The organism is Microbacterium sp. 3J1 (assembly GCF_001049495.1).
GTDB lineage: Bacteria > Actinomycetota > Actinomycetes > Actinomycetales > Microbacteriaceae > Microbacterium.
The window spans coordinates 112,947-168,427 of the sequence record NZ_CDWI01000007.1; the positions used below are offsets into that span (position 1 = coordinate 112,947).

Annotated in this window: 55 protein-coding genes, 1 pseudogene and 1 riboswitch (2 of these 57 cut by a window edge); of the genes and pseudogenes, 23 read left to right on the top strand and 33 right to left on the bottom strand. The window is 69.6% G+C overall.

Annotated elements, in window-relative coordinates; translation table 11 throughout:
- A protein-coding gene (locus BN2660_RS16735; RefSeq protein ID WP_091228052.1) for an ECF transporter S component crosses the window boundary here: on the bottom strand, positions 1 to 643 show its 5' portion. 17 nt of this gene lie to the left of the window's left edge; the window shows 643 of its 660 coding nt (coding positions 1–643); its start codon is at positions 641 to 643; its stop codon lies beyond the left edge, outside the window.
- A riboswitch (TPP riboswitch) is annotated at positions 637 to 746 on the bottom strand. (Overlaps the previous gene by 7 nt.)
- 82 nt (positions 747 to 828) lie before the next feature.
- Between BN2660_RS16735 and BN2660_RS04005 the strand changes: the two genes are divergently transcribed.
- On the top strand, positions 829 to 2,316 hold the full coding sequence (locus BN2660_RS04005) for a D-alanyl-D-alanine carboxypeptidase family protein (protein ID WP_091227599.1): 1,488 nt from the start codon (positions 829 to 831) through the stop codon (positions 2,314 to 2,316).
- A 96-nt stretch (positions 2,317 to 2,412) separates the two neighbouring features.
- Here the strand turns inward: BN2660_RS04005 and BN2660_RS04010 are convergent, their stop codons facing one another.
- The 3 genes from BN2660_RS04010 to BN2660_RS04020 all read right to left on the bottom strand — a co-directional run bounded on the left by BN2660_RS04010 (position 2,413) and on the right by BN2660_RS04020 (position 7,634).
- Entirely contained in the window at positions 2,413 to 4,647 is a 2,235-nt protein-coding gene (locus BN2660_RS04010) for an ABC transporter ATP-binding protein (RefSeq protein ID WP_091227601.1), read from the bottom strand.
- Entirely contained in the window at positions 4,644 to 6,371 is a 1,728-nt protein-coding gene (locus BN2660_RS04015) for an ABC transporter ATP-binding protein (RefSeq protein ID WP_091227603.1), read from the bottom strand. Before BN2660_RS04015 ends, BN2660_RS04010 begins: the two co-directional genes overlap by 4 nt.
- A 201-nt stretch (positions 6,372 to 6,572) precedes the next feature.
- Positions 6,573 to 7,634, bottom strand: a complete 1,062-nt coding sequence (locus tag BN2660_RS04020) for an enoyl-CoA hydratase/isomerase family protein (protein ID WP_255305015.1) — start codon at positions 7,632 to 7,634, stop codon at positions 6,573 to 6,575.
- 122 nt (positions 7,635 to 7,756) lie between these two features.
- Between BN2660_RS04020 and BN2660_RS16685 the strand changes: the two genes are divergently transcribed.
- A complete protein-coding gene (locus BN2660_RS16685) occupies positions 7,757 to 9,601 on the top strand; it encodes an ATP-binding cassette domain-containing protein (RefSeq protein WP_091227608.1) in 1,845 nt (614 codons plus the stop codon).
- Positions 9,602 to 9,672: 71 nt separating this feature from the next.
- On the opposite strand, the gene BN2660_RS04030 is transcribed toward BN2660_RS16685, so the two are convergent.
- The gene (locus BN2660_RS04030; protein WP_091227611.1) at positions 9,673 to 10,122 is read right to left on the bottom strand and encodes a hypothetical protein; all 450 of its coding nucleotides are present in this window, start codon (positions 10,120 to 10,122) and stop codon (positions 9,673 to 9,675) included.
- 143 nt (positions 10,123 to 10,265) lie between these two features.
- Between BN2660_RS04030 and BN2660_RS04035 the strand changes: the two genes are divergently transcribed.
- Positions 10,266 to 11,723, top strand: a complete 1,458-nt coding sequence (locus BN2660_RS04035) for an HNH endonuclease signature motif containing protein (RefSeq protein ID WP_091227614.1) — start codon at positions 10,266 to 10,268, stop codon at positions 11,721 to 11,723.
- Positions 11,724 to 11,742: 19 nt separating this feature from the next.
- On the opposite strand, the gene BN2660_RS04040 is transcribed toward BN2660_RS04035, so the two are convergent.
- The 10 genes from BN2660_RS04040 to hemE form a co-directional block, all read right to left on the bottom strand.
- Positions 11,743 to 13,083: a glutamate-1-semialdehyde 2,1-aminomutase gene (locus BN2660_RS04040; protein WP_091227616.1), complete on the bottom strand. Its 1,341-nt coding sequence runs from the start codon at positions 13,081 to 13,083 to the stop codon at positions 11,743 to 11,745.
- A gap of 137 nt (positions 13,084 to 13,220) precedes the next feature.
- Positions 13,221 to 14,198 (bottom strand): porphobilinogen synthase, encoded by a 978-nt coding sequence (gene hemB / locus BN2660_RS04045; RefSeq protein WP_091227619.1) that lies wholly within the window; start codon positions 14,196 to 14,198, stop codon positions 13,221 to 13,223.
- A complete protein-coding gene (locus BN2660_RS04050) occupies positions 14,195 to 14,986 on the bottom strand; it encodes a uroporphyrinogen-III synthase (protein ID WP_091227621.1) in 792 nt (263 codons plus the stop codon). The genes hemB and BN2660_RS04050 overlap by 4 nt, the downstream gene beginning before the upstream one ends.
- Complete coding sequence (hemC, locus tag BN2660_RS04055) at positions 14,983 to 15,996, bottom strand: hydroxymethylbilane synthase (RefSeq protein ID WP_091227623.1); 1,014 nt, start codon at positions 15,994 to 15,996, stop codon at positions 14,983 to 14,985. Before hemC ends, BN2660_RS04050 begins: the two co-directional genes overlap by 4 nt.
- Positions 15,997 to 16,003: 7 nt before the next feature.
- Complete coding sequence (hemQ, locus tag BN2660_RS04060) at positions 16,004 to 16,681, bottom strand: hydrogen peroxide-dependent heme synthase (protein WP_091227626.1); 678 nt, start codon at positions 16,679 to 16,681, stop codon at positions 16,004 to 16,006.
- Positions 16,682 to 16,749: 68 nt separating this feature from the next.
- Entirely contained in the window at positions 16,750 to 17,031 is a 282-nt protein-coding gene (locus BN2660_RS04065; protein ID WP_091227628.1) for a hypothetical protein, read from the bottom strand.
- On the bottom strand, positions 17,018 to 17,425 hold the full coding sequence (locus BN2660_RS04070; protein WP_091227630.1) for a phage holin family protein: 408 nt from the start codon (positions 17,423 to 17,425) through the stop codon (positions 17,018 to 17,020). The genes BN2660_RS04065 and BN2660_RS04070 overlap by 14 nt, the downstream gene beginning before the upstream one ends.
- A gap of 1 nt (position 17,426) precedes the next feature.
- Complete coding sequence (locus BN2660_RS04075; protein WP_091227633.1) at positions 17,427 to 17,876, bottom strand: hypothetical protein; 450 nt, start codon at positions 17,874 to 17,876, stop codon at positions 17,427 to 17,429.
- Positions 17,877 to 18,037: 161 nt separating this feature from the next.
- On the bottom strand, positions 18,038 to 19,642 hold the full coding sequence (locus tag BN2660_RS04080; RefSeq protein ID WP_091227635.1) for a protoporphyrinogen/coproporphyrinogen oxidase: 1,605 nt from the start codon (positions 19,640 to 19,642) through the stop codon (positions 18,038 to 18,040).
- A gap of 97 nt (positions 19,643 to 19,739) precedes the next feature.
- A complete protein-coding gene (hemE, locus tag BN2660_RS04085) occupies positions 19,740 to 20,762 on the bottom strand; it encodes a uroporphyrinogen decarboxylase (RefSeq protein ID WP_091227638.1) in 1,023 nt (340 codons plus the stop codon).
- Positions 20,763 to 20,834: 72 nt separating this feature from the next.
- Between hemE and BN2660_RS04090 the strand changes: the two genes are divergently transcribed.
- The 5 genes and pseudogenes from BN2660_RS04090 (at position 20,835) to BN2660_RS04105 (ending at position 25,090) form a co-directional block, all read left to right on the top strand.
- Complete coding sequence (locus BN2660_RS04090) at positions 20,835 to 22,142, top strand: glutamyl-tRNA reductase (protein ID WP_091227640.1); 1,308 nt, start codon at positions 20,835 to 20,837, stop codon at positions 22,140 to 22,142.
- A gap of 52 nt (positions 22,143 to 22,194) precedes the next feature.
- Positions 22,195 to 22,290: pseudogene (locus BN2660_RS16415) on the top strand (Fe-S cluster assembly protein HesB); the annotation flags it as partial.
- A 235-nt stretch (positions 22,291 to 22,525) separates the two neighbouring features.
- Positions 22,526 to 23,902: an ATP-binding protein gene (locus BN2660_RS04095; RefSeq protein ID WP_091227642.1), complete on the top strand. Its 1,377-nt coding sequence runs from the start codon at positions 22,526 to 22,528 to the stop codon at positions 23,900 to 23,902.
- Between the two features lie 193 nt (positions 23,903 to 24,095).
- Entirely contained in the window at positions 24,096 to 24,668 is a 573-nt protein-coding gene (locus BN2660_RS04100) for an HhH-GPD-type base excision DNA repair protein (RefSeq protein ID WP_091227645.1), read from the top strand.
- Positions 24,665 to 25,090 (top strand): DUF1801 domain-containing protein, encoded by a 426-nt coding sequence (locus BN2660_RS04105; protein WP_091227647.1) that lies wholly within the window; start codon positions 24,665 to 24,667, stop codon positions 25,088 to 25,090. The genes BN2660_RS04100 and BN2660_RS04105 overlap by 4 nt, the downstream gene beginning before the upstream one ends.
- 71 nt (positions 25,091 to 25,161) lie before the next feature.
- On the opposite strand, the gene BN2660_RS04110 is transcribed toward BN2660_RS04105, so the two are convergent.
- From BN2660_RS04110 to BN2660_RS04120, 3 genes are all read right to left on the bottom strand, one after another.
- On the bottom strand, positions 25,162 to 25,836 hold the full coding sequence (locus tag BN2660_RS04110; RefSeq protein WP_091227649.1) for a hypothetical protein: 675 nt from the start codon (positions 25,834 to 25,836) through the stop codon (positions 25,162 to 25,164).
- A 52-nt stretch (positions 25,837 to 25,888) separates the two neighbouring features.
- A complete protein-coding gene (locus BN2660_RS04115; RefSeq protein ID WP_091227652.1) occupies positions 25,889 to 27,274 on the bottom strand; it encodes a glycine--tRNA ligase in 1,386 nt (461 codons plus the stop codon).
- Positions 27,275 to 27,355: 81 nt separating this feature from the next.
- Entirely contained in the window at positions 27,356 to 28,060 is a 705-nt protein-coding gene (locus BN2660_RS04120) for a GNAT family N-acetyltransferase (protein WP_091227654.1), read from the bottom strand.
- Between the two features lie 93 nt (positions 28,061 to 28,153).
- Between BN2660_RS04120 and BN2660_RS04125 the strand changes: the two genes are divergently transcribed.
- Together BN2660_RS04125 and BN2660_RS04130 are read left to right on the top strand one after the other, a co-directional pair.
- A complete protein-coding gene (locus tag BN2660_RS04125; RefSeq protein ID WP_091227656.1) occupies positions 28,154 to 29,617 on the top strand; it encodes a peptide MFS transporter in 1,464 nt (487 codons plus the stop codon).
- A gap of 66 nt (positions 29,618 to 29,683) precedes the next feature.
- Positions 29,684 to 31,126 (top strand): MFS transporter, encoded by a 1,443-nt coding sequence (locus BN2660_RS04130; RefSeq protein ID WP_091227659.1) that lies wholly within the window; start codon positions 29,684 to 29,686, stop codon positions 31,124 to 31,126.
- Positions 31,127 to 31,157: 31 nt separating this feature from the next.
- Here the strand turns inward: BN2660_RS04130 and BN2660_RS04135 are convergent, their stop codons facing one another.
- From BN2660_RS04135 to BN2660_RS04160, 6 genes are all read right to left on the bottom strand, one after another.
- Positions 31,158 to 31,568, bottom strand: coding sequence for a hypothetical protein (locus tag BN2660_RS04135; RefSeq protein ID WP_091227661.1), 411 nt, complete (start codon positions 31,566 to 31,568; stop codon positions 31,158 to 31,160).
- A 52-nt stretch (positions 31,569 to 31,620) separates the two neighbouring features.
- Positions 31,621 to 32,544 carry a serine hydrolase gene (locus tag BN2660_RS04140; protein ID WP_255305016.1) on the bottom strand — a complete coding sequence of 308 codons (924 nt, stop codon included), beginning with the start codon at positions 32,542 to 32,544 and terminating at the stop codon, positions 31,621 to 31,623.
- Positions 32,545 to 32,724: 180 nt separating this feature from the next.
- A complete protein-coding gene (locus BN2660_RS04145) occupies positions 32,725 to 34,710 on the bottom strand; it encodes a M13 family metallopeptidase (protein WP_091227663.1) in 1,986 nt (661 codons plus the stop codon).
- A 38-nt stretch (positions 34,711 to 34,748) separates the two neighbouring features.
- On the bottom strand, positions 34,749 to 36,125 hold the full coding sequence (locus tag BN2660_RS04150; protein ID WP_091227665.1) for a hypothetical protein: 1,377 nt from the start codon (positions 36,123 to 36,125) through the stop codon (positions 34,749 to 34,751).
- Positions 36,122 to 37,183, bottom strand: a complete 1,062-nt coding sequence (locus BN2660_RS04155; protein WP_218054099.1) for an NAD-dependent epimerase/dehydratase family protein — start codon at positions 37,181 to 37,183, stop codon at positions 36,122 to 36,124. Before BN2660_RS04155 ends, BN2660_RS04150 begins: the two co-directional genes overlap by 4 nt.
- Positions 37,183 to 38,040 carry an MTAP family purine nucleoside phosphorylase gene (locus BN2660_RS04160; RefSeq protein WP_091227670.1) on the bottom strand — a complete coding sequence of 286 codons (858 nt, stop codon included), beginning with the start codon at positions 38,038 to 38,040 and terminating at the stop codon, positions 37,183 to 37,185. The genes BN2660_RS04155 and BN2660_RS04160 overlap by 1 nt, the downstream gene beginning before the upstream one ends.
- A 157-nt stretch (positions 38,041 to 38,197) precedes the next feature.
- Between BN2660_RS04160 and BN2660_RS16740 the strand changes: the two genes are divergently transcribed.
- From BN2660_RS16740 to BN2660_RS04170, 3 genes are read left to right on the top strand one after another with little or no spacing between them, the layout of a single operon-like run.
- Positions 38,198 to 38,815, top strand: a complete 618-nt coding sequence (locus BN2660_RS16740; RefSeq protein ID WP_255305017.1) for a hypothetical protein — start codon at positions 38,198 to 38,200, stop codon at positions 38,813 to 38,815.
- The gene (locus BN2660_RS16745) at positions 38,805 to 39,404 is read left to right on the top strand and encodes a molybdopterin-dependent oxidoreductase (RefSeq protein WP_255305018.1); all 600 of its coding nucleotides are present in this window, start codon (positions 38,805 to 38,807) and stop codon (positions 39,402 to 39,404) included. The genes BN2660_RS16740 and BN2660_RS16745 overlap by 11 nt, the downstream gene beginning before the upstream one ends.
- Entirely contained in the window at positions 39,404 to 39,628 is a 225-nt protein-coding gene (locus tag BN2660_RS04170; RefSeq protein WP_091227672.1) for a hypothetical protein, read from the top strand. Before BN2660_RS16745 ends, BN2660_RS04170 begins: the two co-directional genes overlap by 1 nt.
- Here BN2660_RS04170 and BN2660_RS04175 read toward each other — a convergent pair.
- Genes BN2660_RS04175 through BN2660_RS04185 form a run of 3 tightly spaced genes read right to left on the bottom strand, consistent with a single transcriptional unit; the run spans position 39,590 to position 41,603 of the window.
- Positions 39,590 to 40,255: a class I SAM-dependent methyltransferase gene (locus BN2660_RS04175; RefSeq protein ID WP_091227675.1), complete on the bottom strand. Its 666-nt coding sequence runs from the start codon at positions 40,253 to 40,255 to the stop codon at positions 39,590 to 39,592. The genes BN2660_RS04170 and BN2660_RS04175 overlap by 39 nt on opposite strands.
- Positions 40,252 to 40,944, bottom strand: a complete 693-nt coding sequence (locus BN2660_RS04180; RefSeq protein ID WP_091227677.1) for a TIGR04282 family arsenosugar biosynthesis glycosyltransferase — start codon at positions 40,942 to 40,944, stop codon at positions 40,252 to 40,254. Before BN2660_RS04180 ends, BN2660_RS04175 begins: the two co-directional genes overlap by 4 nt.
- Positions 40,941 to 41,603 carry a glycosyltransferase family 2 protein gene (locus tag BN2660_RS04185; protein ID WP_091227679.1) on the bottom strand — a complete coding sequence of 221 codons (663 nt, stop codon included), beginning with the start codon at positions 41,601 to 41,603 and terminating at the stop codon, positions 40,941 to 40,943. Before BN2660_RS04185 ends, BN2660_RS04180 begins: the two co-directional genes overlap by 4 nt.
- A 122-nt stretch (positions 41,604 to 41,725) precedes the next feature.
- Between BN2660_RS04185 and BN2660_RS04190 the strand changes: the two genes are divergently transcribed.
- Positions 41,726 to 42,445, top strand: coding sequence for a response regulator transcription factor (locus tag BN2660_RS04190; protein ID WP_091227681.1), 720 nt, complete (start codon positions 41,726 to 41,728; stop codon positions 42,443 to 42,445).
- Complete coding sequence (locus tag BN2660_RS04195) at positions 42,445 to 43,581, top strand: sensor histidine kinase (RefSeq protein ID WP_091227684.1); 1,137 nt, start codon at positions 42,445 to 42,447, stop codon at positions 43,579 to 43,581. Before BN2660_RS04190 ends, BN2660_RS04195 begins: the two co-directional genes overlap by 1 nt.
- A gap of 41 nt (positions 43,582 to 43,622) precedes the next feature.
- Here BN2660_RS04195 and BN2660_RS04200 read toward each other — a convergent pair whose 3' ends face one another.
- On the bottom strand, positions 43,623 to 44,180 hold the full coding sequence (locus BN2660_RS04200) for a DnaJ family domain-containing protein (RefSeq protein WP_255305019.1): 558 nt from the start codon (positions 44,178 to 44,180) through the stop codon (positions 43,623 to 43,625).
- A gap of 87 nt (positions 44,181 to 44,267) precedes the next feature.
- Here BN2660_RS04200 and BN2660_RS04205 point away from each other — a divergent pair, with 87 nt between their 5' ends.
- Positions 44,268 to 45,587 carry an MATE family efflux transporter gene (locus BN2660_RS04205; RefSeq protein WP_091227690.1) on the top strand — a complete coding sequence of 440 codons (1,320 nt, stop codon included), beginning with the start codon at positions 44,268 to 44,270 and terminating at the stop codon, positions 45,585 to 45,587.
- A 12-nt stretch (positions 45,588 to 45,599) separates the two neighbouring features.
- On the opposite strand, the gene BN2660_RS04210 is transcribed toward BN2660_RS04205, so the two are convergent.
- Both BN2660_RS04210 and BN2660_RS04215 read right to left on the bottom strand, forming a co-directional pair.
- Positions 45,600 to 46,067, bottom strand: coding sequence for a VOC family protein (locus BN2660_RS04210; RefSeq protein WP_091227693.1), 468 nt, complete (start codon positions 46,065 to 46,067; stop codon positions 45,600 to 45,602).
- Positions 46,068 to 46,124: 57 nt separating this feature from the next.
- Entirely contained in the window at positions 46,125 to 46,784 is a 660-nt protein-coding gene (locus BN2660_RS04215) for a TrmH family RNA methyltransferase (RefSeq protein WP_091227696.1), read from the bottom strand.
- A gap of 69 nt (positions 46,785 to 46,853) precedes the next feature.
- On the opposite strand from BN2660_RS04215, the gene BN2660_RS04220 reads away from it, so the two are divergent.
- The gene (locus tag BN2660_RS04220) at positions 46,854 to 48,140 is read left to right on the top strand and encodes an Nramp family divalent metal transporter (protein ID WP_091227698.1); all 1,287 of its coding nucleotides are present in this window, start codon (positions 46,854 to 46,856) and stop codon (positions 48,138 to 48,140) included.
- 116 nt (positions 48,141 to 48,256) lie between these two features.
- On the opposite strand, the gene BN2660_RS04225 is transcribed toward BN2660_RS04220, so the two are convergent.
- Positions 48,257 to 50,818 (bottom strand): rhamnogalacturonan lyase, encoded by a 2,562-nt coding sequence (locus BN2660_RS04225; protein ID WP_091227701.1) that lies wholly within the window; start codon positions 50,816 to 50,818, stop codon positions 48,257 to 48,259.
- A gap of 147 nt (positions 50,819 to 50,965) precedes the next feature.
- Between BN2660_RS04225 and BN2660_RS04230 the strand changes: the two genes are divergently transcribed.
- From BN2660_RS04230 to BN2660_RS16555, 5 genes are read left to right on the top strand one after another with little or no spacing between them, the layout of a single operon-like run.
- On the top strand, positions 50,966 to 51,268 hold the full coding sequence (locus BN2660_RS04230; protein WP_091227703.1) for a hypothetical protein: 303 nt from the start codon (positions 50,966 to 50,968) through the stop codon (positions 51,266 to 51,268).
- A 14-nt stretch (positions 51,269 to 51,282) separates the two neighbouring features.
- Positions 51,283 to 51,915, top strand: coding sequence for a metal-dependent transcriptional regulator (locus BN2660_RS04235; RefSeq protein ID WP_091227705.1), 633 nt, complete (start codon positions 51,283 to 51,285; stop codon positions 51,913 to 51,915).
- Between the two features lie 52 nt (positions 51,916 to 51,967).
- On the top strand, positions 51,968 to 52,777 hold the full coding sequence (locus BN2660_RS04240; RefSeq protein WP_091227707.1) for an HAD-IIA family hydrolase: 810 nt from the start codon (positions 51,968 to 51,970) through the stop codon (positions 52,775 to 52,777).
- Position 52,778: 1 nt separating this feature from the next.
- On the top strand, positions 52,779 to 53,348 hold the full coding sequence (locus BN2660_RS04245) for a YdeI/OmpD-associated family protein (protein ID WP_091227710.1): 570 nt from the start codon (positions 52,779 to 52,781) through the stop codon (positions 53,346 to 53,348).
- Positions 53,345 to 53,515, top strand: coding sequence for a hypothetical protein (locus BN2660_RS16555; protein ID WP_176697078.1), 171 nt, complete (start codon positions 53,345 to 53,347; stop codon positions 53,513 to 53,515). The genes BN2660_RS04245 and BN2660_RS16555 overlap by 4 nt, the downstream gene beginning before the upstream one ends.
- Positions 53,516 to 53,547: 32 nt before the next feature.
- On the opposite strand, the gene BN2660_RS04250 is transcribed toward BN2660_RS16555, so the two are convergent.
- On the bottom strand, positions 53,548 to 54,714 hold the full coding sequence (locus BN2660_RS04250) for an anhydro-N-acetylmuramic acid kinase (RefSeq protein ID WP_091227713.1): 1,167 nt from the start codon (positions 54,712 to 54,714) through the stop codon (positions 53,548 to 53,550).
- A 205-nt stretch (positions 54,715 to 54,919) separates the two neighbouring features.
- Between BN2660_RS04250 and BN2660_RS04255 the strand changes: the two genes are divergently transcribed.
- Positions 54,920 to 55,294, top strand: coding sequence for an apolipoprotein A1/A4/E family protein (locus tag BN2660_RS04255; RefSeq protein ID WP_255305021.1), 375 nt, complete (start codon positions 54,920 to 54,922; stop codon positions 55,292 to 55,294).
- A 13-nt stretch (positions 55,295 to 55,307) separates the two neighbouring features.
- Here BN2660_RS04255 and BN2660_RS04260 read toward each other — a convergent pair whose 3' ends face one another.
- Positions 55,308 to 55,481: the 3' portion of an ROK family protein gene (locus BN2660_RS04260; RefSeq protein ID WP_091227715.1), read on the bottom strand. 729 nt of this gene lie beyond the right edge of the window; only the last 174 of its 903 coding nucleotides appear in the window; its start codon lies beyond the right edge, outside the window; the stop codon is at positions 55,308 to 55,310.

The following is a 55,481-nucleotide window of genomic DNA, read 5'->3' on the forward strand; positions in this document are numbered from 1 at the left end:
CCTCGCGACCGGCGGCGAACCGGCTGAGCGCGCCCGTCGCCGCAAGGCCGCGGGCGATCAGCCAGGCGCCGAGGCCGGCGATGATCGCGCCCGAGACCGTCGTCGAGGCGATGTACACCGTGGTGAAGAGGGTGTCGGCGCCGGCGTACCAGAGGATGCGGTCGTTGATGCCGCACGCGAGCCCGGCTCCCGCTCCCGCCAGCATCGCGACGGGCAGCCGCCAGACGCCGTAGAGGAACAGGAGGAAGACGAGCTCGGCGCCGAGACCCTGCACGATTCCGGAGACGATGGTGAGCGGGCCCCATGCGTTGCCGACGAGCGCGGAGATGACCGCCGCGACCAGCTCGGTGTAGAGGGCGGCGCCCGGCTTGCGGATGATCAGCGCGCCGAGGACGCCGGCGATCAGCCAGGGTCCGGCGAGCAGCCCCTGGACTCCGGGCAGCAGCGGCTTCAGGATGCTGCTCGGCACCTCGTAGCCGACGTTCCAGAGCAGGAAGATCATCGCGCAGGCGACGGCGATGACGCTCGCGACGACGATGTCGACGACCCGCCAGCGCCAGAGCTCGGGGCGACGAAGGCCTCCGGCTGCGAGGGCCGGCGCCGATGCGGCTCCGGTGGCGGATCCGGACGTGGATGTGCTCATCTGTGACTCCTCCCTGCGCTGGCATTACCCAGATCAGGTTCGACGGTCGAAGCGCGATTCGCTCCCTCTCAGCCCGGCTCGCCGGACTCCCGTGGTTGTGCTCTCGATTCTACCGAGTGCCGACACTCGTTCGCGCTCCTGTTGCAGCGCCGTGGTTCTCGGCGCTGATTGGGTACCGTGAGGAGGTGACCGCTCCTGATCCCGTCGAGGCCGCCGAAGACGCGCACGCGTCCGACGCCTCGGATTCGACCGCCGCTGTCCGCAGCCTCGGCCTGGATGCGGCCTCCGACACGGAACCGGATGCCCGATGGGCGGATCCCGGCAGAGGTGCGACCGCGCTGACGTGGGTGAACGCCCTCGCCGTCGGCCAGCGGCCTGCGACCGCCGCACTCGACGACGAGGACCGGACTCCCCCGGGGCCGTCCGTGCTGCAGGGCGCGAAGCTGCGGTCTCGCGCGGCGAGCCCCGGTGTGCTGGTTCCGGTCGGCCTTCTGGTCGGGCTCGCCGGCGCCTACTCCGGCGCCACGCTGCTGTGGCCCTTGCATGAGGTCGCGCCGACGGTGCAGGCCGTCGAGTTCGCGGCGCCCGTCGCCCCGACCGCGGAGATCCTGTGGCCCGCGCAGGGAAGCGCCGCCGTGGGCGTCGAGGGCCTCGGCACCGCATCCTCGTCGCTCGATCAGGCGGCGATCGCCAGTGTCACGAAGGTCGTCTCCAGTCTGATGGTGCTGGACAGGATGCCTCTCGCCGTCGGCGAGCAGGGGCCGTCCTTCGCATTCAGTCGGGCCGACAACCTGGCGTACTGGCAGTATCGACGCTCGGATCAGTCGGCTCTCGACGTCCCGGTCGGCGGCTCCCTCACCGAGTACCAGCTGCTGCAGGGCACCCTGCTGGGATCGGCGAACAACTACATCGACCGTCTTGCCCGCGAGATCTGGGGCTCGGAGGCGGCCTTCACCGAGGCGGCGGCCGCGTGGCTGGATTCCCGGGGCCTCGAGGGCATCACGATCGTGACCCCCTCGGGCTTCGATGCGCGCAACACGGCGACTCCCGAGGCTCTGGTCGCCCTCGCCGAGCGCGCGATGGAGAACCCCGTGTTCGCGGGCATCGTGAGCACACCGGCCGTCGATCTGCCGGGCGCGGGGACGGTCGTGAACACGAACAAGATGCTGGCGGATGCCGGGGTCGTCGGGGTGAAGACCGGCACCCTCGGGGACAGCTGGAACCTGCTGACCGCCAAGGACGTCACCGTCGACGACACCACGGTGCACCTGTACGCGGCGGTGCTCGGCCAGGGGGACGACGAGCAGCGACTCGCCGAGACCCGTGCGCTGTTCGCGCAGGTGGAGACCGCACTGACCACTCAGGAGCCGGCGATCCCCGAGGGCACGGTCATGGGGTCGGTCGACACGATCTGGGGTGTGAGCATCGACGTGGTGACGGATGCCGACACCGAGGTCGTGCTGTGGAACGGCACCGACGCCGAGGTCACGCCCGTGTTCGAGCTCGGCGAGCGTCGCGAGGCGGGCGACGAGGTCGGCACGGTCACGAGCGTCGGCCCGCTGAACACCGCGATCACTCCTCTGGCTCTGGCCGACGATGTCGACGGCCCGAGCCCCTGGTGGCGGCTGACGCATCCGCTCGAGCTGTTCGGCCTGACCGAAGAGCAGCGCTGAGCTGCCGCCGAGCATCCGCCTGAAGCGACCGATGCCCCACCCCGGAGGTGATTCGGGGTGGGGCATCGTCTCGTCTCGCGAGTCGTCGCGCTCTGGTCAGGGGCGGTCGCCGGGAGCGGGCCTCTCGACCACGGCTTCGGCCGCGGCGGCCTCGGCCGTGGGCACCTGCGGTCCCACGGACACGCCGACCCGCGCGGTCGCCGCCTCTTCCGCCTCGCCGCTGACGACCACGGGGGTCGAGTCGGTGAGTGCGTTCTCGGCATCGATGTCGGTCGCGGCCTGTTCGAACTGCGACTGGTAGAGGCGCCAGTACGCACCCTGGGCGGCGATGAGCTCGTCGTGCGTGCCCTTCTCGACGATGTCTCCGTGCTCCATGACGAGGATGAGGTCCGCGTCGCGGATCGTCGACAGACGATGCGCGATCACGAACGACGTGCGCCCCTGCCGCAGCGCCGCCATCGCGTGCTGCAGCAGCAGCTCGGTGCGGGTGTCCACCGCCGACGTCGCCTCGTCGAGGATCAGGATCGACGGCTGCGCCACGAATGCCCTCGCGATCGTGATGAGCTGGCGCTCACCCGCCGAGACGTTCGACGCGTCCTCGTCGAGGAGGGTGTCGTATCCCTCGGGAAGCGCGTGGACGAACCGGTCGACGTACGTCGCCTTGGCGGCCTCGAGCACCTCTTCGTCGGTCGCCGTGGAACGCCCGTAGCGGATGTTCTCGCGGATCGTGCCGGCGAAGAGCCACGGGTCCTGCAGCACCATGCCGGTGCGCGAGCGCAGGTCGTCGCGGGTGATCTCGGAGATGTCCTGGCCGTCGAGCATGATGCGCCCGCCGCTGAGCTCGTAGAAGCGCATGATCAGGTTGACCAGCGTCGTCTTGCCGGCGCCGGTCGGACCGACGATCGCGACCGTCTGCCCGGGCTCGACCCGGAACGACAGGTCGGTGATCAGCGGGCGCTCCGGGCTGTAGGAGAACTGGACGTTCTCGAACTCGATGACACCCTTGCCGTCTGCGAGCGCGGGGGCGTCGATCGTGTCCGCCTCCTGCTCGTCGGCATCGAGGAGATCGAACACCCGCTCCGCCGAGGCGGTTCCGGACTGCACGACCGCGGCCATGCCGCCCAGCTCCGACAGCGGCTGCGTGAACTGCTGCGAGTACTGGATGAACGCCTGCACGTCGCCGAGTCGCAGCTGTCCGCTCGCGACCATCAGGCCTCCGAGCACGGCGATGCCGACGTAGGTCAGGCTGCCGACGAAGGTCATCGCCGGCATGATGACGCCGGAGAGGAACTGCGCCTTGAAGCTCGCCTGGTAGAGCTCCTCGTTCTCGTCCTTGAACTTGTCGAGGGCGTCCTTCTCGCGACCGAACACCTTGACGAGGGCGTGACCCGAGAAGGCCTCCTCGACGCGGGCGTTGAGCCGACCGACCTTGCGCCACTGGGTGCCGAACGCCTTCTGCGAGCGGGGACCGATGACGCCGAAGATCACACCCATGAGCGGGAGCGCCACGAGAGCGACCAGTGCCAGCTGCCACGAGATCGTGAACATCAGCACGAGCACTCCGACGACGGTGAGGACCGCCGTGAGTGCACCGGACAGCGATTGCTGCATCGTCTGGGTGATGTTGTCGATGTCGTTGGTGACACGCGAGATCAGCTCACCACGCTGCACCTTGTCGAAGTACGCCAGCGGCAGACGGTTGATCTTGGCCTCGACCTGCTCGCGCAGGCGCCACATCGTGCGCACCATGATGACGTTGATGACGTAGCCCTGCAGCCAGCTCAGGAAAGCCGCGACGACGTAGATCGCGAGCACCGCGGCGATGATCCACCGCAGCGCGTCGAAGTCGATGCCGTCGCCGACCTGGAAGTCGCCGAGGGCGCCCACCTGATTCGCGAAGTCGTCCTGCCCGGCGGACCGCAGCTGCTCGACGACCTGATCCTGCGACGTCCCGTCGGGGAAACCGGGGAAGTCGCCCTGCGGCTGTCCCAGCTGGTTCGAGATGAACCCCTTGTAGATGAGGTTCGTCGCCTCGCCGAGCACCTTGGGGGCGGCGACCGTCAGGACGACGCCGATCGCGCCCATGATGGACACGAAGATGAACCACGCGGCCGAGGGCTTGAGCAGACCGATCATCCGCGCGAAGCTCTTGCCGAAGTTGTCGGCCTTGCCCGGCGCGACACTGTCCCAGCCGCCGGCGTTCTGGCGTGCCTGCTCGGCGAGCTCGGCCTCGTACTTCTCCTCTTCGGTGAGCTCCGGCTCGACCACGGGCGCGGCCGTGGCCGCGGTACCTCGCTGACGCCGACTCTTCGGCGTGTTCTGCTCGCTCATGCGTCCACCCCCAGCTGCGACTCGACGATCTCTCGGTAGGTGTCACTCGTCTCGAGGAGCTCCTCGTGCGTGCCGACGCCCACCATGGTCCCGCCCTCGAGCACGACGATGCGGTCTGCGTCGGTGATGGTGGAGACGCGCTGCGCCACCACGATCTTCGTGACATGCGGCAGCTCGCGCCACAGCGCCTGACGCAGTCGCGCATCGGTCGTGAGGTCGAGCGCCGAGAAGGAGTCGTCGAAGACGAGCACCTGCGGCTGGCGCACGATCGCGCGTGCGATCGCGAGGCGCTGACGCTGACCGCCCGACACGTTGGTGCCGCCCTGCGCGATCCGCGACTCGAGCCCGTCGGGCATCTCCTCGACGAAGTCGCGGCCCTGGGCGATCTCGAGCGCGTGCCAGAGCTCCTCGTCCGTCGCGTCCTCGCGGCCGAAGCGCAGGTTCGACGCCACCGTGCCGGTGAACAGGAACGGGCGCTGGGGCACGAGGCCGATCGACTTCCAGAGCGCCTCGACGTCCGCCTCGCGCACGTCGGTGCCGCCCACGAACACGGCTCCGCCCGAGACGTCGAACAGGCGCGGGATCAGGGAGACGAGAGTCGTCTTGCCCGCACCGGTCGATCCGACGATGGCGACGGTCTCGCCCGGCTGAGCTGCGAAGCTGATGCCGGACAGCACCGGCGAGTCGGCACCGGGGTAGGTGAACTCGACGTCGTCGAACGCCACGGCGCCCGGCGCTGCGAAGTCGGTGACCCCGTTCGCGGGGCGCTCCATGCTCGACGGCGTGTCGAGGACTTCGCCGATGCGCTCGGCCGAGACGGCAGCGCGCGGGATCATCATCGCCATGAAGCTGGCCATGATGACGCCGCCCATGATCTGACCGATGTACTGCATGAAGGCGAAGAGCGTGCCGACCTGGACGGTGCCGTTGTTCACCTCGATGCCGCCGAACCAGATGACGGCGACGACGGTGACGTTGAGGATGAGCATGAACAGCGGGAACAGCAGCACGAACAGCGAGCCGACCTTGCGGCCGACGATCATGATGTCGGTGTTCGCCCCGCGGAAGCGCTCCTCCTCGATGCGTTCGCGCACGAAGGCGCGGACGACGCGGACACCGGTGAGCTGCTCGCGCATGACGCGGTTCACGGTGTCGAGCTTGCCCTGGTAGCTGCGGAACAGCGGCACCATGCGTCCGATGACCAGCGCGGCCAGGAGCAGCAGCACGGGCACCGAGACGGCGATCAGCCAGCTGAGCCCGGCGTTCGTCTGGACGGCGAAGATGATGCCGCCGATGGCGAGCAGCGGTGCGGTGACGAGCATGGTCGCGCCCATCATCGCGAGCATCTGCACCTGCTGCACGTCGTTGGTGTTGCGTGTGATGAGCGAGCCGGCCCCGAACTGCGAGACCTCGCGCTCGGAGAAGCCGCTCACCTTGCCGAAGACGTCGGCGCGGATGTCGCGCCCCGCGCCCATGGCGGCACGCGCGGCGAAGTAGGTCGCGATGACCGAGGCGACGATCTGCCCCAGCGACACCGCGAGCATGAACAGCCCGGTGCGCCAGATGTAGTCGGTGTCGCCCTGGGCGACGCCCTCATCGATGATGTCGGCGTTCAGGCGCGGCAGGTAGAGGGTGGCTGCGGCACTGGCGAACTGGAAGACCAGGACTCCGACGAGCAACCACTTATAACGGGAGAGATAACGGAGGAGGATTTTTCCCAGCACAGGCGCACTTTCTAGGAATGGTGAAGCGGCGGATCTCCCGGCAGGCGAATGCGGGCCGACGATCACGCACAAGCTAGAGTGCCACGATCCACCGACATTCGTATCCCCCTGTGGGCGGACCTTCGCTCACAGCGAACCGATCGGCTCCCGACCAGCGCTTTTCTGCACTCCGGCGAACAACCGAGCGGAGGGCGATGCGCCTCAGAACAGGGGCTGCTCAGGGACGTAGGACCGCGCCGGCTCCCCGGCATCGGGCGCGAGGTCGGCGATGGACGCCGGCTCCCACTTCGGATTCCGGTCCTTGTCCACGAGCTGCGCCCTGATGCCCTCGACGAGATCCGGATGCTGCGTGACGAACCACATCACGCGGCGGTACTCGCCCTCCAGCGCCGCGCGGAGATCGGGCATCGCCCGAGCCTCGCGGACGGCGTCGAGGGTCACGGCGAGCGCCGTCGGCGCGAGGCTCTCGAGCAGATCGGCCGTCGCCACGGCATCCGACACCTCCGCGGCCCGCAGCCTCGAGACGATCTCGGCGACCGTGTCGGCCGAGAATGCGTCGTCGATCCACTCGCGGGAGGCCGGGAGCGTCGACGGCTCCGGCGTCTCGTCGAAGAGCAGCACGATCTCTGCGGGACCGGTCGGATCGGCCCGGTAGGCGAGCGCCTCGCGCAGCGCCTCGAGCCGATCGGACGGGACGAAGTGGTCGGCGAAACCGAGCAGCACGGCATCCGCCCCGTCCATCGTGCCGCCGGTGAGCCCGAAGTACTCGCCGAGACGACCGGGGGCGCGGCCGAGCAGCCAGGTGCCGCCGACGTCGGGCGTGAAGCCGATGCGGGTCTCGGGCATGGCGAGCTTCGAGCGCTCGGTCACGACACGGATGGCCGCGTGTCCGGCGAGGCCGATCCCACCGCCCATCGTGATGCCGTCGGCGACCGCCACGACGGGCTTGGGGTACTCCGAGATCACTGCGTTGAGGGCGTACTCGGCGCGGAAGAACTCTGCGGTCTCGTCGGCGCGGCCCGCGACGATCTGCGCGTGCAGCGCTCGGACGTCCCCTCCCGCGCACATCCCGCGGTCGCCCGCACCGTCGATGAGCACGATCTGCACGTCGCTGTCGTGCCGCCAGGACTCGAACACCTCGGTGAGCCGTCTGATCATGTCGATGTCGAGGGCGTTGATCGCCTCCGGGCGATTCAGCGTCACCCTGCCCAGAGCCCCTTCGGTGCGGGCGAGGACACGGGCGGCGGAGGCGGAATCGGTCACGGGTGCCAGGCTACCCCCCGTCATCCGGGTCTTGCCTCGGGGTGGTTTGTGCGATAAATACGCGATTACAGGGCTTTTCCGGCAGGATAGGAAGAACTGCCCACTGCAATGAGAGGTCGCAGATGCCCGACGGACAGGTGCTCGAGTTCACGCACGTCACGAAGCGTTTCAATGACGTGACGGCGGTTTCCGACCTCACCGCACGGATCGAGCCCGGGGCCGTGACCGCCTTCCTGGGCCCCAACGGCGCCGGGAAGACGACGACCCTGCGGATCCTCCTGGGCCAGGTGCGCGCGACGAGCGGCACCGCGACCGTCGGCGGAGTCGCGTACTCGGAGCTCCGGCATCCGCTGCGCACCATCGGCTCCGTGCTGGAGGAGACGGTCTACCGTCCGCGCCGTTCGGCGGCCCGCCAGCTCACGATCGCCGCGAAGGCCAACGGCATCCCGCTGTCCCGAGTCGACGAGGTTCTCGCCCTGGTCGGGCTCGAGAACGAGCGGGAGGGGCGGATCGGCAGCTTCTCGCTCGGCATGCGTCAGCGTCTCAGCGTCGCCCACGCCCTGCTCGGAGACCCGGGAGCACTCGTGTTCGACGAGCCGGCGAACGGCCTCGACCCCGAGGGCATCCGCTGGATGCGCCTTCTGATGCGCCGTCTCGCCGACGAGGGGCGTACCGTGCTGGTCTCCTCGCACGTGCTCAGTGAAGTGGAGCAGGTCGCCGACAACGTCCTCGTGCTGTCGAAGGGGCAGCTGATGCTGTCGAGCGGCATCGAGAAGCTCGCCGACCCCGCGGCGGGATCGGTCGTCGTCGACGCGGCAGACCGCGTGGCCCTCACGGCCGCGCTCTCCGCGGCGGGTTTCGAGATCGAAGTGCTGCGCTCGGGTCTCACGGTCCGCGGCGGAGATGCGGGCAGGGTCGGCGCGATCGCGGCATCCGCCGGCATCGCCCTGAGCACGCTCGTGCAGCGCGGCCCCACTCTCGAGGACGTCTTCATCGCGCTGGTGCGCGGCGGCACGCTCACGGCGCCGGCGATCACGTCGTCATCGGCACCCGCTGCGACCGCCGATGACGCGGAATCCTCCGCGACGGATGCCGACGAGACCGCACCGGCGATCGACGCAGCCGTGCCCGGTGCGACGCTCGCCGCGGCAGGTATCGCGGGCGCGGCGGCCGGAGCGGTCGAGAGCGCGGATGCGGTCGAGAACGCCGATGCGGACGCGGATGCGGTTTCGGATTCGGATGCAGGCGCGGATGCCGATGCCGATTCGGATTCTGATGCCGATTCCGATTCCGATTCTGAGAGCCCGGACGCACCCGAGCCGGCTGACGACCAGGACGCGGAGTCGGACAGTCCTGCCGACCGCGACCAGGACGCGTCGTCGTCGGCCGCCCCGTCGTTCGACGACATCCTGTTCGGCACCGGCGCTGCGGCCGAGTCCGACGACGAGTCCCAGGGCGACGCCGGCTCCGGTTCGGGGGACGAGGGTCCGGACTTCGACATCTTCTCGGGTCTGCAGGAGTCCGAGCAGGCGTCCGGCACCCGCAGCTCCGAGGGCGAGGAGCGCGAGGGCGAGGAGCGCGAGGCAGACGACGCAGACCCGCGTTCCGCCGCCGTCAGCTCGATGCTCGCCGCTGCGGCCCGCGCCTACTACGACGACGAACCGAAGCAGTATCCGTTCGCCGAGACGCCGGCGGAGTCCGACTCGGACGACGGCGCACACTTCTCCGTCGCGAGCACCGGAGTCATCGACCAGATCGATGCAACCGAAGCTCCGGAGTCGGAGTCGGAGTCGGAGTCGCAGCCGGAGTCGCAGCCGGAGTCGGGCGGGGAGCGCGACGGTGAGCACCACCACGACGGCGAGCACCAGCACGACGGCGAGCACCACCACGAGGGCGAGCACCACCCCGAGGGCGAGCACCAGCACGACGGCGAGCACCAGCACGACGGCGAGCACCACCAGCACTGATCCGCCCGTCTGACGAACGAACGCCCTCCGCGCCGAAAGGCTGCGGAGGGCGATGTCGTTCGCGGCTCGGGTCAGGCGGGGCGGGGTCGGATGACCGGACGCCGTCGCCCCTTCGAGACGGGTGTCGGCGCCGTCGCGACGATCTCCTCGACGTCCGCCGGTTCCTCGGACACGTCGAGGCGGAGAGCCTGAGTGAGGGCGAGGCCGTGCCGCGTCGTGAGGATCAGCCGACGATACTGCTCGTCGCCGTCGAGGTCGATCACGACGCTCGGTCGACGGCGGCGGATCAGCACGAAGTCGACGCTGCCCGCAGCCTTCCATGTTCCCGCCGCGAGGATTCCGGGGATGTGAGTGCCGGGGTTGGGAACGCCGCGGAGCCAGGTCCACGCGTCCTCGATGAGCTGCACCTTCGTGATGGTCTCGCGCGAGAGACGCACATTCTGTCGGTGGAAGCTCGCGGCACGCTCGATCGGCGAGAGCACGACCTCCAGTTGCGTCTGGTCCAGCAGCAGCGTCACCATGCGACAAGTCTGCCAGCGGCGCCCTGCCAGTTGTCTGCGTCTTGCTCACAGGACGGCAACGATCCGTTGTCGGGTCTCTCCATCGCTCGTCCTCCATATCGATGTTCTGCTCGAGTTTCGAACAAATCTACTAGAGTCGGAGCATGACTTCCACCGGCGACACAGACCTCGAGCAGCGCCGCGCGCTGCTCGATTCCTGGGTCGATACGCGCCGAGCGATCGCTCGACTCGAGGCCGAGGCGAGCGACCTCCTCGCAGAGCGGATGCGTCTCAGTCACGCGGATGCCGCGGAGCACACCTACCATCGCGATGCCATCCATCGATCGATGATCGCGGAGTACTCGGCTGCGGGACGCATCCCCCAGGGCAGCATCGAGTACGCGTTCACCGATGCCGCCTTCCTCTCCCGGAGCCACCCGCAAGTGCGCGAGGCGTTCCACGAGGGGTCCATCACGGCGGCGCACGTTCGGGAGATCGTGCGGGCGGCAGGGGTCGTCCGTGAAGCGATAGACAACGGCAGAGCGGATGCCGACGTGCTGCCTCTGTTCGACACGGTCGCCGTCATCGTGGCCGAGACCGAGACTCCGGCCCGCACCCGCGCGCACCTGCGTGAGCTGGCAGCCACGCTGGCGGGCTCGACGATCACAGAGCGCCACGCGCGGGCGGCGTCGGAGCGCACCGTCACGGTGCGTCCCGCCGGAGACGGTCTCGCCGTGGTGACGATCGTGCTCCCCGAGCATCTCGCGGCCGCGATCATGGACCGCCTCACTCAGCTCGCCCGGGCTGTCATCGCGGGTCGGGCCGATCGCGAGCCCGTGCTCGATCCGATCGATGAGGGCGAAGATCCTGTCTACCCCGAGCACATCGCTCAGGATGACCCGGCTCGCGACGACTACGCCATCTTCGGCGATGGAACGTTCACGACCGATCCGTCGACGCCGGGCGCGGCGAACCGCGAGCGGGTCGATCCGCTCACCGACCCTGCCCGCAGCCCTGACGTGGAACACATCCCCGCCGATACGAGGACCATCGACCAGGTGCGCGCCGATCTGCTGACCGACCTGCTGCTCGTTTCCGACCCGAGCGCAGCCAACGGCTCGGGTCTCGACAACATCCACGCACGGATCCAGGTGACCGTCGCCGGCACGACTCTGGCAGGCTGCGACGAGCGTCCGGCGCAGCTCGACGGGCACGGCCCTCTGCACCCCGACGTCGCGCGAGACCTCGCCGGCCGACGCAGCGGCTGGTCGCGGCTGTTCCTCGATCCGACCGGACTGGTCAGAGAGACCGACACGTATACCCCGACAGAGCCGATGCGCCGGTTCCTACGTGCCCGGGATCAGCACTGCCGGTTCCCGGGCTGCCGCATGCCCGTGCATCGAAGTCAGATCGACCACACCTTCGACCACGCCAAAGGAGGGAAGACCGAGACAGGCAATCTCGCACATCTCTGCGCGACGCATCACGTGCTGAAGCATCCCGACGTCGCCGATGAACACCGCTGGACCGCTCGACAGCTCCCAGACGGCACCATCGACTGGCTCAGTCCGTTGGGCCGGACCTACCGCGACGCGCCCCGCAGACGGGTGATGTTCATCTAGGGCGCAGCAGCGCACTCGCTCAAGGACGGGCGGGAGCAGCTGCGGTTGCGGCCGCGGCTGCTGCTGCGGCCACCGGCAGGGCAGCCTCGATCCGCTGCAATTCTTCCTCCCCGTGCGCGGCGGTGAGGAACCAGGCCTCGAACACGCTGGGGGGCAGCGCCACACCCTGCTCGCGCATCGCGTGGAAGAAGGGCGCGTACCGGAAGGTCTCCTGCGCCTGCGCCTCGACGTAGTCCCGCGGCGCTGTGGCCCGGAACGACGGGTTGAACAGGCTTCCCGCGTGGGCGACGGCATGGGTGACGCCGGCGTCCGTCAGCGCACGGTCCAGCGCGAGCGCGACCCGCGCCGCTGCGGCATCGACCGTGGCGTAGACGTCCGGAGTCGCCAGCCGCAACGTCGCGAGTCCCGCAGCGACCGAGAGCGGATTCCCCGACAGCGTGCCCGCCTGGTAGACGGGGCCCAGCGGCGCGAGCAGATCCATGACGTCCGCACGGCCGCCGAGGGCTGCCAGCGGCATCCCTCCCCCGACGACCTTGCCGAAGGTGATGATGTCGGGCAGGTAGTCCTCGCCTCCGGCGGCCTGCAGCCCCCAGAACCCGGCGGGATGCACGCGGAAGCCCGTGAGAACCTCGTCGAGGATCATCAGTGCACCGTGTGCATGAGCCGTGTCGGCGATGAATCGGTTGAACCCCGGAAGCGGCGCGACGACACCCATGTTGGCGGCCGCAGCCTCGACGATGACCGCGGCGATCCGCTGGCCGTGCTCGGCGAAGACCGCCTCGAGGGCATCACGGTCGTTGTAGTCGATAACCAGGGTCTGCGCGGCGATCGGCGCCGGCACACCGGCCGAACCGGGCAGAGCGAGCGTCGCGACGCCCGAGCCCGCCGCGGCCAGCAGCCCGTCCGAGTGGCCGTGATAGTGGCCGGCGAACTTCACGAGCAGGTCGCGCCCGGTGGCACCACGCGCGAGACGGATGGCGGTCATCGTCGCCTCCGTGCCCGTCGACACGAGACGCACGCGCTCGACCGGACGCACCTCGCCGAACCGCACGCGATCCGCGATCAGGGCGGCGAGCTCCACCTCGCCCTCGGTCGGCGCGCCGAACGACAGTCCGCGCGTCGCGGCCTCCTGCACGGCGGCGACGATCTCGGGGTGCGCGTGCCCGAGCAGCGCCGGGCCCCACGACGCGACGAGGTCGACGTACTCCGCGCCCGCGGCATCCGTCACCGTCGCGCCCCGCGCCGACGCGAGGAAGCGAGGGGTGCCGCCTACAGATCCGTAGGCGCGCACGGGCGAGTTCACCCCGCCCGGGATCACCGTGCGTGCGGCGGAGAACAGGTCGTCGTTGCGGTCGGTCACAGAACTCTCCTCAGTGATGCGCGGACGTCAGCACACCGCTTCCAGGCTAGCCCGCCGACCTGTGCACAGCGCTCAGAACCCGCTCCCGAGCCGGTCGAGCGTCGCCGGCGGTGAGCTGTCAGCAGGGCGGTGCGCTGTCAGCCGCGCAGCCAGCGTGCGGCTTCGGTCGCCCAGTAGCTGAGCACGACATCGGCGCCGGCCCGACGGATCGAGAGCAGCGACTCGAGGATCGACGCGCGACGGTCGATCCAGCCGTTCGCCGCAGCCGCCTCGATCATCGCGTACTCCCCCGAGACCTGGTACGCCCAGACCGGGATGTCGACGGTGTCCCGCACCTCGCGGAGCACGTCCAGGAAGGCCATCGCGGGCTTGACCATGACGATGTCGGCGCCCTCCTGCTCATCGACGACCGCCTCGCGCACGCCCTCTCGCCGGTTGCCCGGATCGAGCTGATACGTGCGGCGATCGCCCTTCAGCTGAGAGTCCACGGCTTCGCGGAACGGCCCGTAAAACGCGCTCGCGTACTTCGCCGCGTACGCCAGCAGCAGGGTGTCGGTGAAGCCTTCGGCGTCGAGCGCCTGCCGGATCACCGCGACCTGGCCGTCCATCATCCCCGACAGCCCGAGCAGCTGGGACCCGGCGCGCGCCTGCGCGAGCGCCATCGACGCATAGCGCTCCAGGGTGGCGTCGTTGTCGACCGAGCCGTCGGCGGCGAGGACACCGCAGTGACCGTGATCCGTGAACTCGTCGAGGCACAGATCGGTCTGCACGACGAGCGCGTCGCCGACCTCGGCCGCGAGTACCTCGGTCGCGACGTTGAGGATGCCCTTCGGGTCGTCGGCGCCTGACCCCTGGGCGTCGCGCACGGCGGGGACGCCGAACAGCATCACACCGCCGACACCGGCCTCGGCCGCCTCGGTCGCGACCCCGCGCAGCGAATCCAGGGAATGCTGCGCCACACCGGGCATCGAGCCGATCGGGCTGGGCTCGGCGATGCCCTCGCGGACGAACAGCGGAAGCACGAGCTGGCGCGGTTCGAGAGAGGTCTCACGCACCAGCCCCCGCACCGCGGGCGACTGACGCAGCCGGCGAAGACGGACCTCGGGAAAGCTCACGGCGCCAGCTCGTCTGCCGCATGCGGAAGCGTGAAGCTCGACACCGCGTCGATCAGCGCGTCGACCGTCTGGCGATCGGCGACGACGGTGATCGGGAGCCCGGCCTTGTCGGCGTCCTTCGCGGTGCGAGGACCGATCGCAGCCAGGAGCGTCTCGTCGGGGATCTCCGGGAACTGCTCCCGTACCTGGGTCGCGACGGATCCGCTCGTGATGAGGATGGCATTGATGCGGCCGTTCTCGACGTCGCGCTTGATGCGGTCGGTCACCGGCACGCCCACCGTGCGGTACGCCACGACGCTGTCGACGTCATGGCCTGCCTCCTGCAGCAGCACGCTGAGCACCGGCTTCGCGATCTCGCTGCGCAGGGCGAGGATGCGGCGAGGCTCGGTCTCGAGGGCGATGAGCTGCTCCGCCATGCCCTCGGCGGAGTTGTCCTCGTCGGGGACCAGCGCGACGTCGTAGCCGACCGCCTGCAGGGCAGCCGCGGTCGTCTCGCCGACCGCGGCGATCCGCGTCGACCGGGGCACGATCGCCCGGTGGGCGAACATGACGTCCACCGTCGTGGCGCTCGTCACCGTCAGCCAGTCGTAGACGCCGTCGGCCAGCTGGGCCAGCGCGACGTCGAGGGCTGCCTGGTCGGTGGTCGGGGCGAAGTTGATCAGCGGCGCCACCACGGGCACAGCACCCTGGGCGCGCAGGCTCGCCGCGACGCCGTCACCCCACGGCCCGCCACGGGGCACGAGGATTCGCCAGCCGTCCAGCGGTCGGTCCTGCTTCGAATTCGTCATGAGGAATGCTCTCGGGAAACAAGGTCAGCCGCCCCTTGTTCGAGCAGCCGACGGGCAACACTCAACCCGAGCTCGCGCGCTGCGTGCATCGGGTCCGCACCATCGGCAGCATCCGCTCCATTGCCACTGCCGTTCCGACGAATATACTCCCCGTTCAGGGCTTCCGTGACGTCGAGGCCGATCCGGCGCTCTCCATCGGGGGCGTAGACGACGGATCTGACGCGGATCCCCTCGCCCTCGGATGCCGCGTGCGCGGCCATCGGCGCCTGACATCCGGCGTCCAGCCCCTCGAGCACCGCGCGCTCGACGGTGACCGCCAGACGTGTGTCCGCATCGTCGAGCTCGGCGAGGGCGGCGAGCAGTTCGTCGGGTGCGTCCGTCCGCGTCTCCACGGCGAGGGATCCCTGGCCCGGGGCCGTCGGCCACTCGGCGAGACCGAGCTCCTCCCGGCGCAGGGGAGAATCCGAGCCCAGGCGGGACAGCCCGGCGGCGGCGAGGATCACGGCATCCAGTTCTCCCGAGGCGACGCGCTGCAGTCGCGAGTCGACGTTGCCGCGAAGGTCGACGACCTCCGCGTGCGGAGCCCGTCGCCGTACCTGGGCGATGCGCCGAGGCGAGCCGGTGCCGACCTTGCTGCCCGAGCGGAGCTCATGCAGCGGGGTGCCCCCGCGGGTGATGACCACGTCTCGCGCATCCTCGCGCACGGGGGTCGCCGCGATGACGAGCCCGTCGGGGATCGCCGTGGGCAGGTCCTTGAGCGAGTGGACGAGGAAGTCGCACTCCCCCGCCAGCAGAGCCTCGCGCAGGCGGGTCGCGAAGATGCCCTGGCCGCCGATCTCCGACAGCGACGCGCGGTTGGTGTCGCCCTCGCTCGTGATCGGCACGAGCTCGACGCGGCGACCCGAGACCTTCTCGAGCGCTGCGGCGACGTGGCCCGACTGCGCCTGGGCGAGCGCGCTGCGCCTCGTGCCCAGTCGGATCGGGGTGGACCGGTTGATGGAAGAGCTCATGACAGGCCTACTGCAGCACGTCCGCGATCTCGTCGAACCGCAGGCGCCGTCCCGTGTAGAACGGAACCTCCTCCTGCACGTACAGCCGGGCGTCCGTGTAGCGCAGGTCGCGCATGAGGTCGACGAGCTCGGTGACGTCGTCGGCCTCGAGGGGCAGCAGCCACTCGTAGTCGCCCAGGGCGAAGGCAGCGACCGTGTTCGCGATGACGCCGGTGAACGCGGCGCCCTTGCGACCGTGGTCGGCGAGCATCGCGCGGCGCTCGGCCTCCGGCGCGAGGTACCACTCCGGCGTGCGCACGAACGGGTACAGGCACAGCCAGCCCTTGGGTTCGACGCCCCGGAGGAAGCCGGGGACGTGCGCGCGGTTGAACTCGGCGTCGCGGTGCACGCCCATGACGTTCCACACGGGCAGCAGCGACCGCAGCAGCTCGGTGCGGCGCAGGCGTCGCAGCGCCTTCTGCAGCTCCTCCGCGGTGTCGCCGTGCAGCCAGACCATGAGGTCGGCGTCTGCCTTCAGACCGGAGACGTCGTAGAAGCCTCGCACCGTGACGCCGGAGTCCTCGATGTACGACACGATCGTCTCGAGCTCTGTCGAATCCGATTCGGTCACTGGGACGTCGGGGTTGCGTCGCCAGACGGCCCAGAGGGTGAAGCCGGACGGGTTCTCTTCGCGCTCATCGGACATAGGTCCAGTCTGCCCCCTTTGCTGAGTGGTCGCGAACGCGGCAGGATCGCGGACGGTGGCGCCCGCCGTCAGCGGGACAGTGCGCGCGCGATCACCCAGACCGCGCCGCCCACGGTGGCGGCGATCGCGACTGCGGCCGCCACTGCGGCGGCCGGGTTGCGGTCGGCGAAGATGCGTGCCTTCGCGGCGGCGCGCTTCGATGCCTTGTCGATGCGCCGAGGGAAGTTGCCCTTGACCTCGATCGCCGCGAGTGCCGCCTTCAGCTCCGCGCGAGCGGAGTCCCGGGCGTCGACGATTCCTGCGGGGACCGCCGTCTTGGGCAGCGACCGCGTGATGTCAGAGTTGGTCATCGCCGGCCTCCTTCACGATTCGGATGTCGTCGCTCACGGCCTGCGCCGGATTCTCACGGGCGAGCACCTTGCGGAACTTCAGGATGCCGAGCAGTGCGAACAGCAGCACGGCGAGGATGAGGATGCCGAACACGGCGAGTGCGGACAGCCAGACCGGCCACCACGACGACAGTCCCGCGATCGCGAAGACGAGGATGACGGGCACAGCCCAGAACAGGAAGAAGAGGGCGACCAGGAACCAGACGGAGCCGATCCCCGCATCCTTCGCCGTCTTCGACACCCACTTCTTCGCCGCATCGACCTCGGCCTTGACCAGGTTGCCGATGAGCTCGGGAAGGTCGCCGATGAGCGACAGCAGGCTGTCCTCGGCGCGATCGCGGTATCCGCGGGGCATCTCAGTCACCAGTCTTCGCGGCGCCGGAGCCGTTCGCAGAGCCGTCGGCGGAATCGGTACCCGTGGGTGCCGGCTTCTTCGCCTCGGGCTTCTTCGCGGCATCCTTCTTCGCGGCATCCTTCGCCTCGTCCACGGCATCCTCGGTCGCGTCGACGACGTCCTCAGCGGCCTTGCGGCCCGCTGCCACCGCGGAGTCGAGGCGCTGGCCGGCCGTACCGGTGCCGGTCGCCGACTTCACGACCTTCTGCACGCCGGTCCAGACGGCGCCGGGAACGGCCGCCGCCTTGTCGCCGATGAAGCCCTTGGCCTTGTCGACCTGCTCCTGGACGGGGTCCAGGTTCCAGACCTTCAGCCACTGCGTCTTGATCTGCTCGTACCGCGCGCGACCTGCGCGCGATCCGAGGACGTATCCCACGCCGAGTCCTACGACGAGTCCGATCTTCCCCTTCATGGGGTCTCCTCACGTTGTTCCGGTGTGAACGCCCGAGGGCGAACCGGCGGCTCGGCACCGCCTTCCGAGATGTCCAGCGTAGCCCTGTATGCCGAATTCGGCATCCGATCCGCAGAGGGTTGACAGACCGCCTTCTTTGAGGTTCGCGACCGCCCGGGCAATCAGTCCCAGAGGAGCGTGCGGCGCAGCCGATCGCTCTCCTCGCGGGCGTCGGGGACGACCTGCGCCAACCCGGTTCCCGCGAGCCAGGCGCCGACCACTGCGAGCCCCGGCACGGCCTGCACCGCGGCGCGCGCGGCGGCCCGTCGCCCTCCAGAGCCGATGATCGATGCAGGCTGCGACTGCACGAAACGGGAGCGGTGCGATGCGACCAGATCCTTCTCGGCCAGCGTGACACCGAGCAGAGCGGATGCTTCGCGCAACGCCAGCCGCGCCGCCGCGTCGTCGTCGAGGCCCGTCGTCGCGGCCGGCTCACCCTGTGCGCCGAAGGAGACGCGCACCACGTGACGCCCTTCGGCGGCGGCCCGCACCCAGTCCCACTTCGCCGTCGAGTGGGTGAGAGCCTTGGCCGTGTGGCTGCCCGGCACTGTGAGGACTCCGGTGCCGCGCGGAGCGCCGGACAGCGCCGAGGGCGCGAGCAGCAGCGTGACGATCTCGATCTCGGGCGCCTCCGCCCGCTCGGTGCGGCCGAGCGCGGGCACAGCCGCGGCGAGCAGTTCACGGGCGACGTCCTCCGACGTCGCGAGCACGACCCCGTCCGCCGTCAGCTCGACCTCGTCCATCGCGGGGCTGTCGCCGTCCTCCGCGCTCGGGTCGGCCACCGCGCTCGGGTCGACCTCCGCGCTCGGGTCGGCCTCCGCCTGCACCGTGACGGTCCAGCGCGAACCGGATGCCGTGAGTGCCGTGACACCGGTGCGCGTGCGCACCTCGCCGCCGAGCTTCTCGATGTCGGCGATCAGAGCATCGACGAGCACCGCCATGCCTCCGTCGAGCCCCTCGACCGCTGCGCCCGGGGCTTTCGCCGCGGCCTTCGACTCGGCCGCGCGCGCCGCGCTCTCGTCGCGCAGCGCCTGCACCGCCCCCGACAGGGAGCCGACGCTCGTCAGCGCCGAGTTCAGCCCGGGTGCGGCGACGTCCACGTCGACGTCGTCGGGCGAGGCCGAATACACGCCGGTGGTCACCGGCGCCACGAGTCTGTCCCTGACCTTGGCGCCCATGCGCGACGAGACGAGCTTGCCCAGACTGTGGTTGTGCCCGATCGTCAGCAGCGGACGCACGCGGTCGAGGTACGCGCGCCACACGCCCGACCATCCGATGATGCGGCGGACGTCCTCCTGGAACGGGTTGCCGGGGATTCCGAGGATCCCGCCGACCGGCAGCGGCGCCGCGCCGACTCCCGGGATGCCGGCCACCCATGCACTGCCCGCGGCCGGCGCGACGATGCGGTCGCCGAGGCCGAGCTCCTGCACCAGCGCTCGCACATGACCGCCGCGGGTCGCGTAGCTCTCGGCACCGGCGTCGACGACGACGCCGTCGAGCTCGGCCCGCCGGATCGCGCCGCCCGCGGCATCCGTCGCCTCCAGCACCGTCACCCGCATGCCCACCTTCACGCACTCCCGCGCGGCGATGAGTCCGCCGACACCGCCTCCGACGACCACGATGTGGAGCTCGGAGGCCCGCGCGGCGAGCTCGGCCGCAGCAGCCGTGGAGGTCGCGATCGGGACGGAGGCCGGCGCGGAGGCGGGGAGGGCGGACTCTGAGCTCATGCTCTCGATTCTTCCATCCGGCACCGGACGCCGCCTCGACGCACGCAGGGAGAAAAGCCTTGCGAGCGGCTCGAGCGGCTTCAGCGGCTCGAGCGGCTCAGATCGAGTGGACGAGTTCGACGATGCGCGTGAGCTGATCGGGGTCGGTCTCGGGCGGAACGCCGTGTCCGAGGTTCACGATGTGGCCGCGGGCGGCGCGACCGCGCTCGACCACGTCACGCACGTGCGCCTCGAGCACCGACCAGGGAGCCGAGAGCAGCGCGGGATCGATGTTGCCCTGCACCGTGACGTCGGGTCCGAGGATGCGCGCAGCCTCGTCGAGGGGCAGTCGCCAGTCGACACCGACACCGTCGGCGATGCCGTCGAGGCGCATGTCCGCGAGGAAGGGCCCGGTGCCGACACCGAAATGGATGGTCGGCAGCCCGATCCCCTCGAGCGCCGCGCGGGAGTGCGGCGCGACGAACGCGCGGTAGTCGGCGGTGCTGAGCGACCCGGCCCACGAATCGAAGAGCTGGACGACCGATGCTCCCGCGTAGCGCTGCGTCTCGAGGAACCGGCGCGAGACGAGGGCCAGCCATCCGGCGAGACGATGCCACGAGTCGGGATCGGCGTGCATCATGGCGCGTGCGCGAAGGTGCTCCTTCGACGGACCGCCCTCGACGAGGTACGCGGCGAGCGTGAACGGCGCCCCGGCGAAGCCGATCAGGGGGACGTCGCCGAGTTCGGCGGTGACGAGACGGACGGCCTCGGCGATCGCCTCGCCGTCGAGGGAGGCGGGATCGATCGCCGTGATGCGGTCGACGTCGGCCGCCGTGCGCACCGGGTTCGCGAACACGGGACCGCGGCCGGGCTCGATCTCGACGTCGACGCCCGCGAGGCGCAGCGGGATCACGATGTCGCTGAAGAACACCGCCGCATCCACGCCGTGGCGGCGCACGGGCTGCAGCGTGATCTCCGCCGCGAGGTCGGGCGTGAGGCAGGCGTCGAGCATCCTCGTGCCCACGCGCAGCTCGCGGTACTCGGGCAGCGACCTGCCGGCCTGGCGCATGAACCACACGGGGGCGTGCTCGGGGCGGGAGCCGGCGAGGGCGCGCAGCAGCGGAGCGTCGGAGAGAGCCATGCCTCCATCCTCCCATCCGCCGGTTATGAGTCCGCGGAGACGACGTGCGCGAACGACCGGTAGAATCGATCTGTGCTGCTGTGTGTCACGGCGAGTCACAAGACCGCCTCCTTCGAATTGCTCGAACGCCTGAGCCGCACCCCCGACGACGTCGCCTCCACCATCGTGGACACGGCCTCGTGCGTGCAGGGTGCGGTCGTTCTGGCTACCTGCAACCGGTTCGAGGCGTACGTCGAGATGGACGAGCCGGTCACCGCCGCCGGCGCGATCGGCGTCGAGGCCGTCCTCGAGGCGGTCGAGTCCGCCACCGGCATCAGCACCGGAGAACTCGACGGCGCGTACGACGTGCACTCCGGTCGACGAGTCGCCGAGCATCTCTTCTCCGTCGCCTCCGGACTCGAATCCGTCGTGTCGGGCGAGGGCGAGATCGCCGGCCAGGTGCGCCGGGCGCTGAAGTCCGCCCGCAAGGACGGCACCACGTCGCCCGAGCTCGAGCGCCTGTTCCAGCGCGCCAGCCAGGCACAGCGCAAGGTGAAGAACGTCACCGCCCTCGGCCGCGCCGGTCGATCGCTCGTCCGCCTCGCCCTCGAGCTCGCCGACAGCCGGATCGCGGACTGGTCGGCCGAGCGCGTGCTGCTCGTCGGCACCGGGGCCTACGCGGCCGTCACGTTGGCGACGCTGCGCGAGCGCGGCGCCGTGAACATCTCGGTGTACTCGCCGTCGGGCCGAGCGGAGAAGTTTGCCGCGAAGCACGGCATCCGCCCTGTCGACGCCGAGGACTACGCCCGCGTCGCCTCGCGTTCGAGCCTGCTGATCACCTGCACCACCGCGACCGAGCCGGTGCTCACTCCCGACCACCTGCAGGCGCCCACCGGCATCGCCGCGGCCGGGTGCCCGGTGGCGTCGCACAACCAGCTCGTCGTCGACCTCGGCATGCCGCGCAACGTCGATCCGGCCGTCGCGACACTCGAGGGCGTCGCGCTCCTCGACCTCGAGACCATCAGCCTGCACGCTCCGCTGGAGGAGCTGCAGGCGACGGATGCCGCACGCAGCGTCGTCCGCGAGGCGGCTGACACCTTCCACGTCGTCGGCAGCCGCCAGAGCGTCGTGCCCTCGGTCGTCGCGCTGCGCTCCCACATCTTCTCGCTGCTGGACTCCGAGATCGATCGGGCGCGTGCACGGGGCGATGAGGACGGCAAGGTGGAGCAGGCGCTGCGGCATCTCGCCGGTGTGCTCCTGCACACGCCCACGACCCGTGCGCACGAGCTCGCCGCCACCGGCCGTGCCGACGAGTTCTCGGCGGCCCTCTCGACGCTCTACGGCATCGCACCCGTCGAACCCGCCGAGGCATCGGTCGAAGACGACGCCGCGTCGGCCTGACGGCTCCTCGGCCGGCACCGCGCGATGTCGCGCCAGGTGCGAGACTGGGGGCATGGCCCTTCACATCACCGGAGACACCGCCGCCGACGCTCTGCTCACCGACAACCCGTTGGCGCTCCTGATCGGGATGCTGCTGGACCAGCAGGTCCGCTAACCATTGGCAAACCAGTGATGCCTAGTGACAGGAATCTCGACGCGCCCTCGCGACCGGAGCGCAAGGACTGCCGAGCACCGCAGGCGAATCGCCTCGTGCGGTCTGACCGTGACACGGTCCACGCCGTCTGAGGCCACGAACCCCCCGCCGGGCTCACCTGCAATAGAACCCCGCGTGGTCCCCTCGGTTCTGATCCACGAATGTCAGACCCTCTGGGTACTGTGTGAGTATGCCCATACAGACCCTCTCGATCGATGATACGCAGGCTGACCGCATCCTCGAGGTGCGCGAAGGCCACTTCAACGATATGAAGTCGAAGGCCATCAAGCCCGGCAAGCTAACAAAAGCGATGAGCGCGTTCGCAAACGCGGACGGCGGAGAACTTTACATCGGCATCGACGAAGACGACGGTAAGTTCACATGGAACGGTTTCACAGATGAGGAAGCGGCGAATGGGCATCTCCAGATCTTCGAGCAGCTATTCCCACTTGGTGAGGGGTTCCAGTACGAGTTCTTGACCGCTCCCAGCCGCGTGGGCCTGGTCTTGCACGTTGTCATACTTCGCGGGTCTACCATCCGCAAAGCTTCGGACAACGTCATTTACGTACGCCGCGGCGCATCCTCCCTTCCAGTCAGCACGGACGCGGCACTCCGGCAACTGGAACGTGACAAGGGGATTACTTCTTTTGAGACTGAGTTGGTGAACGCCGATCCTGCGGAGGTGACCAACTCAGAAACCACGATTGAGTTCATGCTTGAGGCGTTCCCGGCCGTCGAGCCCGAACGCTGGATGAGATCGCAGCGCGTCATTGCAGATGGTCGGCCCACCGTCGCTGGAGTGCTGCTATTCGCAGACTTGCCCCAGGCGTACCTGGCCAAGCGCTCATCGGTGAAGTTGTACAGATACAAGACCTCTGAATCCGAGGGCACCCGGGAGACACTGGACGGACAACCTGCAACCATTGAGGGCCCGCTCTACTCACAGATCAAGGCCGCTGTCGAGCGCACGACCGCGTTGGTCGAGTCGATAAAGAAGCTCGACGAATCTGGTTTGACGGCGGTCACCTATCCGCCAGAGACAATCCACGAGATCATCACCAATGCACTGATACACCGGGACTATGGGGTCGCCGATGATGTGCATATCCGAGTCTTCGATAACCGGGTCGAGGTAGAGAGTCCCGGGCGCCTCGCCGGACACGTTTCACCCTCGAACATTCTCGATGAGCGGTTTGCGCGGAATGGCAGCATCGTGCGACTCATCAATAAGTTTCCGGATCCACCGAACAAGGATGTCGGCGAGGGTCTCAACACCGCCTTTGCGGCGATGAAGAAGCTTCAGCTCAAGGACCCGATCATCGTCGAGCTAGATCACTCGGTTCTCGTGAACATCCGCCACGAGAGACTCGCCTCACCCGAGCAGATGGTTATGGAGTATCTCGCCGATTACGACGAGATTACGAACAAGATCGTCCGTGATCTCACCGGCATCGGTTCAGAGAACCGGGTGAAAAATGTATTCTACGCACTTGCGCAGGCCGGACAGATCGAGCGTGTACCTGAGAAGAGGGGCAATAAGGCGGCCTGGCAGAAGAAGACTTCCTGACTGCAGCGCAGGCCGCCTTGAAGACGAATCGGCATTCAGGTGACTAATCGGTTATTTGTTACCGGCTCGAGTCTGCCGAATCAGGGGACGGTCGCGACGAAACGCATATCGTCGTCGACGAGCACATCGCGGCGGCGGTCTGATGCCGCTGTAGCACGCTAACAGTACGCCTCGTCGGTGCCAGACTGTTCTTATGGCCCTTCACATCACCGGAGACACAGCCGCCGACGCCCTGCTCACCGACAACCCGTTGGCGCTCCTGATCGGGATGCTGCTGGACCAGCAGGTCCCGATGGAGACCGCGTTCGCGGGTCCGCTCAAGATCGAGCAGCGCACCGGGGCGACGGATGCGGCGACCATCGCCGGCATGGCTCCCGACGTCTTCCTCGAAGCCTTCCGGCAGTCGCCGTCCGTGCACCGGTTCCCCGGGTCGATGGCCGCGCGGGTGCAGACCCTCTGCCAGGAGATCGTCGACCGCTGGGGCGGCGATGCGTCGGCGCTGTGGACCGAGGGAGACCCCTCCGGACCCGAGGTGCTCGACCGACTGCAGGCTCTTCCCGGGTTCGGCGAGCAGAAGGCGAGGATCTTCCTCGCGCTGCTGGGCAAGCAGTACGGCTTCACCGGCGCCGGGTGGCGTGAGGCCGCGGGCGACTACGGCGACGAAGGATCGTTCCGCAGCGTCGCCGACATCGTCTCCCCGGAGTCGCTGACCAAGGTGCGGGAGCACAAGAAGGCCATGAAGGCCGCCGCCAAGGAGACGAGATGAAGCCCACCGGCGACGACGTCGCCGGTCTCATCGCACGATCCAGTCCTGCGGTCCGACGACGCGACGCTGAGACCCTGACCGCGCTGATGCAGGAGATCACCGGCCGCGAGCCGCAGACCTGGGGCACGATCATCGGCTTCGGCGCGTGCCACTACCGCTACCCGACCGGCACCGAAGGCGACAGCGGACTCCTCGGATTCGCACCGCGCAAGGCCGCGACGACGATCTACCTGTTCGAGGGGACGCACGCGCACGCCGACGACCTCACTCGTCTCGGCCCGCACACCACCGGGGTCGGATGCCTGTACATCAAGGACCTCGAGCAGATCGATCTCGATGTGCTCCGCGGGATCCTCGAACGGTCGCTCGCCTGGGTCGAGGCGGGCGGCACGGATCAGGTGCAGCTCACCGTCACGGGCTGATCAGCGCGCGTCACCTGATCAGCGCGCGTCACCTGATCAGCGCGCGTCACCTGGTCAGTGCGCGTACCCGATCAGCGCGACCGGATCCGTTCAGCGACGGCCGGCACCGCGAACACCAGCACGATCGCCGCGACGATGGCGCGGACGATCCAGAGGCCCGGTTCCCAGATGACCTCGTATGCCCCGGGGATGCCGAAGAACGAGGCGATGATCGCGCCCCAGGACGCGCGTCCGCTGCCGTCGGTGTCGACCGACAGACCGCCGATCACGCAGAGGACTCCCACCGCGAGGAGCACGAGGGGCATCATGACGATCCCGGCGCTCGCCTCGCCGCGGGCGATTCTGCCGATCGCCGTCACGAGGTTCACCAGCGGGAAGACGAAGAAGAACCAGACCAGAGCCCCGAGCAGTACGCCCACCACGATGAATATCGGCACCCAGATCAGCATCCAGGGTCCGTCGTCGCCGATGAAGTACTCGGGATCCCGCTTGATCGCGACGACGAAGGCCGCGAGGATCCCGGCCGGCAGCACCGCGAGCATCCACCACAGCACCGGTCTCGGCAGGTGACGACGCTCGGTGCTCCGGGTGATCACGAGCTGGATGACGATCGCCGAGGCGAGCGCAGGGATGCCGAACATCGCCACGAGCGGAGCGATGCCGTCGTTCTCGCGCAGGTCGAGGACCGTCAGGAGCAGCCACGCCAGCGCGACCGCGACCAGCACGACGGCCGCGACGGGTCGCACCGCACCAGCGTCGTCTGCTCCTCGTGCACGACCTCCCCCCGGGATCGTCACGTCAGGCGCCCTTGAGACGCTCCGCCAGGTACTGGTGCAGGGTGTCGATCGAGACGCGCTCCTGGGCCATGGTGTCGCGATCGCGCACCGTGACGGCCCGGTCGTCGAGCGAGTCGAAGTCGACCGTGACGCAGAACGGCGTGCCGATCTCGTCCTGACGGCGGTACCGCCGACCGATCGCTCCGGCATCGTCGAAGTCGACCGCCCACGAGCTGCGCAGCGTGTCGGCGACCTCGCGCGCCAGCGGCGAGAGCCGCTCGTTGCGCGAGAGCGGCAGCACGGCCGCCTTCACCGGAGCCAGACGCGGGTCGAGCTTGAGCACCGTACGCACGTCGGTGCCGCCCTTGGCGTTCGGCACCTGCTCCTCGCGGTAGGCGTCGACGAGGAACGCCATCATCGAGCGCGTGAGACCGAACGAGGGTTCGATCACGTACGGGGTGTACCGGTCGCCGGTGGCCTGGTCGAAGTAGGTGAGGCTCTGCCCCGAGGCCTCGCTGTGGCTCGACAGGTCGTAGTCGGTGCGGTTGGCGACGCCCATGAGCTCGCCCCACTCCTTGCCCGGGAAGCCGAAGCGGTACTCGACGTCGATCGTGCCGGCGGAGTAGTGCGCGCGGTCATCCTCGGGCACGTCGAACTGGCGCATGTTCTCGGGGTCGATGCCCAGATCGATGAACCAGTTCCAGCACGCCTCGACCCAGTGCTCGAACCACTGCGGCGCGTCGGCGGGCGGTGTGAAGAACTCGATCTCCATCTGCTCGAACTCGCGCGTGCGGAAGATGAAGTTGCCGGGCGTGATCTCGTTGCGGAACGCCTTGCCGACCTGGCCGATGCCGAACGGCGGCTTCTTGCGGCTGGCGGTGAGCACGTTCGAGAAGTTCACGAAGATGCCCTGCGCGGTCTCGGGACGCAGGTAGTGGAGGCCCGACTCGTCATCGACGACGCCGAGGTAGGTCTTCACCAGGCCCGAGAACGACTTCGGCTCGGTGTACTGACCCTTGGTGCCGCAGTTCGGGCACGGAACGTCGGCGAGACCGTTCTCGGCCTTGCGTCCCTTGCGCGCCTCGAAGTCCTCGATGAGGTTGTCGGCACGGAAGCGCTTGTGGCAGCTCAGGCACTCGACGAGCGGGTCGGTGAAGGTGGCGACGTGACCCGATGCCTCCCACACGCGCTTGGGCAGGATGATGCTCGAATCGAGCCCCACCATGTCGCCGCGCCCGCGCACGAACGTCTGCCACCATTGGCGGCGGATGTTCTCCTTGAGCTCCGTCCCGAGGGGCCCGTAGTCCCAAGCCGACCTCGAACCGCCGTAGATTTCACCCGCTTGGAAGACGAACCCGCGGTGGCGGGCAAGGGCGATGACCTTGTCGAGACGGGACTGTTCGGCCACGGTGGCTCCAATGGTCGGATGCGGAGAACGCCCGTGATCACGGGCACCTCAATCTTATCCGCGCATGATGGAGCGCAACTCTCACGCCTGGGTGAAGAGATAGCCCTTCGCGACGTCGAACCCGGCGATCTGCAGGCCGCTGCCCAGCAGCCCCTCCATCTGCGCACGCAGGCGCATGCGCCACTCGTGCGCCGCATCCGGATCGGTCTCCCGCAGCGCCTCGATGTCGGCGGGGATCTCCAGCGTCTCGACCACGGTCTCGGCTGCCGGCGCCTTGGCGATGTCGGCGAGCGCCCACTCGACGTCGAGCCGGTCGCTCTCGTCTCCGGCATCCCCTCCCCCGAAGATCCCGTAGCGGTTGATGGAGTAGCCGGTCACCCTCGCCCCGAGCACCGAGAGGAAGAAGTGCGCGTTGCGCGCCACGAGCGGGTCGAAGGTCCACGTGATGCGACCCACGTCGCGCGAGAAGGCCCATTGGCGCTGGTGCTCCTTGAGCTCGCGGCCCCACCCGCGTCCGCGATACTCCGGCAGCAGCGCGGTGATGTGCGAGTGCATGGCCCGCCGTCCGGGCTCACCGAAGAAGGCGATCGAGGCTCCGACCATCCGCTCCTCGCCGCCGTCGACGTCGGAGGCGGCGTCGAAGAGCCCGACGACGTAGTTGCCGGACTGCTGCAGCGCTCGCAGGGTGCCGGCGTCGATGACGCGTTCGGGGCCGCGGATGGAGTCGAGCAGGCCCTGCGCGTCGATGATCAGTTCAACGGTGTCGAGGTCACGGATGGTTCGCACGCCCCCAGTCTGCCCCTCTCGACCGTGATCGCGGAATCGCGCGCCTCGGGACGAGCCGTCAACGGCTGCCCACGAGGGGCGTACCGTGGAGTAATGGCATCCAGCGATACCGCGGCCACCGCGCGCGACACCCGGTTCTTCGGCCAGCCGTGGGCCCTCGTCCACATCTTCGGCGTCGAGATGTGGGAGCGGTTCAGCTTCTACGGCATGCAGGGCATCCTGCTCATCTACCTGTACTTCTCGGTGACCGAGGGCGGACTCGGGCTGCCGCAGGCCGTCGCCGGGGGGATCGTCGGCGCGTACGGCGGCTCCGTCTACCTCTCCACGATCCTCGGCGCCTGGATCGCCGACCGGATGCTGGGATCCGAGCGCGTACTGTTCCTCAGCGCCATCGTGATCGTCGCCGGTCACGTCGCCCTCGCCCTGCTTCCCGGCTTCCTCGGGGTCGGCGTCGGCCTGGTGCTCGTGGCACTCGGATCCGGTGGGCTCAAGGCCAACGCCACCGCGGTCGTCGGCACGCTCTACGGCCCGGACGACACCCGGCGCGATGCGGGTTTCTCGCTCTTCTACCTCGGCATCAACCTCGGCGCCTTCCTCGGCCCGATCCTCACCGGCATCCTGCAGTCGTCCCTCGGCTTCCACTACGGCTTCGGTCTCGCCGCGATCGGGATGGCACTCGGACTCGTGCAGTACTCGTTCGGCCGCCGCGCCCTTCCCGACGAGGCACGACGGGTGCCCAACCCGCTGCCCTCGTCGCGCTACCCGCTGGTGGCGATCGTCGCCGTCGCCGCGGTAGCACTCATCGTCGTGCTCGTCCTCGTCGGCGTCATCCGAGCCGACAACCTGGCGACCATCGTGATCATCGGCACGGTGGTGGCGACGGTCGCGTACTTCGCCGTCATCCTCACCAGCCGCCGCATCGACGCCACCGAGCGCTCGCGCGTCTGGGGCTTCCTGCCCCTGTTCGTCACCAGCGTCGCCTTCTGGTCGCTGTACCAGCAGCAGTTCACCGTGCTGACGGTCTACTCGGACGAGCGGCTCGACCGGAACATCTTCGGCTTCGAGATGCCGGTCTCCTGGGTGCAGTCGATCAATCCGGTGTTCATCATCATCCTGTCCGGCATCTTCGCCGCGATCTGGACCCGTCTGGGCACTCGCCAGCCGTCGACCCCGGTGAAGTTCGCGTTCGGCGCGATCATCATGGGCGCGGCCTTCCTGCTCTTCCTGCCGTTCGCGGGCGGTGGGGCGAACTCCACCCCCCTTCTGGCGATCGTCGGGATCCTCTTCGTCTTCACGATCGCCGAGCTGCTCATCTCGCCGGTCGGTCTGTCGGTGACGACGAAGCTCGCGCCGCGGGTGTTCCACACGCAGATGGTGGCGCTCTTCTTCCTGTCGATCGCGCTCGGCACCGCGATCTCCGGCTGGCTCGTGCGGTTCTACGACCCCGAGAACGAGGTGCCGTACTTCTCGATCCTCGGCGGCATCGCGATCGTCGTCGGCATCGGTCTGCTCCTCGCGGTCAAGCCCGTGCTGCGTCTCATGAAGGGCGTCAGCTGACGGTGGGCGGGCGGCGAGGAGCCGCCGCCCGCGCCCCGATGTCGGGATCGCCGATAGCCTGAGGCGATGGGAGAGAACGACGATCGCGCACGCCGACGGCTCTCCAGGACACCTCCTCGATGGGCGATCGTGGCGGTCCTCGCCTTCGCGGGGCTCTGCTCGTCGTTCATGTTCACCCTCGTCGTGCCGCTGCAGGCCGAGCTCCCGCGACTGCTGAACGCGTCGCGCGAGGACACCACGTGGGTCGTCACGATCACCCTGCTCGTGGCTGCCGTCGCGACGCCGATATCCGGCCGCCTCGGCGACATGTACGGCAAGCGCCGCGTCGTCATCGTGCTGCTCGGACTCCTGATCGTCGGCTCCCTCATCGCGGCACTCTCCGGCTCGATCGTCGGGGTGATCATCGGACGCGCGCTGCAGGGCGCCGTCACCGGTGTGGTGCCGTTGGGAATCGCGATCATGCGCGACGTGCTGCCCCCCGAGCGTCTCGGCACGGCCGTCGCCCTCATGAGCGCGACCATGGGAGTCGGCGGGGCGATCGGGATGCCGGTCGCGGCACTCCTCGCCGAGAACGCCGACTGGCACTGGCTGTTCTGGCTGGCCGCCGGGCTCGGCCTCATCGGCCTCGCGCTCGTGCTCGTCGTGGTTCCCGAAGACGTCCTCCGCTTCCCCGGCCGCCTCGACGTCCTCGGCGCCATCGGCCTGGCGATCGGTCTCACCGGCATCCTGTTGTTCGTCTCCCGCGGTGCGGAGTGGGGCTGGACCGCTCCGCTCACCCTGACCTGCATCATCGGCGGAGTCGGCGTGCTGCTCGCCTGGGGGTGGTACCAGCTGCGCACGGCTGATCCGCTGCTCGACCTGCGCGTCGCCGCCCGCCCGGCCGTGCTGTTCACGAACATCGCGGCCATCGGCATGGGCTTCGCACTCTTCGCCTCGAACGTGACCTTCCCGCAGCTGCTGGAGATGCCCGTGGCGGCGGGCTCGGGATTCGGGCTCGACATGGTCTCGGCGGCCCTCGTGATCATGCCCGCGGGTCTCGTGATGATGGTCATCTCGCCCCTGTCCGGCTGGCTCGAGCGCACCGTCGGCCCTCGGCCTCTCTTCACGGTCGGCGCCGGCGCCATCGTGCTCGCCTACGTGTTCGTGCTGCTGTGGTCGAGCGAGGTCTGGCACATCTTCGTCGGCAACCTGCTCATCGGCGTCGGCATCGGATTCACGTTCGCGGCAATGCCCATGATCATCATGCGGTCGGTGCCGACGAACGAGACGGGGGCGTCGAACGGACTGAACGCCCTCTTCCGCTCGGTCGGCACCTCCAGCGCATCGGCGGTGATGGGCGGCGTCCTCGCGGCGATGAGCGTCGACGTCGGAGGGGTGTCGGTGCCCACGCGCGCGGCGTTCGACCTGTGCTTCTGGCTGGCGATCGCCGCCGGCATCGTCGCTCTCGTGCTGTCGCTGTTCATCCCGCGCCAACGGACGGCGGAACAGCATCCCTCGCTGCCGAGCTGAACGGTCAGGCGCGAGCGGTCAGGCGCGAGCGTCAGAACACCCGCGGATCGGGATCCGTCGGGCGCGGCGGGCGCGGCGGGCGCAATCGATCGGGGAGGGGCCAGCCGAGCACGAACGGCGTCGACGGCGGGCGGGTGACGTCGCCGAAGTCATCGATCTTCACCAGGATTCGCCCCGTCGTGCCGTCGTCATCGGGTGTGACCTCGACGATGCGCACGCGCAGCGGCTGGTCGCCCTCGCCCTCGCCCTCGAGCATCCAGGGATCCGCGAGCCAGGCGATCCCCCGCTCTTCGAGCGCGGCCTCCGCCTCGAGCCACCCGGTCGGGCCGGATGCCGGGCGACCGAGCACATCGACGGCGACCCAGTCGCCGCCCTCGGGGTGGATCCAGCCGAGCAGCTCGCCGTCGTCGCGGCGATGAGGGGTCCAGTCGGGAAGCGGCATCCCCCGATGCTAGCGAGCACGCGGGCCGACTGCCGGCCGAATACGCGGGAGCTCAGTGCGTGTACTCCATGAGCTCGACGCCCAGCACGCGGAAGACGTCGTGGGCGCGCAGTCGGTGCGTGATGGAGAGGTCGTCGAAGCAGACGATCAGCGAGTAGGCGACGCCCGCGCGGGGGCCTGCGAGCACTCCCGCCTCGGCACGCACACCGCGATCGCGGCCCGTCTTGTTCACGAAGAGCAGACCGTGCGCATCGTGGTCGTGCGAGAACGGGTCGAGGCCGGTGGCCGCGGCCACGAGGCTGAGGTCCTGGTTGAGACTCAGCCACTCTGACACCTGAGCGCTGACCGGAGGGCTGACGACCTGCGAATTCACGAGGGCGGAGAACAGCCCGGCGAACTCGCGAGCGGAGCCGACGGCGACCTGCGGGGCGTCATCGGGGCCGCGCTCGTCGCGGAACCGGTCGAGCAGAGCGGTGCGGCGCAGACCGAGACTCTCGATGCGCTCGCGCACCCGATCGTGCCCGACCTTCTGCAGCAGCGCGTTCACGGCGATCGGGTCGCCCGCGGTCGCCGCGAGCACGGCGAGGTCCTCGAGCGGCAGGGCCGGAGCATGCAGATGCCGCCAGACCCCCGACGTCGACACCGGATCGATCGAGGCGCGGTCGACGATCTCGAGCGGGTCGAGGGTGCCGTCATCGAAGCCCTTCGCGACCTCGATGAGCAGGGGGACCACCCCGAGACCCGCGACGGGCATGGTCACATGATCGTCGCCCGCGAGGACGTGCACGTGGTTGTCGAGGTCGACGACGTGCACCGAGACCTGCGCCCCCGCATCCGCCAGCTGCTCGAGTGCGCGCAGCGTCGAGGTGAAGGACCGGCGCCCTGCTGCAGCGCGCCGCGGAACACGGCGGCTGGTCCGCTGAGAGCGGCGCAGCGAGGCCAGGGACGGCCCGTCGACAGGCTCGGGAGCACCCACGCGTGATCCTTAACAGGGGGGTTGGATTGGCGGGATGCTGCGGGGTTCCTCCCCCGCAGCACGGATATCGTAACCCCGCCGAGTGAGGATGCCCTACCCACTCCGGCAATCGGTCATCAGATCGTCACGCGGCGGTAAGCAGGGCACCCCGGCAGGGCGCAGGACATCACCGACCGGGTGTCACCAGATCGTCACCCGCGAGTCCTGCGGCAGCCACAGGGCGTCGGATTCGGTCACGGCGAAGGCCTCGTAGAACGCGTCGATGTTGCGGACGATCTGGTTGCATCGGAACTCGTTCGGCGAGTGCGGGTCGATGGTCAGCAGCCGCAGAGTCTCGGCCTCACGGCTCTTCTGCTGCCACACCTGCGCCCACGACAGCAGCAGGCGCTGCACACCCGTGTAGCCGTCGATCACGGGCCCTTCGACAGGCTCAGGGCCTGAGGCGTTCGAGCGAAGCGACAGCTCGTACGCCTTCAGCGCGATGCCGAGGCCGCCGAGGTCGCCGATGTTCTCGCCGATCGTGAGGGCGCCGTTCACGTGGTGCTCGGCGTCGAGCCCTTCGGGCACCAGCTCGTCGTACTGGGCGATCAGGGCCTTCGTGCGCTCCTCGAACGCCGAGCGATCGGCATCCGTCCACCAGTCCTCGAGCTTGCCGTCGCCGTCGTAGCGGCTGCCCTGGTCGTCGAAGCCGTGCCCGATCTCGTGCCCGATGACCGCCCCGATGCCGCCGTAGTTCGCCGCTGCATCGCGAGACGCGTCGAAGAACGGGTACTGCAGGATCGCCGCCGGGAAGACGATCTCGTTCATCGACGGGTTGTAGTACGCGTTCACCATCTGCGGCGGCATGTGCCATTCGTCGCGGTCGATGGGTGCGCCGACCTTGGCGACGTTGCGGTCGTGCTCGAAGATCGCGGCGCGGCGCACGTTGCCGAACAGGTCGGAACGGTCGATCGCGAGCGATGAGTAGTCACGCCAGACCGCGGGGTGACCGATCTTCGGGGTGAAGGAGTCGAGCTTCGCGAGCGCCCGCTCGCGGGTCTCCGCCGTCATCCACTCGAGGTCGGTGATGCTCTGCCGGTAGGCCTCGATGAGGTTCGCGACGAGCTCGTCCATCGCCGCCTTCGCCGTCGGCGGGTAGTGGCGCTCGACGTACACCTTGCCGATCGCCTCGCTCAGCGCGCTCTCGGTGACCGAGACACCGCGCTTCCACCGCTCGCGGATCGTGGGCACCCCGGTGAGCTCGGTGCCGTAGAACGAGAAGTTCTCCTGCACGAAGTCGTCGGTCAGATAGGGCGCTGCGGCATGGACGACCTGCGCGCGCAGCCAGGCCTTCCAGTCGTCCAGCCGCTCGGCGACGAGAAGGCCGCCGAGCCCCTCGAGGAAGCTGGGCTGCGACACGACGACCTCGGCGAACGCCTCCGGATGCTCCGGGGCGACCGCGTCGCGCCACGGAGTGAGGTCGACGCCGGCGAGCTCCTGGATCTCGTCCCAGGTCTTGAGGTTGTAGGTGGCGACAGCGTCGCGGCTGCGCACGTTGTCCCAGTGGTGTCCCGCCAGCTCCGTCTCGAGCGCGATCGCCCTGTCGGCGGTCGCCCCGGCGTCCTCGATGTGGGCGAGGGTCAGCAGCCGCTCGAGGTGCGACCGGTACGCAGCCCGCGTCTCGGCGAACGTGTCGAGCCGGAAGTAGCTCTCGTCCGGCAGCGAGAGCCCGGACTGCACGACGACCGGCAGATAGCGCTCGGGGTTGCCCGGGTCGCCGTCGACGTAGAAGCCGATCAGGTGGGCGCGGCCGTCGCGGTCGTAGGCGCCCGCGATGCGGAGGAGCTCGGGGATGTCGTCGATCGCGTCGATCTCCGACAGCGTCGAGACGAGCGGGGTGGCGCCGGCCGCGGCGATGCGCTCGGTGTCCATGAAGCTCGCGAAGAGGTCGCCGATCTTGCGGGCGAGGGTGCCGTCCTCGGCATCCTGCGACTCCTCGATGATGGCGCGGACGTCCTTCTCGGCCTGCTCGGCGAGCAGGTGGAAGGAGCCCCACCGGGCCTTGTCTCCGGGAATCTCGGTGCGCTCGAGCCAGGCGCCGTTGACATGGCGGTACAGGTCGTCCTGCGGGCGGATGTCGGAACTGAACTCGGAGGTCTCGAGGCCGGAGGGGAGCACGTCGGTCATGCGAACAGCCTATGACCCGCCGGGGACAACCCGGATGATCACCAGCCGGTGTGCAGCAGCGACTGCACCAGGATCGCGAATCCGATCTGTCCGATCAGCAGCCCTCGACGCACCCTCGGTCCGAAGAGGGCGAGACCGAGCGTGGCCCACGGAACGAACGGCAGCCAGATGCGTTCGACCTCCGCCCTGCTCATGTTCGAGAGGTCGGCGAGCATCACCATCAGCCATCCGGCGGCGCACAGGATCACCACGATCACGCGCGGGTCAGGGCGGATGCTTCGCCGTGCGGCCCCGTCTTCCGGCGCGCGTCCCCTGATCGATCCGACCGCCCACGCGCCCACGGCGACGAGAGACGCGCCGATCGCAGGACCGGCGCTCACCGCGAACGCCGCCAGGTTGCCCCACAGCCAGTAGCCCGGCGGTCTGCGAGAGGCGACGCCGTCCCAGTACCGCTGCTGCAGCACCGGGAAGGCCTCCCACCAGGCGAATCCGTTCAGCGCGAACAGGAGGACGACCGCGAGAGCCGCGGCAGCCGCGATGACGAGTGGTACCCATGACCGCCCGGCGATGAGCACCGCCACGGCGAGGACGCCGAGCAGCGGCAGCCCGTACGACATCATGACGCAGTACCCGAGCAGAAGGCCGGCGACGACCGACCAGATGACGCGGCTCGCGCCCCTCGTCGCCGTCGCGAGCGCCAGCGTGCACACGCCCCAGGCCGCCACCGCCATGAACATGCCGTCGCCCGACACGGCGACCCAGATCGCCGACGGGGTGAACACGAGGAAGGGCGCTGCCCGACGGGCGAGGTCTCCGGCCCCGAGCGCCCGCATCGTGATCAGCACCGCCATCACGGTGGTCGCCCCCAGCAGCAGCACCACCGCCCCCGCGGCGAGTGCGCTCCCCAGCCCCACCCGCACGAGCAGGACGAAGAAGAGCAGGGCGCCTGGCGGATGCCCCGCGATGTGCACCGGCCAGTTGTCCTCGTGCGCGTAGGGGATGCGCTCGACGTACTCACGGAGGGTCGCGCCGACGTCGTCGATCTCGCGCGCCGTGTTCAGATACTCGTACCGATGGTCGAGGATCGTGCCGATGCCGTCGAGCCCGTCGACCGTCGCGAGCGCGAACAGCCAGAGCGCGGAGGCGCCGAACGAGATCAGCAGCAGGCGCCCCCAACGCAGCGACTCGGCCAATCGGGGCCCCCAGATCACGCCGGCCGCACCCAGCAGCACCGCCAACGGGGTCCCGGGCCCCAGGCGCGGCATCCATTCGGCGTGCAGGGGCGGGAACGACTTGACCCTGACGTTCCATCCGGTCATCGCGGGTATCGCGATGGCGGCGGCGATCAGGATCACGGCTCCCGCCGCACCCCAGACCGCCGCCCTCGCCCGGGGGCGCGTCCCGCCTGCGCTCATCCCCCGGCCACCCGCTCGCGCAGCGGCTCTCGGGCGAACTCGCTCACGCCGTCGTCGAAGCCCACGGCGGGATGCCATCCGAGCTCCCGCGTGATCCGATCCGCGGACGCGGTGATGTGTCGGACGTCGCCCAGGCGGAACTCCCCTGTGCGAACGGGCGTCGGCCCTCCGAAAGCGCGCGCGAGCGCATCCGCGAACTCGCCTATGGTGTGCGGCACACCCGTCGCGACGTTGAATGCCCGGGCGGCGCCGCCCTCGACGTGCTGCGTCCACCGGAGCGCCGAGATGTTCGCACGAGCGACATCGCGGACATGGATGAAGTCGCGCTTCTGATTCCCGTCCTCGAAGACGCGAGGCGCCTCGCCCCTCTCCAGCGCCGATCGGAACAGCGATGCGACCCCCGCGTACGGCGTGCCCTGCGGCATCCCCGGGCCGTAGACGTTGTGATACCGCAACAGGGCGGCCGCTCCTCCGCCCTGCGACCAGGTGCGGGCCAGCAGCTCCTGCTCGAGCTTCGTCGCCGCGTACACGTTGCGGGGATCGCAGGGCTGATCCTCCCCGATCGCGACCGGCTCGAGCACCTCGCCCGTCCGTTCCGAGAGAGGCTCGAAGCGTCCGGCCTCGAGATCGGCTCGACGGCGCGGTGGAGGCTGCATCCGCCGATCTCCGTCGAGGTAGAGCCCCTCGCCGTAGACGACCATCGACGAGGCGAGCACGAGCCGTTCGACGCCGACCGCAGCCATCGCGGCGAGCAGCCCCGCTGTGCCGAGGGAGTTGGTGGAGACGTAGTCGGGCGCATCACGGATGCCGACCCCCAGCCCGACTTTGGCTGCCTGATGGCATACGGCATCGACGCCGCGCAGCGCGTCGCGCACGGCATCCTCGTCGCGCACGTCGGCCAGCACGAACTCGACGTCCGTGCGCGAGGGGCGCCCGGGCCCGTGGACGTCGGGACGCAGCGAATCGAGCACGCGCACCTGCCAGCCCTCGGCGAGCGCCTCGTCGACGATCGCCGAGCCGATGAAACCGGCGCCGCCGGTGATCAGCAGCCGCCCCATCATGCCTGCGCGCTGATGATGAGGTCGACGGCCTCCGGAGCAAGCCGGGGCGTGGGTTCGTGGTCGGCGGGGATCGCGGCGATGATCGCCGCGACCGCTGCGCTCAGGCGTGGCTGCGCCCCGGCCATCACGGCGAACACGCGCTCGGCCGTGGCGGACGTGTCGGTGTCGGTGTCACCGTGCTCGGTGTCGGTGTCGGTCACGATCGCGATGTTCAGGTGGGCGAAGCCCAGCTCCGCGGCGAGCGCCGCCTCGGGCAGCTGGGTCATATTGACCAGCTGCGCGCCCATCGCCCGGTGCCAGGCCGCCTCGGCGGCCGTCGCGAATCGCGGCCCTTGGATCACGACGCTCGTGCCGGCCGGATGAACCCGCTCTCCCGCGTCGTCGAGCACGGCGAACGCGATCTCCCGCAGACGCCGATCGTAGGGCTCGGCGAACGGAAGATGCTGCACTCCGGCACCCCCCGGCTCTCCGTCGAAGTAGGTGTCCGCGCGACCGTGAGTGCGGTCGATGAGCTGGTCCGTGAGCACGAAGTCACCGGGGCCCAGCCGGGCGTCCAGCCCGCCGACCGCGTTGGTCGAGACGAGCACACGCGCCCCCAGGGTCCGCAGTCCCCACAGCAGCGCCCGCGCGTTGACCCGGTGCGGCGGCATCCGATGCCCGGCTCCGTGTCGAGGAGCGAACGCCACCCGGCGCCCGGCGAGGTCGCCCACGGCGATCTCGGGAACCGTCCCCCAGGGCGATTCCCGCGGAGGATGCACGACGCGATCGCCGAGTTCGAGGCCTTCGAATCCTGATCCTCCGATCACCGCGATCTCGATCGCACCGTCAGTCGGCGTCTTCGCTGCTGCGCTCATCCCTCCAGACTGGCGAGGAGCGCCCACCCGACGGTGCACCTTTTCCTTACATCGCGGTGACAACTCCGATCCGGCCCGCAGGCGTCATCGCTCTGTAAGCGGATTCGCGCCATCGAGCAGGACGGCGTTCCCATACTGAGGACATGGGAGCGCGGGAATGACCGGATCGATCACCGAGCGGATGTCCGTCGCGCTGCAGGATCGGTCGACGCGAGTGCAGCGCGCCTTGGGCTCGCCCCTGCGGACGACGCGGAACGCGGTCGTGGTCGGACGCCTGCTCGGTGCGGCCTTCGTCGTCTGCTTCCTCACCGGCCTCTACAGTCATCTGCTGCAGGATCCCCTGCCCTGGCTGCCGCTTCCCGTGGCACCGATCCATCTCTACGCCTGGACCCAGGGCGCGCATGTCGTGGTCGGCTCCGCGCTCATCCCCCTGCTGCTGGCGAAGCTCTGGGTCGTGTTCCCGAAGCTCTTCGCCTGGCCGCCGGTGCGCAGCCTCTCTCACCTCCTCGAGCGGGTGAGTCTCGCCGTGCTCGTCGCCACCGCGCTGATGGAGCCGATCACAGGCGTCCTCAACGTGCTGCAGTGGTACCCGTGGGACTTCTCGTTCCGCCGCACCCACTTCGCCCTGGCCTGGGTGCTGATCGGCGCCATGGCCGTGCACATCGCTGTGCACCTGCCCGCGATCGTGCGCGCCTGGGGTGCGGGGTCGGAGTCGGGAACCGAGCCGGGATCCCAGACGGCGCACCGGTCGGAGGGAGCCTCGGATGAGCGATGACCTCTCGCGGCGCCGGTTCCTCTGGGGAGTCGGTGCCGGTTCCGCTCTCCTCGGCGCGGCCGCCCTGGCGCACTCCGTGTCGCCACTGGGTCCCTTCAGCCTGAAGGAGCCCCGGTCGAGATCGGCCAGCCCCCAGGATCTCCCCGTGAACCGCTCGGCACGTCAGGCCGACGTGACCGCCCTCGCTCTCGACCCCGAGTGGACGCTGCGGCTCGTCGGCCGATCGACCCTCGCCCTCTCGCTCGCCGATCTGGACGCCCTCGCGCAGAGCGCCGAGGTGCTGCCGATCTCCTGCGTGGAGGGATGGACGGTCGATGCGACGTGGACGGGCGTGCCACTGCGGGACCTGCTCGACCTCGTCGATGCACCCGAGGACGCCACCGTCCGCGTGCGGAGCATGCAGCGACGCGGCGCCTTCGGCGAGACGACGATGTCCGCGCCCTACGCGCGGGACCCTCGGACCCTCGTGGCCCTGCGCGTGAACGGAGAGCGCCTCGACCTGGACCACGGATTCCCCGCGCGGATCATCGCGCCCGGCCGGCCCGGCGTGCTGCAGACGAAGTGGCTGATGTCGATCGAGGAGGCGTGATGCGCGCCGCCCGGACGACGCTCGTCCTCATCGGCATCCTGCTGCTCGGATGCGGGGGATGGTGGCTGCTGACGAGGCAGGATGTTCCCCAGCTGATCGGCGTTCTCGTCTGGCTGATCGCCGTGGTCGTCATCCATGACGGATTCCTCGTCGTGGTCAGCGCCGTGCGACACCGTCTGCGTCGCTCAGAGCCGACGCTCGACGCGGACGAAGGCTCGCCCTGAGACCTCCCATGTCTCGGTGATCTCGAGACGTGACCCCTTCAGGCGAGTGCGCAGCGCGGCGGCGCCGACGTCGTACCAGGGGAAGGGCGAGCTCGATCGACCGTCCTCGTCGACCACCGTCGCCGCGTAGCCGCGGTCGGTCGTCGGCTCGGGATCGACCTCGACGAAGATGCTGCCTCGCGTCGAGATGATCTGCGCGCAGCGCTCGAGCAGCACGTGCGGCGCCCCTCCGATGCCGATGTTCCCGTCCATCAGGAGCAGAGCCCTCCAAGAGCCCTCCTGGGGAAGCGGTTCGAAGACCGAGCGATGCAGAGCGGGCAGTCCGCGCTGTCTCGCATGCTCGACAGCGGTCCGGGACACGTCGACGCCGAGGCTGAGACGCCCCGCGAGGATCGCCGCATGGACGATCCGCCCCGGCCCGCACCCGACGTCGAGCACCGGACCGCGGATGCGCGCGATCACCGAGTCGTCGGCAGCATCGGCGGCGGCGAGGAACCGGCCGATCTCGACGCGTCGCCCGCTGCCCTCGCCGATCTCGACCAGCCGCAGAGTGCCTCCGCCGTTCCGCAGCGCGATGTCGTACGGTGCGTCGCCGCCTGCCCCGAAGTGCGCCGCCGGTGAGCTCACGATGCACCACCGCGTTCCGCTGTCGGGTGGGATGCGTCGAGCACCCCGAGCTCGGGCAGCAGTCGGGCGAGACGGCCTCCCGGCACCAGATCGCGGGACACCTCGCGGAGCGATGCGAGGTCGTCGATGTCCGTGAGCGCGGCGACCTCGGCGACCCGCAGGCCCGCGTCGACCAGCCGTGCCCGCTGCCTCCGCCCCGTCTCGGCCGTCGACATCGGCACGCCGCGCACGAGGTCACCGCGTCGGAGGCCGACGAGCCGTTCCGATCGCGGACCTTCGAGGCCGAGCAGCCAGAAGCCTCCGTCGTGAGCCGCTCCGAAGAACGCGTCGACGTCGTCCGGCCAGTCCGCCGCGATGCCCACGAGCAGCTGCGGATCGCACTGAGGGGTGTCCATGCCGATGAGCAGGACGCGCCCGTCCACCGCATCGAACGCAGCGGCGATGCGCTCGTCGAGTCCGCCCGCGACCTGCGGGATCACCGCGACGCCCGCGGGCACCGGAACCTCGCCCTGGGCGCACACGACCACGTCGAGACCGGTGCCGACCACGGTGTCGAGCGTGTCCGCCAGGCTCGCGGCGGCCACGCGGGCCGCATCGTCGAGCGTGAGCGGAGGATGCAGTCTGGTCTTGACCCGACCGGGCAGGCACTCCTTCGCCATGACCACGATGGTGGTCGTCGTCGCGCTCATGCCAGTCTCCGCAGCATCCGCTGCATGTCGCCGACAGCGGTGATCGTGCCGTGCACCGTTCCGGTGACCTTCGATCGACCGGATCTCGGGTGGTAGTCGACGTCGACCTCGGCGATGCGGAGTCCGGCCGACCAGGCTCGGAGAAGCAGCTCGAGAGGGTAGCCGCTGCGCCGGTCCTCCATGCCCAGAGCGAGCAGCTGATCACGTCGCCCGGCGCGGAACGGGCCCAGATCGCGCAGGGTGAGCCCCGTGCGCCGACGGACGGTCGAGAGCAGAGCAGTGTTCGCGACGCGTGCGTGCACCGGCCAGGCGCGTACGCTCACAGGGCGACGTCGCCCGAAGACGAGGTCGCTGTCGCCGCGGAGCACCGGCCCGGCGACGCGATCGAGCTGGCCCAGATCGAACGACCCGTCGGCATCGCAGAACGCGACCACCGGAGCGGTCGCAGCGCACAGTCCCGCGTGCACGGCCGCTCCGTAGCCGCGGCGCTCGGCATCGACGACCAGGGCTCCCGCGCTGCGGGCGATCGCCGCCGACTCGTCGGTGGACCCGTTGTCGACGACGATGGCGCGCGCTCCCTCGGGAAGCCCGGCGAGGACGCCGGGCAGCGCGGCCGCCTCGTTCAGACACGGGAGGACGACGTCGGTGCGGATGCTCATACCGAGACGCTAGGGATCGTCGGGCGTCGGCCACCCGGTCAACTCCTTACGAATCGAGGAAGGATGCTCTCGGCGGCCGAATCCGTCCACCCCCGGCGGATACCCGACCATACGATGAGACCATGTCGCAGACCCGAGGTGACGACGCAGATCTCGCGGATCGCCGCGTGCTCGTGATCGAGGACGATCCGACGGTGAACGAGGTCGTGCACACCTACCTGCGCGCCGCCGGCTATCTCGTCGACACGGCGACCGACAGCTTCTCGGGGCTTGCGGCGGTCGCCGAGACGTCGCCCGATCTCGTCGTGCTCGACAGGATGCTCCCGGGCATCGACGGGTCCGAGGTCTGTCGGCGCATCCGCGCGGAGTCCACGGTGCCGATCATCATGCTCACCGCGCTCGGCTCCGAGGAGGACCGCATCGACGGGCTGGAGGCCGGCGCGGACGACTACGTGGTCAAGCCGTTCTCGCCGAGGGAGCTGGTTCTCCGGGTCACCTCGGTGCTGCGGCGGAGCCTGCCCGAGTACGCCAGAGAGGCGCCGTTCGACATCGGTCCGTTCCGGCTCGACCCCTCAGCGCGCATCGTGACCAGAGACGGCGTCCCGCTGGAGCTGTCGGTCCGGGAGTTCGACCTGTTCGCCTTCTTCCTCAAGCACCCGAGACAGACCTTCGATCGGCCGACCCTGCTGAGAGGCGTGTGGGGATGGGACATCGGCGACCTCTCGACCGTCACCGTCACCACCCGCCGTCTGCGCGAGAAGATCGAGGACGACCCCGGCAACCCGCGCGTCCTCATCACGGTGTGGGGTGTCGGATACCGGCTCGAGCTGGAGACGCCCTGATGCCGTTCGCCGACGTCGTGGCGATCGCGGGCATCGCCCTGGCATGGGCACTGCTCGTCAGCGCCCTGGGCGTGATCTCCCTGTGGCTGCTGCGACGCCGGTCGCTGATGCTGCAGATGAGCGTCGTGATCCTCGCCGTGGTGCTCTCGCTCGCTGCGGGCGTGCTCGCCGTCGCCGAAGCGATGTACATCTCGCCGCACGACCTCCTCGTCGTCGTCGTCGTCACGGTCATCTCGGCCGTCGTGGCGCTGATCGTGGCCTTGCTGATGGCCGCGCAGCTCGTGCGCGGCGCGCGCTCACTGGAACGACTCACCCACTCCGTCGGCGACGGCGAGCGGCTCCACCGTTCAGAGCGGCTCGCCGTGAATGCGGACTTCGCCCGGGTCGCGCAGGAACTCATCTCCACCAGCGAGCGTCTGGCCGCCGCCCGCGACGAGGTGCAGCTGCTCGATCGTTCGCGACGGGAACTGATCGCCTGGATCTCGCACGACCTGCGGAGCCCCCTCGCGGGCCTCCGCGTGATGACCGAGGCCCTCGACGACGGGCTCGCCGAGGACCCGGCACGATTCCATCGTCAGATGCGCCGCCAGATCGACCACATGACGGATCTCGTCGACAGCCTGTTCCAGCTCTCGAAGATCACGTCGGGAACACTCGTCCTCGAGCTCGAGCCGATGTCGTTGCACGACCTCGTCAGCGACGCGGTGGCCGAGCTCGCCCCGATCGCGCGGGCGAAGCAGATCGCGCTCGTCGAGCTGTCGAGTCCCGATCACGTCGTCGTCGGCGATGCGCGCGAGCTGGCTCGAGTGATGGTGAATCTGCTCGCCAATGCACTCGAGCACACCCCGAACGGCGGCACCATCCGCATCAGCACCGCGCGCGAAGACGAGGCGATGGTGCTCTCCGTGCGCGATTCGGGCACCGGCATCGCCCATGACGACCTGACGCGGGTGTTCGAGCCGGGATGGCGCGGCACTGACGCCCGCACGCCGAGGGACGGCATCCACGGCACCAGCGGTGCCGGGCTGGGCCTCGCGATCGCGCGCGGGATCGTCGAGGCGCACCGCGGCGAGATCAGCGCCCACAACGACGGCACCGGATCCCGGTTCGACATCCGGCTGCCCACCGCGGTCTGACGGCGGAGTCGACCCGTACCGCAGGATCTCCGCCTGCGGCTTCAGCCTCTGCGGCGGATGCCGAACCGGCGCCGCCTCTGCGGCTGCGGCGTCTCCTCGGCGCGCGCGGCGAAGCGGGCCGCTCGACGTTCCGCCCAGGCCGCCACCTCGGCATCGATGTCCCGCGGGGTCGTCACGACGGGCGGGCCGCCCTGCAGCTGGCGGCGCGCCTCGATGACGCGGCGATTGAAGTCCGCCAGCACGTCTCGCACGTCGGACTCGCGTCCGAGGAGGTCGAGCTGGTCGTCGAGGTCGCGATCTTCCGTGCGGAGCAGGATGGCAGGCGGACCGAGGCCCGTCAGGTTCTCCTGTTCGATCTTCCGGCGGATCCACCAGTCGGGGTCGTGATGCGTGCCGAGGCCCTCGATCGGCTTGCCCGCCCCCGGCAGGTCGTCGAAGTCGCCGCGGCGGATGGCGACCTGGATCGCGGTCTCGATGAACGCCGCACGATCCGTGGCCGCTGAGATCTCGGGCGCCTGACCTGAGTCGGCATCCTCCTCGGAGCTCCCCTGCTGCTGCCGCGCGCGATATCTCGCCGCGGCCTCCCGTGGATCCGTCATGATGCACCTCCGTCGCATCCGGTGCTTCCAGGGTACGACCGGAGGGGCGGCAGAGGCTCCGTCCGCGGCAGCCCATAGGCTCGGAGCATGACCGGGCGCACCCTCAACCGAGAGATCCTGCGCCTCGCCGTCCCCGCGCTCGGCGCCCTCATCGCCGAGCCGGCGTTCCTCATCGTCGACGCGGCGCTCGTGGGCCACCTGGGCACCACGCCGCTCGCCGGTCTCGGCATCGCGGGCGCGGTGCTGCAGACGATCGTCGGCCTCATGGTCTTCCTCGCCTACTCGACCACTCCGGCCGTCGCCCGGCTGTTCGGCGCCGGTCGGCCCGGCGAGGCGGTCTCGGTCGGCATCAACGGCATGTGGCTCGCCCTCGCGATCGGGGCGGTGCTGGCCGCCGCGGGAGCCGCATCCTCACCCTGGCTCGTCTCGCTGTTCGGCGCGAGCGACGCCGTGGCCGCCGACGCCAACGCGTACCTCGTCATCTCGATGTGGGGCCTTCCGGCGATGCTGATCGTCTTCGCGGCCACGGGTCTGCTCCGCGGGATGCAGGACACGGTGACGCCGCTGTGGATCGCCGGCCTCGGCTTCGGCGCGAACGCGCTGCTCAACGTCCTCTTCATCTACGGCCTGGGCTGGGGCATCGCGGGGTCGGCCGCCGGCACCGTCGTCGCGCAGTGGGGCATGGTCGGCGCCTACGTGCTCGTGATCCGTCGGCTCGCGACCAGACACGACGCCTCGCTGCGGGCACGACGCGAAGGCCTCGGCAGCACCGCCCGGTCGGGCGGATGGCTGTTCCTCCGCACCGTGAGCCTGCGTCTTGCTCTCCTGGCGACCGTCGCCGTCGCGACCGGCATCGGCACCGGCGAGCTCGCGGGCTGGCAGATCGTCTTCACCATCTTCTCGGCCGCCGCCTTCGCCCTCGATGCGCTGGCCATCGCCGCCCAGGCGCTCATCGGCAAAGAGCTGGGCGCAGGCGACGAGCGGCAGGTGCAGCGCGTGCTCGGGCGCACGGTGGCCTGGGGCGCGTGGTTCGGCGTCATCGTCGGGGCGCTCATCGCCGCTCTCTCCGGCGTGCTCGGCATCGTGTTCACGGGAGATGCGCGCGTCGCGGAACTCGTGCAGCCCGCGCTTCTCGTGCTGGCGCTGGCGCAGCCGGTCGCCGGGGTGGTGTTCGTGCTCGACGGGGTCCTGATGGGCGCGAACGACGCCCGCTACCTGGCCCTTGCGGGCGGCCTGAACCTCGTGCCGTTCCTTCCCGCGCTCTGGATCATCGCGGCGACCGGCGTCGACGGCTGGGCAGGGCTGGTCTGGCTCGCGGTCGCGTTCTTCGGCGTGTACCTGCTCGCGCGCCTGGCGACGCTCGGATGGCGGGTGCGCTCAGGACGCTGGCTCACCGCCGGCGGCTGACGGGCCGTCGGCTCACACGCCCTCGAGCTCGGCGATCACGATCTTCTTCATCTGCATGAACGCCTGGATCTGCTCGGGACGCTGCTGCAGCAGATCGAGGCCCGCCGGGACGATCTGCCAGCTCACGCCGAACCGGTCCTTGCACCAGCCGCACGCCTCGGCCTCGGGCACGGCGGAGAGCGCCGCCCAGTAGCGATCGATCTCGGCCTGATCCTCACAGGCGACCACGAACGAGATGGACTCGTTGAAGGCGAACTCCGGCCCGCCGTCGAGGCATCCGAACGGCATCCCGTTCAGGGTGAACTCGCCGTTGATGACCTTGCCGCCCATGCCCTGGAAGTGGCGGTCGAGCGACTCGTCGGGATAGTGGACGACCGCATCGACGGACGAGTTCGGGAAGACGGAGACGTAGTAGTCCATCGCCTCCTGCGCACGGCCGTCGAACCAGAGGAACGGACGGATGGGGGTCAGATCTGCCATGGCGGTCTCCTCGATCGGCACTCACGCTACGCCGGTCGCCGGACCGTGTCGAGGGGGTCAGTCCGCGTGCCTGCGGCACCACTCGTACATGATCACGGCGGCTGCGGCACTGGCGTTGATCGAGCGGGTCGAGCCGTACTGGGTGATCTCCACATGGGCGGATGCCGCGGCGAGCGCCGCATCCGACAGTCCGGGTCCCTCCTGTCCGAACAGGAGGACGCAGCTCTGGGGCAGCTCGGCACGGTCGACCCGCACGGCGCCCTCGACGTTGTCGACCGCGATGATGGGGATGCCTTCGCCCTGCGCCCAGGCGGCGAAGGACTCGACGTCGTCGTGGTGCACGACGTGCTGGTAGCGGTCGGTGACCATGGCGCCGCGCTTGTTCCAGCGCCGGCGCCCGATGATGTGCACGGTGTCGGCGAGGAACGCGTTGGCGCTGCGCACGATCGAGCCGATGTTCATGTCGTGCTGCCAGTTCTCGATGGCGACGTGGAACGGATGCCGCTTCGTGTCGAGATCGGCGACGATCGCCTCCATGCGCCAGTAGCGGTAGCGGTCGATCACGTTGCGGGTGTCCCCCGAGGCGAGCAGCTCGCGGTCGTACCGGGGGTCGTCCGGCCATTCCTCCTCGCCGCCGGGCCACGGCCCGACGCCATGACCGGGCTGCGCGGGTGAGTCGTTCGCGTCCTCGGCACCGGCCGACGTCTCGTGCTGCATCCGCTCAGGCTAGCCGCCGTGCGCGAATCCGATATTTAGGTATGCCGAAAAGTCGGCTACGATTTCGGCATGCCTAAAACTGCAGCGATCGACGGCGCTCCCTCGGTGCGGGCCACCGCGCCCCGCAGCCTCTGGCTGCTCGGGCCCGCCCTCGTCGCCGGCGTCGCCTATCTGGATCCGGGCAACGTCGCGAGCAACATGACCGCGGGCGCCCAATACGGCTACCTGCTCGTCTGGGTCGTGGTCGTCGGCAACATCATGGCCTGGCTCATCCAGTACCTCTCCGCCAAGCTCGGCGTCGTCACCGGGCAGAGTCTGCCGGAGGTCCTGGGCAGCCGCCTCACGAAGCCGTGGGCGCGACGGGCCTATTGGCTGCAGGCCGAACTCGTCGCCATGGCGACCGACCTCGCGGAGGTCATCGGCGGCGCCGTGGCCCTGTATCTGCTGTTCGACATCCCGCTGCTGCTCGGCGGACTCATCACCGGGGCGGTGTCGATGATCCTCCTCGCCGTGCAGAGCCGCCGCGGGCCGCGGACCTTCGAGTTCGTGATCATCGGTCTCATGGCGATCATCGCCGTGGGTTTCGTCGCCGGACTCTTCATCGCTCCTCCGGATGCCGCGGGCGTGGCCTCGGGTCTCGTGCCTCGATTCGAGGGCACCGGGTCGGTGCTGCTCGCAGCCTCCATCCTCGGCGCGACGATCATGCCGCACGCGATCTACGCGCACTCCTCCCTGACCCGTGACCGATTCGGCTCCGCAGCGGTCCACGCGCCGACCGAGGCGGCCCGCACCGAGACGTCACGCATCCGACGCCTGCTGACCGCCACCCGCTGGGACGTGACCATCGCCATGGTGATCGCCGGGACGGTGAACCTCGGCATCCTGCTTCTGGCCGCCGCGAACCTCGCCGGGGTCGAGGGGACCGACTCGCTCGAGGGCGCCCACGCCGCCCTCGAGGCCGGACTCGGGTCGGTCGTGGCGACGTTCTTCGCCATCGGACTCCTCGCATCGGGTCTCGCCTCCACCTCGGTCGGCGCGTACGCGGGTGCGGAGATCATGCACGGCCTGCTGCACGTGCGCATCCCCCTGCTCGCGCGCCGACTGGTGACCCTCGTGCCCGCCCTCGTGATCCTGGGTCTCGGCGTCGACCCGACCCTCGCGCTCGTGCTCAGCCAGGTGGTGCTGTCCTTCGGCATCCCGTTCGCACTGATCCCGCTCGTGGCCCTCACCGCGCAGCGGCGGACCCTGGGCCCGTGGGCGAACCGGGTGTGGACGACGACGGCCGGCATCGTGGCATCCGTCCTGCTCATCACCCTCAACGGCACGCTGCTCTGGCTGGTGCTCACCGGGGCGTGAGCGCCCGACGCTCCTGCCACGCCCCCGCGAGGCACGCAGAACCGCCCCGAGCCGGCACGGGAAGGAGTCGGCTCGAGGCGGCGGTCTGTCACCCGCGCTTCAGCGGATGCGACGCGTCAACGCGAGCGGAGGGTCTCCGTCCACCGCGAGACCGCGTCGTCGGCGATGCGGTGGCCCGCATCGGGAACCGCGACCACCGTCACCTCGCCGGTGACGCGCACCTTGCCGTTACGGGACTCGACCTTCTCCCCGTTGACGTAGTACGTGACGCCCTCGACCCCGGTCGGCACCCTGACCTCGTCCCGCGCGGTGCCGGACCTGTCGGTGAACCTCGGCTCCTCGGGCGTGATCGGCACCGTCACCACGGGCACGCGCTCCCAGTCGAGGTCGCTCGCGAGATAGAACGACGTGTACGCGGGCTGGTTGTAGGTCGTCTGCTGGCGAGCGGTCTCGGCCCGGTACTGCAGGTCGTGCATGAGCGTCGTCAGCTTGTGGATCGTCGGCTCGGTGGTCGTGTAGAACCGCAGAGCGCTCGAGTCAGCGGTGCGCACCAGCAGCTCCTCGCGCCAGTCGCCGAGCACATCGGCGACGAGCGAGGGGTTGCCCTTCGTGCCGTTGTTCGTGCGCGTCCCGGTCGCGGTGAGGAGGTTTCCGCGAGTCCAGTCGTCGATCGTCGGCGTCTGATCGCCGCTGCCGTTGACGAGCTGCGTCGTCAGATCGCCGGACCAGCGGATCGACATGTTGGTGCCGGGGGTCGCACTGTCGAGCACCTGGCCCGCAGCGCTCAGCAGACCGCTGCCCTCGCTGCCGCCCGGCATGCTCGACCACACCTCGATCCCCGGCACGTCGGGCCGGACGTCGCCGATCATCGCGCGCCCCGTGTCTCGACCCGAGTATGCGCCGAACAGCGGTTCGCCGGTCGCGGCATCTCGGAGTACCGAGCCGAACGGAGCACTGGTCGCGCCCTCGTGAGCGGTCCAGATCTCGAGGCCCTGGCGGTTCGGATCGATGTCCGTCACGTGCAGGGCGTCTCCGTGCCCGAGCCGGACGCTCTGCCCGGGTGCCGCGCCGCCCTCGGGCAGCTCCGCGAACGAGCTGTACAACAGCGAGCCGTCGTCGTCGATCGTCGCCGATCCGTAGACGAGCTCCTGCCTGCCGTCGGCATCCACGTCGGCGAAGCTCAGCGAGTGGTCGCCCTGCGTCGTGATGGTGCCGAACTCCGGATCGGTGCCGTCGCGGCCGTGCGGAGAGTCGTTGAACGGGTTGGACATCGGCACGTGGCCGCTGTCGACGTCCCACACCTCTTTCAGGCGCTTGCCGTCCCAGTCGAAGGCGGTGACGGTCGTGCGCGTGTAGTAGCCGCGGGCGAACACGGCAGACGGATGCTGGCCGTCGAGGTATCCGACGCCCGAGAGGAACGGGTCGACGCGGTTGCCCGGTTCGATGCGCGACATCGCGTAGTCGCCCCACAGCAGACCGTCGTCACCGCGCTCGGTCGGGTAGGGGATCGTCTGCAGCTCCGCGCCGGTGGCGCTGTCGAACACGGTCAGGTACTCGGGGCCGTCGATGATGAAGCCCTCGAACTCCCGCAGCAGGTTGCGTGCGCTGCGGCTCGGGGCGTAGACGTCGATGAAGGTGGTGGCGAGCTCCTGAGCGCTCTCGCGGGTCAGCGGATACTCGTGCGTGACGGGCATTCCCCAGGCCTCCTCCAGCGTCGCCGGCCATCGGCCCGACACGACCTCCGCGCGCGTGCTCCAGCCGAGGAAGAGCTCGACCAGATGCTCCTCGTAGTCGGCGGCAGTGAGGCGGTAGTCGTCGTCGTGCGAGTAGCCGGCCCTGCGATCGTCCTTGGGCAGGGTGATGTACGCCTCGCTCGCGACCGTGCCGTCGGCCGCGTACTGCACGGACCTCGTTCCCGGCGCCGTCTTGAGCATCGTCTCGGAGCGCCCGTCGCCGTCGAAGTCGTAGACGAGGAACTGCGTGTAGTGCGCCCCGGCGCGGATGTTCACGCCGAGATCGAGGCGGTTGAGCAGCGTGCCGTCGAGCTCGTACGTGTCGAGGTAGACAGGGCCCGTGTAGCCGCGTTGCGAGACGTCCTTCGAGTTCGACGGATCCCACTTCACGACGTACTCGTACTGCCCGTCGCCGTCGACGTCGCCGACGGACACGTCGTTCGCCGAGTAGGTGTACACCTCTCCCCTCGGAGTGACGCCGTCGGCCGGCTTCTGCAGCGGAAGGTCGTGGTGCCCTTCGGCCCAGGCGGTGGCGGATGCCGAGGCGGATGCCGTCAGCTCGACGCCGTTCACGATCGGCACGACGGTGTACTCCGAGGTCGCCGAGCCGTCGGCATCCGCGTGGTTCGTGCTGTCGGTGACGGTCGCGATCCTCTCTCCGTCGCGATAGACGGCGAAGTCGGGGCCCGCGAGCCCGGTGGCCGTCGCGCCGCTCGCCTCGGTGGCGAGGAGCCGCCAGCTGAGGAAGACGCCCTCGGACGTCGAGACGGCGACGAGTCCCCGGTCGAGCGCTTCGAGCTGCGGGGTGCGCGATGCGGAGTCGTGTCGGCCGGTCGCGGCTGCGTCGATCGTCGCGGCCCCCGCGCTCTGCACGCCCCCGGCGAGGAGGCAGCCGGCCGCGGTCACCGCCACGAGGGCGCGGAACGGATGGTGTCGGATGTTCATCGTCGAAATCCTTCTCTGGGCTCTGCGCCCGTTGGGATAGCGTTTTCCCGTGCCGTCCCGAAAGTACCCCGCGCCGTCGGTGATCGTCAAGATCAGCGGAACGATCGAGACCTTCGTCCAAGGTCGAGGGCGATTAGGCTCGACATCATGTCTGCCGATACCGCGCACCGCTCCGTCCGCATCCTCACGTGGGCCGGCATCGCGACCGGGGTCGTCGGCGGGCTCCTCGTCGCCTTCCCGAACGTGCTCCCCGTCGGGGGTCCGTGGGTGCAGCTGGGCCTCGGCATCGCGACGCTCGTCCTCGCGTTCCGGGCCCGCTCGATGGGGATCGCGCACGTCGAGGGGTTCGACGGCCGCCTGTCGCTCTTCGCCGCGCTTCTCGGCTTCCTCGTCGTGTTCTTCGCAGGGCAGGTCGCCTTCGGCATCCTCGTCGACGTCGCGAACACCTGATCTAGGCTGGACCGGTGGCATCCCCGGCAGCTGACGACTATCTCAAGACCGTCTACGCGCACACCGAGTGGCAAGACGCTCCGATCACGCCGTCGGTGCTCGCCGCGAAACTCGGCATCGCGCCCTCGTCGGTCACCGAGATGGTCAAGAAGCTCGCCGCCGCGGGACTCGTCTCGCACGTGCCGTACGGCGCGGTGCGTCTGACGGACGCCGGCACCCGGCGCGCCCTGGCGATGGTGCGCCGTCATCGTCTGATCGAGACGTGGCTCGTGCAGGAGTTCGGCTACGGCTGGCACGAGGTGCACGACGAGGCCGAGGTCCTCGAGCACACCATCAGCGACCGGCTGCTCGAGGGGATCGACGAGCGCCTCGGTCGCCCGCGGTTCGACCCGCACGGCGACGCCATCCCCGATGCGAGCGGAGCGGTCGATCGGGAGCCCTTCGTGCTGCTCGCCGATGCCCCGGCCGGCCACCGGGGACGAGTGCTGCGCGTCGACGACCGCGATCCCGAGCTGCTCCGCGCGCTCGAGACGCTCGGTCTCGCGGTCGGCGCCGACGTCGCGATCACCGAGGCCGGTCTCGAACTCGGCGGAGCCGGCACCGCGCTCCCCGAGGGCGCCGCGGGAGTGGTCTGGCTCACCGCCTGACCCATCCGGATCCCGACACCTGGCTGTCACCGCCGCCCCATAGGCTGTGCACATGGGACATCGCGACGACATCGAATGCTGGCTCACCGATATGGACGGCGTGCTCGTGCATGAGAACACGGCCATCCCCGGAGCATCCGAGCTGCTCGCCGGCTGGGAACAGAACGAGATCCCCTACCTCGTGCTCACCAACAACTCCATCTTCACGGCCCGCGACCTCTCGGCCCGCCTGCGCGCGAGCGGCCTCATCGTCCCCGAGGACCGCATCTGGACCTCGGCGCTCGCCACGGCCGACTTCCTGCGTCAGCAGCTCCCGGGCGGCTCCGCCTTCGTGATCGGCGAGGCCGGCATCCTCACAGCCCTGCACGAGGCGGGGTTCATCATGACCGAGACGGATCCCGACTTCGTGGTCGTCGGCGAGACCCGCAACTACTCGTTCGAGGCCATCACCAAGGCGATCCGGCTGATCATCAGAGGCGCGCGCTTCATCGTCACGAATCCGGATGCCACGGGCCCGTCGGCCGACGGCGTGATGCCGGCCACCGGCGCGATCGCGGCCCTCATCACCAAGGCGACGGGCAAGGAGCCATATGTCGTCGGCAAGCCCAACCCGATGATGTTCCGGTCGGCACTCAACAAGATCGGCGCGCACTCGAAGAAGACCGGCATGATCGGCGACCGCATGGACACCGACATCATCGCCGGCATCGAGGCGGGACTCCACACCGTGCTCGTGATGACGGGCATCAGCGACGAGGCGGAGGTGCAGAAGTATCCCTTCCGTCCCGACGAGATCGTCGACTCGGTCGCCGACCTGCTGCCCACCGTCACCGAATCGATCCCGACGCTCGACGAGGACTGACATGGGTGCACTCGACGAGGGCGAGCGGATCAGGGCGGCGGATGCCGCGGCCTGGCGCGCCTGGCTCGAGGAGCACCACGACCGCACAGCCGGGGTCTGGCTGCTGAGCGTGCGCGGTGGGAGGGCCGACGGAGTGGGCTACGACGACGCGGTGCGCCACGCACTGTGCTTCGGCTGGATCGACGGCCCGGTGCGCACGTTCGACGACACCACGGTCGGGCAGTGGTTCTCCCCCCGACGCCGCGGCAGCGGCTGGGCGGCCACGAACAAGGCCCGGCTGGTCGAGCTGGAGGCCTCGGGACTCCTCGCGCCCGCCGGCATCCGCGTGCTCGAGGCCGCGAAGGCCGATGGCTCCTGGACCATGCTCGACGACCCGGAGGCGGGCATCGAGCCGCCGGAGCTGACCGCGGCGCTGGATGCTGCACCGGAGGCGCGTGCGAACTGGGACACGTTCCCGAAGTCGGTCAAGAAGTTCGGCCTCACGCACATCGCGATGGCGAAGCGCGCAGAGACGCGGTCCGCCCGGATCGCCAAGATCGTGGCGGATGCCGCGGAGGGGAAGCGCCCATGAACCAGTCGGACCTGCTGTTCCTCGTGCTGTTCGTGATCCTGCTGAGCTCGCTCGTGGTGTTCATCGTGCAGTTCGTCCGGTCGCGTCGCCGCGGCGACGGCTCCGACGGCGACGGCCGTGCCGGCTGGTGGGAAGGCCCCTGGGACGACGACGACCGCACACGCTGAGCGGGCGTGCTCACGCGCTCAGCGGGCGTGCGTCAGTCCAGGACGAGACTGCGTACGCGGTCGACGGGCTCCGGCATCCGCAGCGGCCCCGCGCCCGGGGCGATCGTGCCGAGGATGCGAGGCTCGCGTGCACCTGTTCCGCCCGGTGTCACTGCGGCGACGCCGTGCATCGTGCACCAGCCGATCAGCGCGAACAGGATCGCCTCCTTGCTGTCGACCGGCGCGCCGAGCTCGTCGGCGAGCACGACCTCGACGTCCGGCAGAGCGGCGCGGAGGCCCTCCATGATCAGCGGGTTGTGGCATCCGCCGCCCGACACCGCGAGAAAGCGGATGCCCGCAGCGGTGACGTCCTGCGCGACCGTGCGCACCGTGAGCTCTGTGAGAGTGCGGACGAGGTCGGGAACGGCGATCGCTCGGCCCTGACGACTCAGCCGATCCACGTGCGAGCGCACGTAGTCGAGGTGGAAGTGCTCCTTGCCCGTGCTCTTCGGAGCAGGCAGCGCGTAGTACGGGTCGGCGAGCAGCGCCGCGAGCAGCGCGTCGTCGACCGTGCCCGTACGGGCGATGGCGGCATCCGCGTCGTAGCCCCGTTCGTCGAGTCCCTCAGCGACCACGACCGCGTCGACCAGGGCGTTCGCCGGGCCGATGTCGTACGCAAACAGCCCCTGGGGCCCGACCACCGTCATGTTCGCGATGCCGCCGAGGTTCACCGCCGCCGAGACGCCGGCGCGGCCGCGCAGCAGCAGCTCGTCGAGGAACGACACCAGCGGAGCGCCGTGACCGCCGGCGGTGATGTCGCGGATGCGCACGTCCGAGACGACCGGCACGCCGACCCGCTCGGCGATCCACGCGGGCTGCCCGATCTGCAGCGTGCCGAGCGCGTGGCCCTCGTCGACCCAGTGGAAGACGGTCTGGCCGTGCGTGCACACGGCGTCCACTCCGCCTACCGCTTCGGATGCCGCGGCGGCGACGTCGGCGAAGGCCTGGCCGATCAGGGTGTCCAGCTCGCACATCTCGGCGAAGGTCGTGGGCGCCGGAGGCAGCGCAGCGACGAGTCGGGCCCGCAGCCCGGCGTCGTACGGCACGCTGTCGTCGTGCAGGACGGTGCCGCGCAGCTCGCCGTCGCTCTCCGTGAAGTCCACGACCGTGACGTCGATGCCGTCGTGAGAGGTGCCCGAGAGGAGGCCGAGAACGCGCATGCAGGGATCCCTTCGCTTAACGTCTTCGAGGGTACGCGGGATTTGTTAGGAGAACGAACGGATGCCGGGTGACTGATTCTCCTCAGCGAGGGCGAAGTTCGCGTTCTCCACCGCCACTGAGCCGAAATTACCCAGCTCAGCCTGAATATCGGTTGCCGACCATAGTCTGCTGGCATATCCGATCATCGAGCCGCAGAATGGGAGCGTGTACGTGTCTACCGAGGTCATCGCGATCGTCATCAGTGCCGCCGGCATGGTGGTGACGCTGGGAGCGAGCATGTTCGCGGGGTTCGCCTGGGTCCTGCGACGGATCGATGACCGGAGCGACGCCGTCGAAGACAAGCTCGGAGTCCGGATCGACGCCGTCGAAGACAAGCTCGGAGCCCGGATCGACGCCCTCGAAGACAAGCTCGGGGCCCGGATCGACGCCCTCGATGCAAGGCTCAGTGCGCGCATCGGTGGGGTCGAAGAGAAGCTCGGCGCCCGCATCGATGCGCTCACGGGCGAGGTCACCGGAGTGAAGATCGCGGTCGCGAGGCTCGAGGGTCCGCCGCGACACCTGGTCATCGCGAGTCACTGACTCCCGCGAGCAGCTATCGCAGCACGAGGGCGGCCGCGCCGATCAACGGCCCCTCGTCGCCCAAACCCGACCGGACCACGCGCGTTCGCCGAGAGTACTCGTGGGCGGCGCTCGCGGTGAGGGCCCGCTGCACGAGGTCGATGTAGTCGGGCGAGACGCGCGAGAAGCCCCCGCCGATCGCGACGGT

Bases quoted from the DNA above. Each gene is read 5' to 3' on its own strand.
- hemC (WP_091227623.1), bottom strand. From the start codon at position 15,996: ATGAGCTCTTCCATCAACCGGTCCACCCCGATCCGACTGGGCACGAGG.
- BN2660_RS04230 (WP_091227703.1), top strand. From the start codon at position 50,966: ATGTCTGCCGATACCGCGCACCGCTCCGTCCGCATCCTCACGTGGGCC.
- BN2660_RS04250 (WP_091227713.1), bottom strand. From the start codon at position 54,714: ATGCGCGTTCTCGGCCTCCTCTCGGGCACCTCTCACGACGGCATCGAC.
- BN2660_RS04130 (WP_091227659.1), top strand. From the start codon at position 29,684: ATGGGAGAGAACGACGATCGCGCACGCCGACGGCTCTCCAGGACACCT.
- BN2660_RS16740 (WP_255305017.1), top strand. From the start codon at position 38,198: ATGACCGGATCGATCACCGAGCGGATGTCCGTCGCGCTGCAGGATCGG.
- hemQ (WP_091227626.1), bottom strand. From the start codon at position 16,681: ATGTCCGATGAGCGCGAAGAGAACCCGTCCGGCTTCACCCTCTGGGCC.
- BN2660_RS04080 (WP_091227635.1), bottom strand. From the start codon at position 19,642: ATGAGCTCAGAGTCCGCCCTCCCCGCCTCCGCGCCGGCCTCCGTCCCG.
- hemE (WP_091227638.1), bottom strand. From the start codon at position 20,762: ATGGCTCTCTCCGACGCTCCGCTGCTGCGCGCCCTCGCCGGCTCCCGC.
- BN2660_RS04155 (WP_218054099.1), bottom strand. From the start codon at position 37,183: ATGGGGCGGCTGCTGATCACCGGCGGCGCCGGTTTCATCGGCTCGGCG.
- BN2660_RS04200 (WP_255305019.1), bottom strand. From the start codon at position 44,180: ATGACGGATCCACGGGAGGCCGCGGCGAGATATCGCGCGCGGCAGCAG.
- BN2660_RS04215 (WP_091227696.1), bottom strand. From the start codon at position 46,784: ATGCAGCACGAGACGTCGGCCGGTGCCGAGGACGCGAACGACTCACCC.
- BN2660_RS16745 (WP_255305018.1), top strand. From the start codon at position 38,805: ATGAGCGATGACCTCTCGCGGCGCCGGTTCCTCTGGGGAGTCGGTGCC.
- BN2660_RS04050 (WP_091227621.1), bottom strand. From the start codon at position 14,986: ATGACGAATTCGAAGCAGGACCGACCGCTGGACGGCTGGCGAATCCTC.
- BN2660_RS04100 (WP_091227645.1), top strand. From the start codon at position 24,096: ATGGCCCTTCACATCACCGGAGACACAGCCGCCGACGCCCTGCTCACC.
- BN2660_RS04030 (WP_091227611.1), bottom strand. From the start codon at position 10,122: ATGGTGACGCTGCTGCTGGACCAGACGCAACTGGAGGTCGTGCTCTCG.
- BN2660_RS16685 (WP_091227608.1), top strand. From the start codon at position 7,757: ATGCCCGACGGACAGGTGCTCGAGTTCACGCACGTCACGAAGCGTTTC.
- BN2660_RS04150 (WP_091227665.1), bottom strand. From the start codon at position 36,125: ATGAGCGCAGGCGGGACGCGCCCCCGGGCGAGGGCGGCGGTCTGGGGT.
- BN2660_RS04210 (WP_091227693.1), bottom strand. From the start codon at position 46,067: ATGGCAGATCTGACCCCCATCCGTCCGTTCCTCTGGTTCGACGGCCGT.
- BN2660_RS04065 (WP_091227628.1), bottom strand. From the start codon at position 17,031: ATGACCAACTCTGACATCACGCGGTCGCTGCCCAAGACGGCGGTCCCC.
- BN2660_RS04095 (WP_091227642.1), top strand. From the start codon at position 22,526: ATGCCCATACAGACCCTCTCGATCGATGATACGCAGGCTGACCGCATC.
- BN2660_RS04205 (WP_091227690.1), top strand. From the start codon at position 44,268: ATGACCGGGCGCACCCTCAACCGAGAGATCCTGCGCCTCGCCGTCCCC.
- BN2660_RS04220 (WP_091227698.1), top strand. From the start codon at position 46,854: ATGCCTAAAACTGCAGCGATCGACGGCGCTCCCTCGGTGCGGGCCACC.
- BN2660_RS04125 (WP_091227656.1), top strand. From the start codon at position 28,154: ATGGCATCCAGCGATACCGCGGCCACCGCGCGCGACACCCGGTTCTTC.
- BN2660_RS04190 (WP_091227681.1), top strand. From the start codon at position 41,726: ATGTCGCAGACCCGAGGTGACGACGCAGATCTCGCGGATCGCCGCGTG.
- BN2660_RS04160 (WP_091227670.1), bottom strand. From the start codon at position 38,040: ATGAGCGCAGCAGCGAAGACGCCGACTGACGGTGCGATCGAGATCGCG.
- BN2660_RS04035 (WP_091227614.1), top strand. From the start codon at position 10,266: ATGACTTCCACCGGCGACACAGACCTCGAGCAGCGCCGCGCGCTGCTC.
- BN2660_RS04075 (WP_091227633.1), bottom strand. From the start codon at position 17,876: ATGAAGGGGAAGATCGGACTCGTCGTAGGACTCGGCGTGGGATACGTC.
- BN2660_RS04185 (WP_091227679.1), bottom strand. From the start codon at position 41,603: ATGAGCATCCGCACCGACGTCGTCCTCCCGTGTCTGAACGAGGCGGCC.
- BN2660_RS04170 (WP_091227672.1), top strand. From the start codon at position 39,404: ATGCGCGCCGCCCGGACGACGCTCGTCCTCATCGGCATCCTGCTGCTC.
- BN2660_RS04245 (WP_091227710.1), top strand. From the start codon at position 52,779: ATGGGTGCACTCGACGAGGGCGAGCGGATCAGGGCGGCGGATGCCGCG.
- BN2660_RS04195 (WP_091227684.1), top strand. From the start codon at position 42,445: ATGCCGTTCGCCGACGTCGTGGCGATCGCGGGCATCGCCCTGGCATGG.
- BN2660_RS04135 (WP_091227661.1), bottom strand. From the start codon at position 31,568: ATGCCGCTTCCCGACTGGACCCCTCATCGCCGCGACGACGGCGAGCTG.
- BN2660_RS04010 (WP_091227601.1), bottom strand. From the start codon at position 4,647: ATGAGCGAGCAGAACACGCCGAAGAGTCGGCGTCAGCGAGGTACCGCG.
- BN2660_RS04240 (WP_091227707.1), top strand. From the start codon at position 51,968: ATGGGACATCGCGACGACATCGAATGCTGGCTCACCGATATGGACGGC.
- BN2660_RS04180 (WP_091227677.1), bottom strand. From the start codon at position 40,944: ATGAGCGCGACGACGACCACCATCGTGGTCATGGCGAAGGAGTGCCTG.
- BN2660_RS04105 (WP_091227647.1), top strand. From the start codon at position 24,665: ATGAAGCCCACCGGCGACGACGTCGCCGGTCTCATCGCACGATCCAGT.
- BN2660_RS16555 (WP_176697078.1), top strand. From the start codon at position 53,345: ATGAACCAGTCGGACCTGCTGTTCCTCGTGCTGTTCGTGATCCTGCTG.
- BN2660_RS04070 (WP_091227630.1), bottom strand. From the start codon at position 17,425: ATGCCCCGCGGATACCGCGATCGCGCCGAGGACAGCCTGCTGTCGCTC.
- BN2660_RS04225 (WP_091227701.1), bottom strand. From the start codon at position 50,818: ATGAACATCCGACACCATCCGTTCCGCGCCCTCGTGGCGGTGACCGCG.
- BN2660_RS04145 (WP_091227663.1), bottom strand. From the start codon at position 34,710: ATGACCGACGTGCTCCCCTCCGGCCTCGAGACCTCCGAGTTCAGTTCC.